The 57,048-nt window shown below is 64.1% G+C and carries 53 protein-coding genes and 1 tRNA gene (1 of these 54 running past the window's edge); 29 read left to right on the top strand and 25 right to left on the bottom strand.

The features are described 5' to 3' along the window. Positions 1-316, top strand: partial view of a phosphatase PAP2 family protein gene (locus MU558_RS18720; protein WP_246970708.1) — the final stretch only. It extends 527 nt beyond the left edge of the window; 316 of the gene's 843 nt are visible here — the last part of the coding sequence; the start codon falls outside the window, past its left edge; the stop codon is at positions 314-316. A 67-nt stretch (positions 317-383) separates the two neighbouring features. On the opposite strand, the gene MU558_RS18715 is transcribed toward MU558_RS18720, so the two are convergent. Next, complete coding sequence (locus tag MU558_RS18715; RefSeq protein WP_246970706.1) at positions 384-779, bottom strand: hypothetical protein; 396 nt, start codon at positions 777-779, stop codon at positions 384-386. Positions 780-801: 22 nt separating this feature from the next. Further along, the gene (locus tag MU558_RS18710; RefSeq protein WP_246975053.1) at positions 802-1,551 is read right to left on the bottom strand and encodes a DUF2797 domain-containing protein; all 750 of its coding nucleotides are present in this window, start codon (positions 1,549-1,551) and stop codon (positions 802-804) included. Positions 1,552-1,895: 344 nt separating this feature from the next. On the opposite strand from MU558_RS18710, the gene acs (MU558_RS18705) reads away from it, so the two are divergent. From acs (MU558_RS18705) to MU558_RS18680, 6 genes are all read left to right on the top strand, one after another. Further along, a complete protein-coding gene (acs, locus tag MU558_RS18705) occupies positions 1,896-3,869 on the top strand; it encodes an acetate--CoA ligase (RefSeq protein WP_246970704.1) in 1,974 nt (657 codons plus the stop codon). Positions 3,870-4,015: 146 nt separating this feature from the next. Further along, entirely contained in the window at positions 4,016-6,217 is a 2,202-nt protein-coding gene (locus MU558_RS18700; RefSeq protein WP_246970702.1) for a bacterio-opsin activator domain-containing protein, read from the top strand. A gap of 313 nt (positions 6,218-6,530) precedes the next feature. Then, on the top strand, positions 6,531-8,519 hold the full coding sequence (gene acs, locus MU558_RS18695; RefSeq protein WP_246970700.1) for an acetate--CoA ligase: 1,989 nt from the start codon (positions 6,531-6,533) through the stop codon (positions 8,517-8,519). 55 nt (positions 8,520-8,574) lie between these two features. Next, entirely contained in the window at positions 8,575-9,018 is a 444-nt protein-coding gene (locus tag MU558_RS18690) for a DUF4212 domain-containing protein (RefSeq protein WP_246970698.1), read from the top strand. Next, entirely contained in the window at positions 9,015-10,706 is a 1,692-nt protein-coding gene (locus MU558_RS18685) for a VC_2705 family sodium/solute symporter (RefSeq protein ID WP_246970694.1), read from the top strand. The genes MU558_RS18690 and MU558_RS18685 overlap by 4 nt, the downstream gene beginning before the upstream one ends. Before the next feature lie 3 nt (positions 10,707-10,709). Then, the gene (locus tag MU558_RS18680) at positions 10,710-11,171 is read left to right on the top strand and encodes a universal stress protein (protein WP_246970692.1); all 462 of its coding nucleotides are present in this window, start codon (positions 10,710-10,712) and stop codon (positions 11,169-11,171) included. 40 nt (positions 11,172-11,211) lie between these two features. Here MU558_RS18680 and MU558_RS18675 read toward each other — a convergent pair whose 3' ends face one another. Then, on the bottom strand, positions 11,212-11,433 hold the full coding sequence (locus MU558_RS18675; protein ID WP_246970690.1) for a DUF8119 family protein: 222 nt from the start codon (positions 11,431-11,433) through the stop codon (positions 11,212-11,214). 148 nt (positions 11,434-11,581) lie between these two features. Here MU558_RS18675 and MU558_RS18670 point away from each other — a divergent pair, with 148 nt between their 5' ends. The 4 genes from MU558_RS18670 to MU558_RS18655 all read left to right on the top strand — a co-directional run bounded on the left by MU558_RS18670 (position 11,582) and on the right by MU558_RS18655 (position 14,541). Then, a complete protein-coding gene (locus tag MU558_RS18670; RefSeq protein ID WP_246970688.1) occupies positions 11,582-12,142 on the top strand; it encodes a tRNA (cytidine(56)-2'-O)-methyltransferase in 561 nt (186 codons plus the stop codon). Between the two features lie 436 nt (positions 12,143-12,578). Further along, complete coding sequence (gene tfe, locus MU558_RS18665; RefSeq protein ID WP_246970686.1) at positions 12,579-13,097, top strand: transcription factor E; 519 nt, start codon at positions 12,579-12,581, stop codon at positions 13,095-13,097. Next, entirely contained in the window at positions 13,097-13,765 is a 669-nt protein-coding gene (locus MU558_RS18660) for a DUF2110 family protein (protein ID WP_246970684.1), read from the top strand. Before tfe ends, MU558_RS18660 begins: the two co-directional genes overlap by 1 nt. 2 nt (positions 13,766-13,767) lie before the next feature. Further along, positions 13,768-14,541, top strand: coding sequence for a DUF5803 family protein (locus MU558_RS18655; RefSeq protein WP_246970682.1), 774 nt, complete (start codon positions 13,768-13,770; stop codon positions 14,539-14,541). Between the two features lie 30 nt (positions 14,542-14,571). On the opposite strand, the gene MU558_RS18650 is transcribed toward MU558_RS18655, so the two are convergent. Then, positions 14,572-14,718 carry a hypothetical protein gene (locus tag MU558_RS18650; RefSeq protein ID WP_246970680.1) on the bottom strand — a complete coding sequence of 49 codons (147 nt, stop codon included), beginning with the start codon at positions 14,716-14,718 and terminating at the stop codon, positions 14,572-14,574. 171 nt (positions 14,719-14,889) lie between these two features. Here MU558_RS18650 and MU558_RS18645 point away from each other — a divergent pair, with 171 nt between their 5' ends. The 9 genes from MU558_RS18645 (at position 14,890) to MU558_RS18605 (ending at position 23,834) form a co-directional block, all read left to right on the top strand. After that, positions 14,890-15,636, top strand: a complete 747-nt coding sequence (locus MU558_RS18645) for a chemotaxis protein CheW (RefSeq protein ID WP_246970677.1) — start codon at positions 14,890-14,892, stop codon at positions 15,634-15,636. A gap of 126 nt (positions 15,637-15,762) precedes the next feature. Further along, complete coding sequence (locus MU558_RS18640; RefSeq protein ID WP_246970675.1) at positions 15,763-16,125, top strand: response regulator; 363 nt, start codon at positions 15,763-15,765, stop codon at positions 16,123-16,125. Beyond that, positions 16,122-17,258 carry a chemotaxis-specific protein-glutamate methyltransferase CheB gene (gene cheB, locus MU558_RS18635; protein WP_246970674.1) on the top strand — a complete coding sequence of 379 codons (1,137 nt, stop codon included), beginning with the start codon at positions 16,122-16,124 and terminating at the stop codon, positions 17,256-17,258. The genes MU558_RS18640 and cheB overlap by 4 nt, the downstream gene beginning before the upstream one ends. Next, complete coding sequence (locus MU558_RS18630; protein ID WP_246970672.1) at positions 17,251-20,382, top strand: chemotaxis protein CheA; 3,132 nt, start codon at positions 17,251-17,253, stop codon at positions 20,380-20,382. The genes cheB and MU558_RS18630 overlap by 8 nt, the downstream gene beginning before the upstream one ends. 36 nt (positions 20,383-20,418) lie before the next feature. Next, positions 20,419-21,015: a chemotaxis protein CheC gene (locus MU558_RS18625; RefSeq protein WP_246970670.1), complete on the top strand. Its 597-nt coding sequence runs from the start codon at positions 20,419-20,421 to the stop codon at positions 21,013-21,015. Further along, the gene (locus tag MU558_RS18620; protein ID WP_246970668.1) at positions 21,012-22,259 is read left to right on the top strand and encodes a chemotaxis protein CheC; all 1,248 of its coding nucleotides are present in this window, start codon (positions 21,012-21,014) and stop codon (positions 22,257-22,259) included. Before MU558_RS18625 ends, MU558_RS18620 begins: the two co-directional genes overlap by 4 nt. Next, the gene (locus MU558_RS18615) at positions 22,256-22,489 is read left to right on the top strand and encodes a hypothetical protein (protein WP_246970666.1); all 234 of its coding nucleotides are present in this window, start codon (positions 22,256-22,258) and stop codon (positions 22,487-22,489) included. The genes MU558_RS18620 and MU558_RS18615 overlap by 4 nt, the downstream gene beginning before the upstream one ends. Continuing rightward, positions 22,486-23,001, top strand: a complete 516-nt coding sequence (locus MU558_RS18610; RefSeq protein ID WP_246970663.1) for a chemotaxis protein CheD — start codon at positions 22,486-22,488, stop codon at positions 22,999-23,001. Before MU558_RS18615 ends, MU558_RS18610 begins: the two co-directional genes overlap by 4 nt. Next, the gene (locus MU558_RS18605) at positions 22,998-23,834 is read left to right on the top strand and encodes a CheR family methyltransferase (RefSeq protein ID WP_246970660.1); all 837 of its coding nucleotides are present in this window, start codon (positions 22,998-23,000) and stop codon (positions 23,832-23,834) included. Before MU558_RS18610 ends, MU558_RS18605 begins: the two co-directional genes overlap by 4 nt. Before the next feature lie 129 nt (positions 23,835-23,963). Here the strand turns inward: MU558_RS18605 and MU558_RS18600 are convergent, their stop codons facing one another. Continuing rightward, complete coding sequence (locus tag MU558_RS18600; protein WP_246970657.1) at positions 23,964-26,834, bottom strand: methyl-accepting chemotaxis protein; 2,871 nt, start codon at positions 26,832-26,834, stop codon at positions 23,964-23,966. A 192-nt stretch (positions 26,835-27,026) separates the two neighbouring features. Here MU558_RS18600 and MU558_RS18595 point away from each other — a divergent pair, with 192 nt between their 5' ends. After that, positions 27,027-28,265 (top strand): hypothetical protein, encoded by a 1,239-nt coding sequence (locus MU558_RS18595; RefSeq protein WP_246970655.1) that lies wholly within the window; start codon positions 27,027-27,029, stop codon positions 28,263-28,265. Positions 28,266-28,278: 13 nt separating this feature from the next. Here MU558_RS18595 and MU558_RS18590 read toward each other — a convergent pair whose 3' ends face one another. The 9 genes from MU558_RS18590 to MU558_RS18550 form a co-directional block, all read right to left on the bottom strand. Next, complete coding sequence (locus tag MU558_RS18590; protein WP_246970653.1) at positions 28,279-29,010, bottom strand: DUF7289 family protein; 732 nt, start codon at positions 29,008-29,010, stop codon at positions 28,279-28,281. Further along, positions 29,007-29,501, bottom strand: a complete 495-nt coding sequence (locus MU558_RS18585; RefSeq protein WP_246970650.1) for a DUF7266 family protein — start codon at positions 29,499-29,501, stop codon at positions 29,007-29,009. The genes MU558_RS18590 and MU558_RS18585 overlap by 4 nt, the downstream gene beginning before the upstream one ends. Continuing rightward, positions 29,498-29,956, bottom strand: coding sequence for a DUF7261 family protein (locus MU558_RS18580; RefSeq protein ID WP_246970647.1), 459 nt, complete (start codon positions 29,954-29,956; stop codon positions 29,498-29,500). Before MU558_RS18580 ends, MU558_RS18585 begins: the two co-directional genes overlap by 4 nt. Beyond that, on the bottom strand, positions 29,950-30,600 hold the full coding sequence (locus tag MU558_RS18575; protein WP_246970644.1) for a DUF7288 family protein: 651 nt from the start codon (positions 30,598-30,600) through the stop codon (positions 29,950-29,952). The genes MU558_RS18580 and MU558_RS18575 overlap by 7 nt, the downstream gene beginning before the upstream one ends. 4 nt (positions 30,601-30,604) lie before the next feature. Continuing rightward, a complete protein-coding gene (locus MU558_RS18570) occupies positions 30,605-31,147 on the bottom strand; it encodes a DUF7287 family protein (protein WP_246970641.1) in 543 nt (180 codons plus the stop codon). Between the two features lies 1 nt (position 31,148). Beyond that, complete coding sequence (locus MU558_RS18565) at positions 31,149-33,215, bottom strand: type II secretion system F family protein (RefSeq protein WP_246970638.1); 2,067 nt, start codon at positions 33,213-33,215, stop codon at positions 31,149-31,151. Then, positions 33,212-36,622 carry an ATPase, T2SS/T4P/T4SS family gene (locus MU558_RS18560; RefSeq protein ID WP_246970635.1) on the bottom strand — a complete coding sequence of 1,137 codons (3,411 nt, stop codon included), beginning with the start codon at positions 36,620-36,622 and terminating at the stop codon, positions 33,212-33,214. The genes MU558_RS18565 and MU558_RS18560 overlap by 4 nt, the downstream gene beginning before the upstream one ends. Before the next feature lie 506 nt (positions 36,623-37,128). Continuing rightward, positions 37,129-37,201: transfer RNA gene (locus MU558_RS18555), tRNA-Arg, on the bottom strand. A gap of 15 nt (positions 37,202-37,216) precedes the next feature. Continuing rightward, on the bottom strand, positions 37,217-37,513 hold the full coding sequence (locus MU558_RS18550) for a Sec-independent protein translocase subunit TatA/TatB (RefSeq protein WP_246970633.1): 297 nt from the start codon (positions 37,511-37,513) through the stop codon (positions 37,217-37,219). A gap of 137 nt (positions 37,514-37,650) precedes the next feature. Here MU558_RS18550 and MU558_RS18545 point away from each other — a divergent pair, with 137 nt between their 5' ends. The 3 genes from MU558_RS18545 to MU558_RS18535 all read left to right on the top strand — a co-directional run bounded on the left by MU558_RS18545 (position 37,651) and on the right by MU558_RS18535 (position 39,386). After that, the gene (locus MU558_RS18545; RefSeq protein WP_246970630.1) at positions 37,651-38,130 is read left to right on the top strand and encodes a redoxin domain-containing protein; all 480 of its coding nucleotides are present in this window, start codon (positions 37,651-37,653) and stop codon (positions 38,128-38,130) included. Positions 38,131-38,252: 122 nt separating this feature from the next. Beyond that, a complete protein-coding gene (locus MU558_RS18540) occupies positions 38,253-39,068 on the top strand; it encodes an HD domain-containing protein (RefSeq protein WP_246970629.1) in 816 nt (271 codons plus the stop codon). 45 nt (positions 39,069-39,113) lie between these two features. Next, positions 39,114-39,386 (top strand): hypothetical protein, encoded by a 273-nt coding sequence (locus MU558_RS18535; RefSeq protein WP_246970626.1) that lies wholly within the window; start codon positions 39,114-39,116, stop codon positions 39,384-39,386. 15 nt (positions 39,387-39,401) lie between these two features. Here MU558_RS18535 and MU558_RS18530 read toward each other — a convergent pair whose 3' ends face one another. Beyond that, positions 39,402-39,614, bottom strand: coding sequence for a helix-turn-helix domain-containing protein (locus tag MU558_RS18530; RefSeq protein WP_425607607.1), 213 nt, complete (start codon positions 39,612-39,614; stop codon positions 39,402-39,404). Positions 39,615-39,748: 134 nt separating this feature from the next. On the opposite strand from MU558_RS18530, the gene MU558_RS18525 reads away from it, so the two are divergent. Further along, entirely contained in the window at positions 39,749-39,943 is a 195-nt protein-coding gene (locus MU558_RS18525) for a XapX domain-containing protein (RefSeq protein ID WP_246970622.1), read from the top strand. A gap of 33 nt (positions 39,944-39,976) precedes the next feature. On the opposite strand, the gene MU558_RS18520 is transcribed toward MU558_RS18525, so the two are convergent. The 5 genes from MU558_RS18520 to MU558_RS18500 form a co-directional block, all read right to left on the bottom strand. Further along, on the bottom strand, positions 39,977-41,812 hold the full coding sequence (locus MU558_RS18520) for an FAD-binding protein (RefSeq protein ID WP_246970620.1): 1,836 nt from the start codon (positions 41,810-41,812) through the stop codon (positions 39,977-39,979). Between the two features lie 4 nt (positions 41,813-41,816). Beyond that, the gene (locus MU558_RS18515) at positions 41,817-42,707 is read right to left on the bottom strand and encodes a succinate dehydrogenase/fumarate reductase iron-sulfur subunit (protein WP_246970618.1); all 891 of its coding nucleotides are present in this window, start codon (positions 42,705-42,707) and stop codon (positions 41,817-41,819) included. A 1-nt stretch (position 42,708) separates the two neighbouring features. Beyond that, a complete protein-coding gene (locus MU558_RS18510; protein ID WP_246970616.1) occupies positions 42,709-43,074 on the bottom strand; it encodes a succinate dehydrogenase hydrophobic membrane anchor subunit in 366 nt (121 codons plus the stop codon). After that, entirely contained in the window at positions 43,074-43,469 is a 396-nt protein-coding gene (sdhC, locus tag MU558_RS18505) for a succinate dehydrogenase, cytochrome b556 subunit (RefSeq protein ID WP_246970613.1), read from the bottom strand. Before sdhC ends, MU558_RS18510 begins: the two co-directional genes overlap by 1 nt. A 151-nt stretch (positions 43,470-43,620) precedes the next feature. Further along, positions 43,621-44,691: a succinylglutamate desuccinylase/aspartoacylase family protein gene (locus MU558_RS18500; protein WP_246970611.1), complete on the bottom strand. Its 1,071-nt coding sequence runs from the start codon at positions 44,689-44,691 to the stop codon at positions 43,621-43,623. 196 nt (positions 44,692-44,887) lie between these two features. On the opposite strand from MU558_RS18500, the gene MU558_RS18495 reads away from it, so the two are divergent. From MU558_RS18495 to MU558_RS18480, 4 genes are all read left to right on the top strand, one after another. After that, complete coding sequence (locus tag MU558_RS18495; RefSeq protein ID WP_246970609.1) at positions 44,888-45,643, top strand: GNAT family N-acetyltransferase; 756 nt, start codon at positions 44,888-44,890, stop codon at positions 45,641-45,643. Positions 45,644-46,048: 405 nt separating this feature from the next. Further along, positions 46,049-47,518, top strand: coding sequence for a flippase (locus MU558_RS18490; RefSeq protein WP_246970607.1), 1,470 nt, complete (start codon positions 46,049-46,051; stop codon positions 47,516-47,518). Between the two features lie 81 nt (positions 47,519-47,599). Next, a complete protein-coding gene (locus tag MU558_RS18485) occupies positions 47,600-48,943 on the top strand; it encodes an ATP-grasp domain-containing protein (protein WP_246970605.1) in 1,344 nt (447 codons plus the stop codon). Between the two features lie 153 nt (positions 48,944-49,096). Continuing rightward, entirely contained in the window at positions 49,097-49,693 is a 597-nt protein-coding gene (locus MU558_RS18480; RefSeq protein WP_246970603.1) for a DNA-3-methyladenine glycosylase family protein, read from the top strand. Between the two features lie 10 nt (positions 49,694-49,703). On the opposite strand, the gene MU558_RS18475 is transcribed toward MU558_RS18480, so the two are convergent. The 5 genes from MU558_RS18475 to MU558_RS18455 form a co-directional block, all read right to left on the bottom strand. Further along, the gene (locus MU558_RS18475; RefSeq protein WP_246970601.1) at positions 49,704-51,569 is read right to left on the bottom strand and encodes an L-aspartate oxidase; all 1,866 of its coding nucleotides are present in this window, start codon (positions 51,567-51,569) and stop codon (positions 49,704-49,706) included. A 142-nt stretch (positions 51,570-51,711) separates the two neighbouring features. After that, positions 51,712-52,185: a hypothetical protein gene (locus MU558_RS18470; protein WP_246970598.1), complete on the bottom strand. Its 474-nt coding sequence runs from the start codon at positions 52,183-52,185 to the stop codon at positions 51,712-51,714. A 101-nt stretch (positions 52,186-52,286) separates the two neighbouring features. Next, complete coding sequence (locus MU558_RS18465; RefSeq protein WP_246970597.1) at positions 52,287-54,800, bottom strand: heavy metal translocating P-type ATPase; 2,514 nt, start codon at positions 54,798-54,800, stop codon at positions 52,287-52,289. A gap of 83 nt (positions 54,801-54,883) precedes the next feature. Further along, complete coding sequence (locus tag MU558_RS18460; protein WP_246970594.1) at positions 54,884-55,630, bottom strand: helix-turn-helix domain-containing protein; 747 nt, start codon at positions 55,628-55,630, stop codon at positions 54,884-54,886. A gap of 186 nt (positions 55,631-55,816) precedes the next feature. Continuing rightward, positions 55,817-56,968, bottom strand: a complete 1,152-nt coding sequence (locus tag MU558_RS18455) for an acyl-CoA dehydrogenase family protein (RefSeq protein ID WP_246970592.1) — start codon at positions 56,966-56,968, stop codon at positions 55,817-55,819. Positions 56,969-57,048: the final 80 nt, after the last annotated feature.

Raw genomic sequence — 57,048 nt, 5'->3', positions numbered from 1 at the left:
CCAGCACCTCACCCGACAGGTCAACCGCAACACCAACGTTTTCCCGTCGTTGCACACGTCGCTTTCGGCGACGATCGCGATGTTCGCCTACCGGACCCGCGACGTCTACCCCAAGTGGATGCCCGTCGCCATCTTCCTCGCTGTCAGCGTCGCGATCTCGACGATGTACCTCGCGATCCACTGGACGATCGACGTCCTCGCCGGCATCGTCCTGGCGTACGTGAGCATCACGCTCTCGGAACGGTTCGTCGACCGATGGTCGGCGTCGGACCTGATCGAAAAGTGGCCGCTGGTGAAGCGGTTCGCAGAACGGTGACAGTCGCTTCGACGATAACGTGCCGACGTTTTCGGCCGGTCGAACCGTCGACGAGAATACGAGCGATTTAGTCCTCGAGCGCGTCCGCAATACGCTGGAGCTGGCGGGTCGCGTCTCGAACCTCGTCGCGAAGCTGTCGGACCTCTCGTGCGAGTTCTTCGTTGCCGGCTTCCTGTCCGCGGGCGCCGCCGGGGCCGCCGGGGCCGCCGCCCATCATGCCGCCCATCATCTGTGCGAAGGGGTTCCCGCCCATGCCGCCGGGGCCGCCGGGGCCGCCGCCACCGAACGGATCGTCGGGACGCTCCTCGTCGCCCTCTTCGGCGCGCTTTTCTCGGATCTCCTCGACTCGTTCGCGGAAGGACTTCTCCTCACCGCCCTCGTCGTTTTCCTGTTCCGTGGCGTCGGTGTCGTTGTCGTCAGCCATGTTTGCGGCTTCTGTGCCAGTCCGGAAAAGGATTGTCATGTGGGCAGTCGACCGGTCACTCTCAGAACGACCCGAGCGACGACTGTACGCGTGGGGCAGCGCCGTCGGTCTCGAGGTCGTAGCCCACGAGATCGCGCATGTCGACCGCGTAGTTCGTCCCGCCGCGCTCGAGGACGAGGAGCCGCCCTTTCACGCCGACGACCGTTCCCGAGGCGATCGTCTCGTGGACGGGCCTGGTCTCGAGGTCGAGTCCGTACTCGAAGGCGTAGCGGTCGGTCACGTCGTACTCCGCCGTGAGTGCGTCCCAGGCGTCGTCGTCGACGGTCGCCGCGAGCGAGTCGATCTTCGTCGGCGTGCGAACGCGGTCGGTGAGATGGCGGGCGATCTCGGCCTCGAGTTCCCGGGCGATCCGCCCGTTCGAGACGGTGTGAACGTGTGCGCCGCGGTCGGCCCCCTGTTCGCGGAGCCTGGTCTCGAGCCGCCAGCTCCGGGTGACGCCCACCTTGAACGTGTCGGGGGCGAAGGCGGCGAGGTAGACGACGTGCTCGTCGTAACAGTCCATCTCGTCTTTCAGGCAGGTGCCCGTACAGCGCGCACAGACCCACGTGCGCGTATGATAGTCACAGTAGGGCGCGTCGCGGCGATCACACGCACGATGTCTCTCTCCATCGACCACCCCGGCACAGCGGCGGGTTCCGAGCCCGTAGGCGAGTTCGTCGCCGGTCTCGAGCGGCCGGTGGCGAACCTCGTCGCCGTCGCTCAGCAGTAGCGACGAGCCGGTTCCGCTCGGTTCGTAGCCGACGACCTGCACGCCCTCCCGTAGGGCCGGTCTCCCCATAGTCGTGACGATCGGGCGAATCGACAGCCGTCACGCGACGACACAATCCTTAATTACTGTTGGAACTAACCGGCAGTTGCGTCCGGAAGGGGTCCGCTCGCTGACGCGTGGATGAGCTCCCTCCTTCGGAGAAAGACCCGGGTCCGATCGATGTCTGAACCGTTTTGTCTGGCAGTATAAGTGTCGCCCCCGTCTCGAGGGTCAGGTCACACCGAAGACCGTTTGTGACCGCCCGCCGTCTGCTGGTCGCAGTGCTCTGTCCGGCCCGTTCTGGAGGAACGTTTATTCGTTTCAGCAACTTGGCTCCAAACGAGAGTATGGACTATCGGAACGGGAGGGGCCAGGATACGTCGTCCGTCGGTCCACCCCAGCGCCCTCCATCGTCGTTCGTCGAGCAGGCGAACGTCACCGACGAGGGCATCTACGAGGCGTTCGAGGAGAACTGGCCGGCCTGCTGGGAGCGTGCAGCGGCGCTTCTCGAGTGGGACGAGGCGTACGACGACGTCCTCGACGAGGAGGACGCGCCGTTTTACGAGTGGTTCACCGGCGGCAAGCTAAACGCCTCGTACAACTGTCTGGACCGACACCTCGAGGCGGGTCGGAAGAACCACGCCGCGATCATCTGGGAGGGGAAACGCGGCGAGTCACAGACGTACACCTATCGCGAACTGTTCGTCAAGGTAAACGAGTTCGCGGCGGCACTGCGGGACCTCGGCGTCGAGGAAGACGACGTGGTGACGATCTATCTCCCGATGATCCCGGAGTTGCCGATCGCGATGCTCGCGTGTGCCCGCATCGGCGCGCCACACAGCGTCGTCTTCGCCGGCCTCTCTGCGGACGCGCTGGCGACGCGGATGGACGCCGCCGACAGCGAGTACCTCGTCACCTGCGACGGTTACTACCGCCGTGGAGACGCGTTCAACCAGCTGAGCAAGGCCGACAACGCCTTGCTCTCGCTCGAGCAGGACGTCTCGACCGTCGTCGTCGACCGGCTGGGTGAGGACCTGCCACACGTCCTCGGCGACCGACAGTACGACTATCACGACCTCGTCGCCGAGCACGCCGGCGAGACCGTCGATCCTGTCTCCCGCGGCTCGGAGGACATGCTGTTTCTGATGTACACCTCGGGGACGACCGGCAAACCAAAAGGCGTCGTCCACACGACGGGCGGCTACCTCTCCTATGCCGCCTGGACGACGCGCGCGGTCCTCGACGTGGAACCGAACGACACTCACTGGTGTTCGGCGGACATCGGCTGGATCACGGGCCACACCTACATCGTCTACGGGCCGCTCGCGCTCGGGACGACGACGGTCATGTACGAGGGGACGCCCGACTACCCCGATCGCGATCGCCTCTGGGAGATCGTCGACCGAAACGCCGTCGACGTCTTCTACACGGCACCGACCGCGGTCCAAGCGTTCATGAAGTGGGGCGAGCAGTACCCCAACCAGCACGACCTCTCGTCGCTGCGTCTGCTCGGGACCGTCGGCGAGCCGATCAGTCCGCGTCCGTGGCGGTGGTACTACGAACACATCGGCGACGAGGAGTGTCCGATCGTCGACACCTGGTGGCAGACCGAAACGGGCGGCATAACCGTCACGACGCTGCCCGGAATCAAGTCGATGAAACCGGGTGCTGCCGGGCCGCCACTGCCCGGCATCGACGCGCGCGTCGTCGACGACGACGGCGAGTCGGTCAGTCCGGGGGAATCGGGCTACCTCACGCTACACCGACCGTGGCCGGGAATGGCACGAACGCTGTACGACGGCGACGAGCAGTTCGTCGAGGAGTACTGGCGGCAGTTCTCGACGCCCGACGACGACGAGTGGGTCTACTTCAGCGGCGACGCGGCCCGTATCGACGACGACGATTACATCACTATCCTCGGTCGGGTCGACGACGTCATCAACGTCGCCGGACACAGGCTGAGCACGATGGAGATCGAGTCGGCGATTCTCGGCGTCTCCGGCGTCGCCGAAGCCGCCGTCGTCGGCGGAAACGGCGGCTCGAGTGGAACCGACGTCTACGCCTACGTCAGCACGGAAAACGGCGCCGAACCCGGCCCGTCGCTCGCCGCCGCCGTCACCGCGAGCATCGAGTCGGCGATCGGTCCGATCGCCCGCCCCGAGGAGGTCGTCTTCACGTCCGAACTGCCCAAGACGCGCTCGGGCAAGATCATGCGCCGACTCCTCGAGGACATCGCCAGCGACGAGGAGTTAGGCGACACGAGCGCGCTGCGAAACCCGGAAATCGTCGGTGAGATTCAGGCTGCGACTCGCGACGAGTAAGCCGGCGGCGATCGCTCGATACGTTTCGCGATTCCAGTAGATCCGAAATGTAGTGGCGCAGTGAACCGCGCCCTGACGTTCGAACGTGGGTACGTCGGTGGAATCGTAAGACATACCTGTTTTCGCCACGTCGGGAACTGCGAAGCATGAGTGTCGATGTCGAGGAGGCGCAACCTGACGTCCTCTCACCCGACCAGTACGACGCGCTCCTCGATGCGGCGGCGACGTACCGGGAAGTCCTCGTCGTTCGACTCGCAGGTGAGGTCGGTCTCCGTCCGGCGGAACTGACTCGCCTCCGTCCAGGTGACGTAACGCGCGTGCAGGTCGACCCGCTGCGGTATCTCCTCTCCGTTCCACCGGCCGACGGTGACGACGACGAGCGAACCGCGTACCTGCCGACCGACGTCGAGCGGGAACTGCGGCGGTACGTTCGGAGCAACGGAATCGGCGACGACGAGTCCATCTTCGACGTCACGCCGCGCCGACTCCAGATGCTCGTCTCCGAGGTCGGAGATCGGGCCGCAGAACTGCGAAACGACTCGCGGCTCGCCGCCGTCTCGACGAGCGATCTGCGGCAGTTTTTCGCCTACTCCTCGCTGGTCGAACACGAGGTCAACCCTCGCGTCGTGAAAGCCGTCGGCGGCTGGCGGAGTTTCGAAGGGCTCGAGCCGTACCTCCCGGAACCAACCGACGAGACGATCGTCGATTCCTTCGAGACGGTCGAGGACGCCGCCAACAGCCCTGCAGAGTCGACGCCGATCGGCGACGACGGTGCCGTCCGTTCCCTGCTGGCCGCGGGCGACCGGTGTGCGCTGCTCCGACTCGACGAGGACGGCTACGTCGATCGCTGGAACCGAAACGCGGCGGCGCTGTTCGGGTACCGGGCCGGTGAAATCGTCGGTACCCACGTCTCCACGTTCTACACCGACGACGACGTCGACCGCGACGTTCCAGAACGTACGCTGACCGCAGCGACCGACGGCTCCGGTGTCCAGGACGACGGCTGGCGCGTCAGAAAGGACGATTCGACGTTCTTCGCGACCGAAATCATCTCCCCCATCCGCGACGAGCGGGGCCGTCACTGTGGCTTTTCCGTGTTCGTCTGTGACGTCTCGGAGTTCCACGACCGCCTCGAGTCCGCACGCACCGACCGCGACGAGGCCCGGCAGGCGCTGTCGATCGCTCGCCTCCAGCGGGCGGTCACACAGGCGCTGTTCGAGGCGTCTACCCACGAGCAGATCGAGACGGACACCTGCGCGGTGATCGCCGACGCGGACGCCTACTCGTTCGCCTGGATCGATCGGCGAACGTTCTCCAGCCACCGCCTCGAGTGGCGCGCGACGAGCGGCATCGACCCCGACGACGTCGACCGACTGTCGGCGACCCTCGACGACCCCGACGACGACTCGGGCGACGCCCCGTCGGTGGACCTCTCGATCGACCGCGACGTCGACCTCGACCGGTCGACTGACGATCGGTTCGAGGGGGCCGTCGCGGGCGTCCCGCTCGTCTACGGCGACACGGTCTACGGAACACTCCGGGTCGGCACGACCCGAACGGACGCCTTCGACGCCGACGAGCGCGAGTGGCTCGAGACGATCGGACGACAGATCGGCTACGGCATCGCCGCCGTCAGGCGACGGAATCTCCTCCTGTCGGACACGCTGGTCGAACTCGAGTTCGCCTGCCACGACGACCGATCGTTCTTCGTCGACGCCGCAGAGCGCCTGAGCTGTCGGTTCGAACTCGACTCGCTCGTGCCGATCTCGGAGTCGACGCACCTCTACTACGTCCACCTCGAGGGCGCCTCGCCGGCCGAGGTCTTCGACCTGGCAGCGGACGACCCGGGGATCGAGGACTGTCGGCTGATCGAAACGTACGAAGACGGCTGTCGCGTCGAGTTCGTCGTCCACGGCTCTTCGCCGACGTTGACGCTGACGGAGTACGGCGTGACCGTCCTCGAGAACGTCGTCGACGACGGCGAGGCGACGATCGTCGCCGAGTGTGCCGCCGACGCCGACCTCCGGACGATCGTCGACGGCCTCCGGTCGAAGTTCCCAGGCTCGGAACTGCTCGGCAAACGCGAGGTCGAACGCTCTGTCCAGACCGCCCGCGAGTTCCGCGAAGGGCTCGAGGACCGACTGACGGACAAACAGGAGGCTGCGCTGAGAGCCGCGTACTTCGGTGGCTACTACGACTGGCCCCGGGAGAGTACGGCCGAAGAGATCGCCGACGCCATGGGAATCTCGTCGCCCACGCTGCACAACCACTTGCGGAAAGCCCAACACGAACTGCTCCGGACGTTCTTCGACGCGTCGTCCGTCGAGCACGGCGCGACCGACGCGTGAGAGTGCGGTATCGACGAGTCTACGCCGTCTTGCGAAGTCGGAACAGCGCTCTCGTCCCCATCCGATTTAACACGATCGTTGATACTAATCTTCTAGGGTAGCGCCGTCGATCTGGTCACGCCGCCACGAGAAACCGCGTGTGACGTCCGTCACCTGACGCCGAATCCCCCCGAGATGCAGCAGTGACCCGCTTGGAATAGATAACTACAGATTAGAATATAGAAAATATAATACCAGATAGACAGAAACGGCCAGTCATTTTGTACACCTAGATTCGGTGTTTACTATCATAATCCCACATGGAATGAATACCATGTCAGAGGAAGACGTGCGTGGTGATGGAGGACTCGAGGCGCGACTCGAGGAACAAGAGACGTTCGAGCCGCCGGAGTCGTTCGTCGAGCAAGCGAACGTGACAGACGAGTCGATCTACGAGGAATTCGAGGAAGAGTGGCCACAGTGCTGGGAGCAGGCGGCCGACCTCCTCGAGTGGGACGAGCCGTACGACACCGTCCTCGAGGACGAAGAGGCACCGTTCTACGAATGGTTCACCGGCGGGAACCTCAACGCGTCGTACAACTGTCTGGATCGCCACGTCGAAGACGGGGCGAAAAATCGTGCGGCGATCAAGTGGGAAGGCGAGCTAGGCGAGACGCGGACGTACACGTACGGCGACCTGCTAAACGAGGTCGAGGCGTTCGCGGCGACCCTTCGTGACCTCGGCGTCGAGGAAGACGACGTGGTGACGCTGTACATGCCGATGATTCCAGAGCTGCCGATCGCGATGCTCGCGTGCGCTCGCATCGGCGCACCGCACTCGGCGGTGTTCGCCGGCTTCTCCGCGGACGCGTTGGCGACCCGGATGAACTCGGCCGACAGCGAGTACCTCGTCACCTGTGACGGCTACTACCGTCGTGGCGACGCCCTCGACCACCTCTCGAAGACCAACGAAGGGCTCGAGGACGTCGAACACGAGGTGTCGGACGTCGTGGTGGTCGACCGCCTCGGCGACGACCTCGAACACTCGCTCGCGGACAACCAGCACGATTACGACGAACTGGTCGACGAGCACGCGGGCGCGTCGGTCGAGCCAGTCTCGCGAGACGCCGAGGACATGCTGTTCCTGATGTACACCTCGGGGACGACCGGCCAGCCGAAGGGCGTGAAACACACGACGGGCGGCTACCTCTCGTATGCCGCCTGGACGAGCCAGGCAGTACTGGACATCAAGCCGGAGGACACCTACTGGTGTTCGGCGGACATCGGCTGGATCACGGGCCACTCCTACATCGTCTACGGGCCGCTCGCGCTCGGGACGACGACGGTCATGTACGAGGGGACGCCCGACTACCCCGACAAGGATCGCCTGTGGGAGATCGTCGAGAACCACCGTGTGGACATCTTCTACACGGCACCGACGGCGATCCGGGCGTTCATGAAGTGGGGCGCGGAGTACCCCGACCAGCACGACCTCTCGTCGCTGCGCCTGCTGGGAACGGTCGGCGAACCGATCAACCCGCGGGCCTGGAAGTGGTACTACCAGAACATCGGTAACGAGGAGTGTCCGGTCGTCGACACCTGGTGGCAGACCGAGACCGGCGGCATGATGGTCACCACTCTTCCGGGTGTCAACACGATGAAACCCGGCTCTGCCGGACCGCCGCTACCCGGCGTCGACGCCCGGATCGTCGACGCCGCCGGTGAGGAGGTCGAGGCCGGCAACGCCGGCTACCTCACGGTCCAGAAGCCGTGGCCGGGGATGCTCCGGACGCTGTACAACAACGACGAGCGGTTCATCTCCGAGTACTGGCAGGAGTACTCCGACGAGGAGGCCGACGAGTGGGTCTACTTCCCCGAAGACGGCGCGAAGATCGACGACGACGGCTACATCACCGTCCTCGGCCGGGTCGACGACGTCATCAACGTCTCCGGCCACCGCCTCGGTACGATGGAGATCGAAAGCGCCATCGTGGGCGTCTCCGGCGTCGCCGAAGCCGCCGTCGTCGGCGGCGAACACGACATCAAAGGCGAGGCCGTCTACACCTACGTCATTCCCGAGGACGGCTACGAGGGCGGCGACGACCTCCGCGAACAGATCGTCGAGGCCGTCGAGGACGCCATCGGGCCGATCGCTCGTCCCGAAGAGGTCGTCTTCACGCCCGAGCTGCCCAAGACGCGCTCGGGCAAGATCATGCGCCGGCTGCTCGAGGACATCGCCAGCGGCAACGAACTCGGCAACACCTCGACGCTGCGCAACCCCGAGGTCGTCGAAGACATCGCCGAACAGGTGCAAGGCGACTGATCACCAGCCGATTTTCGAGAACACAAGACGACGCCAACACACGATTCGAACACATATGCCAGATAACAACACTCACGATTCGACTGACAAACGAGCCGAGACGGACGGTGGCGTGGCCGGACAGGCCGGCCAGGCCCACCGAGACACCGACTACCTCAGTTCGGAGGTGAACATCATAAATCCGAGCACGCCGTTCATGCGCGATCACCTGCGGGTGGTCTGGACGGGCTTCATCATCTGGGTCATTGCCGTGTGGGGTCCAGTGACGCTGACGTACCTGGCGACCGACGCGATGACGACCCAGATGCCGGTGCTTGGCTTCCCGCTGCACTACTTCCTGGTCGCGTTCGGCGCACCGACCAGCGCACTGATCCTGTCGTTCTGGTACTCGCGCAAGCGCGACGCGCTCGATGAGAAGTACGGCATCGATCACACGACCATCGAAGAGACCGGTCACGGCAGCGAAGCCGCGGCCACCGACGGGGGTGTCGACCAATGACCGGGGTCCCGGTCGTTCCGCTGCAGGAGAGCCTCCTTCCCGAGTCGCTCAACATCTCGTTCAAGCTGCTCCCGTCCATCCTCGTGCTTGGGATGCTGGGGCTGTTCCTCGCCATCGGGTTCGTCTTCCGTGTGGCCGACACCGAGAACATGTGGGTCGCCGGCCGCTCTATCGGGAACGTCGAGAACGGAATGGCCATCGGTGCGAACTGGATGTCGGCCGCATCCTACCTCGGGATGGCGGCCTCGATCGCACTGGCCGGCTTCTACGGGCTCGTGTTCGTCGTCGGCTGGACGACGGGCTACTTCATCCTGCTCATCTTCCTGGCGGCGCAACTGCGCCGGTTCGGGAAGTACACCGCACCGGACTTCGTCGGTGACCGCTTCAACTCCGATACCGCACGTGCTATCGCGGCCGTCACGACGTTCCTTATCGGGTTCGTCTACGCCATCGGTCAGGCGAAGGGCATGGCGCTCGTCGGCCTGTACGTCTTCGGCGACTTCGGCTTCCTGCTTCCCGGGCTCGACGGCTACCAGGTGATGGTCATCTTCATGATGACGATCACCGTCGGCTACCTGACGCTGTCCGGGATGCTGGGCGCGACGAAGAACCAGGCAGTCCAGTACGTCATCCTCATTACGGCGTTCCTGGTGGGCCTGTTCGTCGTCGGCTACACGAACGGCTACTCGACGGTGTTGCCGCAGATGGAGTACGGCATGCTGATCGACGACCTCGGCAGCGAGTTCTCCGAACCGTTCGCCACCTCGAGTTACTACCTGTGGATCGCCACCACGTTCTCGCTGATCGTCGGTACCTGCGGGCTTCCGCACGTGCTGGTGCGGTTCTACACGGTCGAGAGCGAGCGGACGGCCCGCTGGTCGACCGTCTGGGGCCTGTTCTTCATCTGCCTCCTGTACTGGAGCGCACCGGCGTTTGCGGCGTTCGGAACCGACCTCTACAGCACGAACGTCCGCGCGACGTACGGTGACCCCGGCATGGCCAGTGCTGCCAGCGAGGTCATCGTCGTGCTGGCGGCCCAGCTGTCGAACCTGCCACAGTGGTTCGTCGGGTTCGTCGCGGCCGGCGGTATCGCCGCGGCCATCGCGACCGTCGCCGGGCTGTTCATCGCCGGATCGTCGGCGATCAGCCACGACATCTACACGAACATCGTCAACGAGGACGCGACCCAGCGTGAGCAGATCCTCGTCGGCCGCCTGGCCATCGTCGCGCTGGGCGTGCTGACCACGCTGGCTGCGCTCGACCCCGCGTCGTCGATCGCTGCACTCGTCGGCTACGCGTTCGCGCTGGCCGGCTCCGTGCTGTTCCCGATGTTCTTCATCGGAATGTGGTGGGAGAACGCCAACCGTCAGGGCGCTCTCGCCGGCATGACTACCGGACTGGTCGGCTGGTCGATTCCGATGATCAACGAGATCGTCCCGACGTACATGTCCTCGCTCGAGGCGCCGCTGTCGGCGGGACTGGCACAGTGGATGCCGGCGATCGGGTCGGCACTGATCACCCTGCCGATCGTCTTCGCGGTCACCATCGTCGTCTCGCTGCTGACCGACGAGCCGGACATGGAGACGAAGCGGGTCGTGCGCCAGTGTCACAGCCCCGAGCCGATGGGCCAGCACAAGACTGCAGAAGACGTCGTGGCTGATGGGGGCAACGCTCCCGCAGACGATTAAATCATGTACGACAAAATACTCGTTCCAACCGATGGTAGCGATACGTCCGAGGCCGCCGTCGAGCACGCGATCGACCTCGCCGAGAAGTACGGGGCAGAGGTCCACGCCCTGTACGTGGTCGACACCGACTCGATGAGCCTCAGCCTTGGCGGCGAACAACTCGACCGCATCGAGCAGGGCCAGTTCGGCGAGATGGACGAGGTTCGCGAACGCGCCGAAAGCGCCACCGGCTACGTGACCGATCGCGCAGCCGAGCACGGACTCGAGACGCTCGAGCACATCTCGGCAGGCAAACCTCACTCGCAGATCGGAAACTACGTCGAGAGCAACGGGATCGATCTCGTCGTGATGGGGTCACACGGTCGCTCGGGCGTCAGGCGGGCGCTGCTCGGCAGCGTCACCGAGCGGACGCTCCGGTCGACGCACGCTCCGGTCCTCGTCGTCGACGTGGACAGAAGCGAATAACCCGAATAACGGATCGAGGGCTGAGACCCGTTTTTTCTGACTACTGGTTCTGCTGACGAAGCGCGAGTTCGAAATTCCAGACGAATCCGAAGTACGCGACGATTCCCGCGAGCATGAGCATGTAGTACACCCAGGTCGGCGTCCCGAGCAGGTAGTCGACGATCTCGACCATCGTCACCCAGACGATCGCGAACGCGAGATCGGTCAGTATCCCCCATCGCTCCTCCCGTGCAGTCTGGAGCCACTCGCGAACGCCGGTCATCGAGTGCTCACCCGGCTGCTGGATGCTATCATTACGCGAGTGTTTCGCAGGGACCTCGAAAAAGCCTATCGACGATCGAGCCGATCGGTCCACCTGTGACGAAGACCAAAACGAAATTCCCTAACCTCCCGCCGCAGTGGGTACTGTCATGCAGGAGTTTCCAGGAGTCGCCGTCCTCCGACTCGGTCACCGCCCCGGCCGGGACGAACGGATGACGACCCACGTCGGCCTCACGGCACGCGCACTCGGCGCGGATCGCGTAATCTTCCCGGACAACGCCGGGGGCTCGCTCGAGACCGTCGAGGACATCACCGACCGCTTCGGCGGTCCCTTCGACGCCGAACTCACCGACTCGCCTCGCGGTGTCGTCCGAAACTGGGACGGGCGCGTCGTCCACCTGACGATGTACGGCGAGCGAGTGCAGGACGTCGAAGACGAGATCCGGGCCGTCCACGAGGACGAACCGCTCCTGATCGTCGTCGGTGCAGAGAAGGTCCCGTTCGACGTCTACGAGGCGGCAGACTGGAACGTCGGCGTGACGAACCAGCCCCACTCCGAAGTCGCCGGTCTCGCCGTCTTCCTCGACCGGCTGTTCGAGGGCAGAGAACTCGAGCGCGAGTGGAACGACGCCGACCGGCGCGTGATTCCGAAGGCGACGGGCAAGCGCGTCGTCTCGGCCGACTCGAGCGACGACGAACCGGAGACGTAGCTCGATCGAAACGGTTACACGCGTCTCGCGATACCGCGAGGCGGCACGCACCGCCTCGCTCGCGGCGGCTACCGCCGTGGGCCTCCGGACGGACGCGAGTCGCGGCCGTCCGTTCGGTCGCCTACTGGTCGGGTTCGACGTCGGCGTCTCCGCCGGAGCGGCGGTCGTCTCGGTCGTCTTCGTCGGGACCGAAGAGACAGAGAAACACGTACGCCCACGCTCGACCTCGGCGTCTGTGCACTCGAGTCATGCTCACCTGGTCAGTGTCTATCGCTCGTTCGCTCGTTTGTCGCCCGCTACATTATTTAGGTAGGCCTAAAATATAATAGCGTTTTCGGTGGGAGAGCTTTCAGAATGCCCGTCGTGTCCTGGCCACCAGTCCGACGACCGAGATAGCTCAAAAGACTTAATGGCTGCATGGCGTTACGGGTAGATAATGGCTTTTGAGGACCTGCTCGAGGATCCGGTAATACAGAAATACTTGCACGAGCTGGTCGGTCCCAAGGGGATGCCCGTCGCGGCGGCACCGCCGGACGGGGAAGTGACCGACGAGGAGCTCGCAGAGGAACTCGACCTCGAGCTCAACGACGTCCGTCGGGCGCTGTTTATCCTGTACGAGAACGATCTCGCGTCCTACCGACGGCTCCGTGACGAGGACTCGGGGTGGCTGACCTACCTCTGGACGTTCGAGTACGACAACATTCCCGAGAATCTAGAAGAGGAGATGTACCGCCTCCACGACGCCTTGGAGGACCGGCGGGAGTACGAACGCAACCACGAGTTTTACCTCTGTGAGATCTGCTCGATTCGCTTCGAGTTCGGTGAGGCGATGGACTTCGGCTTCGAGTGTCCGGAGTGTGGCTCGCCGCTCGAATCGATGGACAACGACCGTCTCGTCGACGCAATGGACGAGCGCCTCGAGGAACTCGAGGACGAACTCAACATCGACGCATAATGGTCGTACTCGCGACGAAACTGTACGTCGATGGTGACGCCCGGGAGCGTGCGCTCGACTCGCTGCGCTCGCTCGTCGGCAACGAGATCGGCGACCTCGAGGTCGAGTTCGACGTTGGCGTTCGCCACGACGAGTTCCCGTCAGTGACGATCGATGGCGAGGACGCGGTCGTCGCCCGCAACGTCCTCCGCGAGGAGTGGGGAGAGATCGTCCCCGACCTCGAGGAGGGCGAAACGTACGTCGGAACCCTCGAGTCCTGGGACGAGGACGGGTTCGTCCTCGACGCGGGCCAGCCGGTTCGGATTCCCGCCGACGAACTCGGACTCGGACCCGGCACCCCCATCCAGATCCGAGAGCGGTACGGCCTCGTCCAGCACCTGCCGATGCGCTTCGTCTACGCCGAAGGGGGCTCGCGGCTCGCGGACGAGGAACGCGACCGGCTGTACGACTGGACGCGCGGCAACGGCCGACTCAACGTCAACAGCGCCACGCGCGCCGAGGTCCGGGCGACGCTCAACCGCGCCGGCCACGCCCGCGACTACGTGACCGTCGAACGCCTCGGCTTGCTCGAGCAGAGCGTCGTCACGACGGAAGGGACCGATCCGCCGGGACTGCTCGCGAGCGTCGGCGAGTACCTCCCTGCGGAGCTGCGGTGTGTCGTTCCCTAGTTATGAATCGTCGTCTCGCATTCGCTGTCCTGGTCGTCGGGTTGCTCGTCACGATGGCGGGTTGCTCGGCGATCTTCGGTGGCATCTCGGACGAAGATCTCGACCGGGAACAGGACTACGACGACCTCCGGGAGCGCGACGCCGACGTCGTCATCGAGATCGAGGACGTCGGGCTCGTAAGCGACGGCGAGTTCCGTGCCGTGTACGACCTGAACGACACCGAGGAACTGTCGCTTCACCGGTCGTCGTTCTACCGCGACCGGGCGCTCGACGTCCACAGCGTCCGATACTGGTACCCGAACGGGACAGTGGTTACCGGTTCGGAACTGGATGTCGACCAGGGACGGTCGAACACGAACGTGCACGTTCCAGACGGGAACGGCACGGTCGCGTTCACCGGGAGCGCCGGGAGTCGGACGTTCCACCTGCCTGCGTACGTCTCGGGATCGTACGAAGTGATCTTGCCCGAGGGATACCGAACGACGAACTTCCTGTTCGGAGACGTCAATCCGGGCGGCTACGAGCGGGAGGTCGTCGACGACCAGGAACACCTGACGTGGGAGGAAAACGACCGGCCGATTTCGATACGGTACTACCTTCCGCGTGACGTGACGCTGTTCGCGGGACTGGTCGTCCTCGTCGTGGCCCTCGGCGGTGTCGGTGTCGCCTACTACTACCGGCAGATGAAGCGACTCCAGGAACGTCGCGAGGAGATGGGTGTCGACGTCGACGTCGACGACGACTCCGGCGGTGGCCCGCCGCCGGGCTTCCGGTGACCCGCCGGCAGACCCTTCTAAGCGACGGTCTTACCCGTTGATCGCTCGCACGTCCAGCCAGAGCGTCGCCGTCCCGTCGACCTCGAGTCGCCCTCGGACGAACCGCTCGCTCGAACGGACAGCAGCGTCGAGTGGTCGACGGATCGGACGCCACCGACGACGTCGCCTGTGTGCCACGGATCGGCGTCCTCGAGACGGTCGTCATCGGTCGTACTGCGTCCCGTCCGAAAGGAAACCTGTCACAGCCTCTCGTTTTCCCGTCGACGAAGCCGGCAGAATCGACCGTGAAGCAACCGTCCTGACAGGAGTCAACGTTTTAATGATGCGACGTAAGTTACGAGCACGAACATGTCTCCGGATCTCCCCGACAAACTCCTCGGTATCAGTCTCGACGAACCAGACGAGCGCCGCGTGCAGGACGACGGCGACGACGAGGAACTCGAGCGGTTCGTCTTCTTCGATCACGGCGAACACCGCCTCGCATTCGACGTCGACGACGTGGCAACGATCACCGACTCGCCGGCGGAACTGACGCGCGTCCCGCGATCGCCCAGTGCGGTCGAGGGCGTGATGGACCTTCGAGGGGAGATCACCGCCGTCGTCGACCTCCGGACACACTTTCCGGTCGGCGAGGAGCCGTCGGCCGACCGACGACTCGTCGTCTTCGACAGACCGACCGACCAGCAGTCGGCGGCGATCCGCGTCGACGACGTCCACGGCGTCGAAACCGTCCCGGCGAGCAACGTCTTAGACGAGGACGGCGTAGCGAGCAGCGACGTCTCGGGGCGGGCACTCGAGCACCCACTCGTCACCGCCATCGTCGCCACGGAACGCCGCCCCGACGTCGACGACGTCGTTTCGCGGGACGCACTGACCGACCCCGACAAGACCGGATCGAGTGACGATGCGTCGGCAGTGCGAAGCCAGTTCACCGGCGATAGCTTCCAGGAGACCGTCGGCACCGAGTTCGACGTCGGCGACGGCACTGACCAGGTGACAGACGGGCGAGAAGACGACGAGGCCGACCTCGTTCTCGAGGAGACACCGCTGCTCGACGTCGAACGGTTACTGCTGGCGTCCGGCCAGACGCAGTGATTTCCTCCCCGGCGCGGGGGTGACTCGAGTCGTGTCGAGTGGCGTGTACGACGTTTATCACGTCTGATAATCGAGAGACAGCATTTATGGTAGTTGTATTTCAATCAAACCTTGGTGTACAACTGAATGTCGACAGGGGTGCTCATCGTAGACGACTCTCATTTTATGCGGAACTTACTGCGCCAGATTTTAGAGCAGGATTACCGCATCGTCGGGGAGGCGTCCAACGGCGCTAAAGCAGTCAAACTGTACAAGGAACGAAAGCCGGACATCGTCATGATGGACATCGTGATGCCGAAAGCAAACGGCATCAAGGCGACTGCGGCGATCAAAAAACTCGACCCCGACGCGAAGGTCATCATGTGTACGAGCGTCGGCCAGCGAGAGAAGATGAAACTCGCAGTGAAAGCCGGTGCGGACGGGTACGTGACGAAGCCGTTCGAGGAAGAGAACGTCCGGAAGGCCCTGAAAGACGTCGTCGCGGCATGACGCGCGTACTGGTTGTCGACGACTCGCGATTCATGCGGACGGTAGTCGACAACGCGCTCTCCGAGGCGGGCTACGAGGTCCAGACAGCGTCCGACGGCGAGGTGGCCGTCGAGATGGTCCCCGAGTACGACCCGGCCGTCGTGACGATGGACGTCGAGATGCCCGGGATGGACGGAATCGAAGCAGTCGAACAGATCATGTCGTCACACCCGACGCCGATCCTGATGCTCAGCGCCTACACTGAACGCGGCGCAGATCCCACGCTCGACGCCCTCGAGTGCGGTGCTGCGGACTTTCTTCACAAACCCGACGGTTCTGGATCGCGAAACATTGTCAATCTCACTGACGAACTCGTCGAGAAAGTCGACGAGCTCGCGACGACCGACGTCTCTTCGCTCGCGCTGGCGCGTGCCGCGACGGCCATCGACGCCGTCAGTTCCGGCCATCCCCGGCGAGCGGTTCCGGCTGGCGGACCGTCCAGCGAAGCCGAGGCGACGGCCGACGTCGAGCCGTCGCTCGATCCCGACGGCGAATACGTCGACGACCCGACAGTCGTCGTCGGCGCGTCGACCGGCGGTCCGAAAATCGTCGAACGACTGCTGGCGACGCTTCCAGTCGAACTCGGGGCGAAACTCCTCGTGGTCCAGCACATGCCCGCGGAGTTCACCGGACGGCTCGCAAAGCGACTCGACGGCGTAAGCGACTACGACGTCCGGGAGGCAGGCGACGGCGACCGGATCGCCGCCGGCGAAGCCCTCGTCGCCCGCGGGGGTTACCACCTCGAGGTGACGAACAACGCCGCCGGACAACTCCGCGTTCGACTCGACGACGGCGAGCGGCTCCACGGCGTCCGACCGGCGATCGACGTCACGATGCAGACGGCGGCCAACCGCGTCTCGGACCCGCTCGTCGGGGTCGTCCTGACGGGAATGGGGAGCGACGGCGCTGCCGGGATCGAGGCGATCAAAGACGCCGGCGGTCGGACGATCGCACAGGACGAGGCGACGAGTCCGGTCTTTGGCATCCCCTGTCAGGCGATCGAGACGGGCAGCGTCGACGAGGTCGCCCCTGCCGGCGCGATCGCCGGGCGCATCGTCGACGCCTGCAGAACGGACGGTGAGAACAATGAGTGACTACTGGACCGACTTCGTTCAGGAAAGTGAAGAACACATCACGGAGTTGAACAACTCGCTGCTGGCACTCGAGCGGTCGCCCGACGACGAGGAGGCGATGGAGGCGATCTTCCGGGCCGCACACACCCTGAAGGGGAACTGCGGGGCGATGGGGTTGACCCAGGCGAGCGACCTCGCACACGCGATCGAGGACCTCCTCGACGCCGTTCGTACGGGAGACGCCACTGTCACGCCGGAACTCATGGATACCGTCTTCGACGGCGTCGACGAACTGGAGGCGATGATCGACGAGGTCGCCGCCCACGGCGAGGTCCGAACCGATCCGTCGCCGACGATCGACGCCCTCCGGAGGCAGATCGAAAGCGACGCGGCACACCTCTCTCCGCCGACCGACGACGAGATCGACGCCGTCCTCGAGGAACTCGACGCGCCGACCGACGACGGTCACGAGGCGTACTTCGTCCGCCTCTCGATCGACGAAGACGGAGACGTGAACAACGGAATCCTCGTCGTCGACGCGCTGATCGACGCGTTCGACCTGATTGGCACCGAGCCGGACCGCGAGACGATCGCGACCGGTGCGTACGGCGACACGTTCGACGCCGTCTTCGGAACGGCAGTCGGCGAGAGTTCGATCGCCGCCGCACTCGAGCCGGTCGACGCCGTCACCGACTTCGAGATCGTCGTCGTGACCGACCGGTTCGAACCGGCGGCAGCGACTGCCGACGCCGAACTCGACGTCGACGACGATCTCTCTTCCGAGGAGGCAAACGAGATGTCCGTCGACGAACTGCTCGGTGAGTTCGACGAGTTCGACGACCTCGACGCGATGGTCGAAGACGTCGGCGACGTCAGCGCGTTCGACGACATGGGCGAGGCCGGGTCGTTCGACGACCTGTTCGAGGACGAAGACGACCTCGATCCCGAGTCGGCGGAACCCGAGTCGGCCGACGACGAAGCCGAAGAAGCGACCGCCGACGAGTCCGAGAGTGACGCGGACGACGCCGACGATGTCGACGATGCGAGTGCCGTCTTCGACGAACTCAAAGAGGAAGTCGAGATGGTCGGCTTCGACGAGTTACAAGACGAACTCGACGACCTCGAGTTCGACGAGTTCGACAGCGAAGACGAGGTCGGGATGGACGAACTCCTCGGTGACGACGTGGACGTCGACGACCCCTCGTTCCTCGAGGTCGAGGCGAGCGACGCGGAAGACTTCCTCGTCGAGCCCGAGTCGGCAGCCGACGACGACGCGACCGAGGCCGGCCCCGACCAGACGACAGACGCCACGACGGCCGATCCGGCCGACGACGCGCTCACGTTCGACGAGGACGGTCTCGGGGGGGATTCGGACGCCGAGGACGATCCAGAATCGACCGACGGCGTCACTGCCGCTGCCGACGCTGACGAACCGGCCACGGTAGCCGACCGTGACGACCGACTCGAGGAGTCTACGGCGGTCGAGTTCGACGACGAGAAGATCGAGAAACGCGACGAAGACGTCACGGCAGACGAGGACGAATCCGCCGACGGCGAGACCGACGATTTCGGTGACGCGTTCGGACGTGAGCCGACGGACGCGTCGTTTGCCGAACCGGCCGACGAGCCCGACCAGTTCGCGGACGCGGCGCTCGAAGACGACGGGTTCGAGACGATCGAAGGCGGGTTCGACGAGGAATTTGACGACTCGAGCGTCGACGTGTTTGACGATGGATTCGACGAGTCGACTGCTGACGAGTTCGACGAGTCGGCCGTTACCGATTCGGTTGGCGAGTTCGACGTTACGGGCTCGGTCGACGATCACGCCGTGTCGGACACCGAGTTCGCCTCGGCAGACGAAGCCGGTGAGACCGTCGGCGACGAGGAGTCCGAACTCGCCTCGAGAGACGCTCGAGAGTCGCCGACTGCCGACGACAGCGAGCTGGTGATCCCCGACATCACCGTTCCCGACGTCGACGAGCAGCCGGAGACCGACGAAACGACGGACCAGATCCAGTCCATGCGAGTCGACGTCGATCAGATCGACTCCCTGCTCAACCTCGTCGAGGGGCTCGTCACGAGTCGCGTTCGCCTCCGGCACGCGATCGAGTCGGGTGCGGACCTGATGACGATCGACAGGGAACTCGACGACCTAGACGACATCACGTCCGACCTGCAAGAGACCGTCATGGAGATCCGTCTCGTGCCGCTCCAGACGGTCGTAAGTCGATTGCCGCGCGTCGTCCGTGACATCGCTCGAGAGCAGGACAAAGACGTTGCCCTCGAAATGTCGGGCGAAGACGTCGAACTCGACCGGAGTATCCTCGATCGGATCGGCGATCCGCTGATCCACCTGGTTCGAAACGCCGTCGATCACGGCATCGAGCCGCCAGAAGAGCGCGAAGCAGCGGGCAAGCCCCGCGAGGGAACCGTCGAACTGCGCGCCGACCGCGCCCGCGACCGCGTCACGATCGAGATCGAAGACGACGGCAACGGGCTCGATCCGGATCGGCTCCGCTCGGCCGCCGTCGACGCCGACGTCCTCACCGAAGCGGAGGCCGCGGACCTCTCTGACGACGACGCGTACGAACTCGTCTTCCATCCCGGCCTGTCGACGGCCGACGAGGTCACCGACATCAGCGGTCGCGGCGTCGGGATGGACGTCGTCAGGCGAACGATCGACGACCTCGACGGGACCGTGTCGGTCGAGAGCGAACCTGGCGAGGGGACGACGTTCACACTGTCTCTCCCCGTTACGGTCGCGATCGCGGACGTCCTGTTCGTCGAGAGCGGCGGCGAAGAGTTCGGCGTCCCGACGAAGGTCGTCCACGACGTCGAAACGGCGGCGGCCGTCGAGTCGGGTCGCAACTCGGAGTTCCTCGAATCCGACGGCGAGGACGTCCCCGTCGTCGACCTCGCCGACGCACTCGACACGCCCGACGACGCTGCGACCGACGACGGAATGTTCGTCCGCATCCGCGACGGGGTCCGCCCCGTCGCGTTACGGTGTGACGAGGTTCACAGCCAGCAGGAGGTCGTCGTCAAGCCGTTCGAAGGGTTCATGGGAGACATTCCCGGGTTGAGCGGCGCGACGGTTCGCGGCCGGGGCGAAGTGATCAACATTCTAGACGTGAAGACGCTATGAACGACAGCGAACACTACGGAGGTATTTAGGACGATGATGGTCGATATCAGGAAGCTAAGTTTCATCAACGAAATGGCAAAAGTCGGGACGAACGGCGTCGCCGACAACATGAGCAAACTGACGGGCGAAGACGCCCGGATGGAGGTAACGAAGACGAACTTCATCGACGTCGAGGACATCAAATCACAACTCGACGCGGGCAAGCGGGTCGGCGTCCGCGTACGACTGCTTGACCCCCCACACGGACACATTCTCGTCCTCTTTCCCGAAGAGAGCGCGAAGAAGATCACCGCGATCATGCTTCGCGACGTCGTCGACGACATGTCGAGCGTCTCCGGGAAGATGGCCCGCAGCGCAGTCGAAGAGATGGGCAACATGATGGCGAGCGGATTCATCGACGGCTGGGCCGACGTCCTCGGTCGCGGCATCGACATCGCCGCGCCACAGCTCGTGTACGCACCCGCCGGAGAAGTCGTCGTTCGAACCGCTGGCCTGGGCGGTGACGACCTCGCACTGTTTTTCGACTCGAACCTGTCCGTGCCGAGCTACCAGCTCGAGGCCGAAATCTATGCCCTCCCCGACTTAGAAGAGTTCGTCGAGATGGTCAACGGGATCGAAGTTCAGACGACATGAAACTCGACGTCAACGCACTGGGAACGTTCTACCGGATCGCCCGCGAGGGGGCTGGACTCGCGGCCGGTAGACTGACGCGGATGACAGGCGTCGACACGCGGGTCGGTGTGACGAAGTTGAACTTCATGCGCGGCAAGGAGATCCGACGCGACTTCGAAGACGGGACCGAGAAAGTCGGCGTCCGCGTCGAACTGAGCGGCGGACTCGAGGGCCACTCGGTCATGGTCTTCGACCGCGACAGCGCACTTCGAATCGTGAAGACGCTGCTCTCGGAATCCGACGCCGAAGAGTTCGACGAGATGAACAAAAGCGCCACCACCGAGGTCGGCCACATCATGAACAGCGGGTTCATCGACGGCTGGGCCGACGTCTTAGAGACAGTCATCGACGTCTCGACGCCCGAGTTCGTCGAGGGTCGATCTGTAGAACTGTTCTTCGGCGACGGCAACGAGATGCCCGACGAAGACGACCTCGCATTGCTGTTCCAGAGCCACATCGAGGCCGTCGGTACCGAGATCGCCTTCAGTCACTACCTGTTCCCGGAACACGATTCGATGGCGTCGCTGCTCGACCGTCTCCGTACCAGCGGCGGGATCGAGTACGATAAACTCGACGGCTTCGATCGCATGGCCCAGCAGGGTGCCGAGGAGGTCGCGAACACGGCGACGACGCTCACCGGGATCGAAACCAGCGTCGAGATCCGACGCCTGAACTTCCTTTCGCTCGAGGCGATCCCGCAGGAAGTCGCAGATCGGATGCTCGTCGGCATCGCCTTCGAGTTCGAGGGCATCCCGAGTGGCTACCTCCTGTTTCTGTTCGACGAGGAGTCGGCCCACGAGATCGTCGACGCCATGGTGCCGATGGAGTCCGACGAGGAGGGCTTCGACGAGATGGAAAAGAGCGCAATCAAAGAACTCGGGAACATCATGGCCAGTGGCTTCCTCGACGGGTGGGCGAACGTCCTCGATACGACGATCGACCACTCGACGCCGGAGTTCATCCACGACCTCGGTGCGGCCGCGGTCGATCCGGTCATCATCCAGCTCGGAGAGAACCAGGACTTCGCGTTCGTCTTCGACACGGTCGTGGTCGCCGACGGTCGGGAGTTCGACTGCGAGATCTACGCGATTCCCGACGAGGACGACCTCGAGCGAGCGTTGAACGACCTCGACGTCGATCGGGTCGGCGACACCCCGACCACCGCGGAGTTCCAGGAAGTCGAGAACACGTCGGGTGACTCATGATCGAAGCTGCTGACGCCCGTCACGAGGTGGTCACCGTCGACCCGCGTTCGTCGACCCGACTGACCGTCGGTGACGCCGCAAGCGGACGGGACGCGACGCGCGGTCGTATCGACGTCCAACCAGTCGCCGGCCAGCGCGCGGTGGCCGGTCGCGCGGTCGACGCGCATCCCCGCCCCCGCCCCCACACCCGCACCCATCGAGGGGCGCACTTCCGCGCCGTCACACCATGAAAACGTACGGAAGCGAACCAGGGATTCCGGACCCGGTACAGGTCGGCATCGCCGAACTGGCCGTAACCGAAGGCGACGACACGCTCAAGTCCTACGGGCTCGGGTCCTGTCTCGCGATCGCCCTCTACGATCCGGACTCGGGGATCGGCGGACTCGCACACGTCATGCTCCCGAACGGTGACGAGGCCGAAAACAGCGACCAGAAACCTGGCAAGTACGCCGACACGGCGATCCGGGCGCTCCTCCGGCGAATGGTCGAGCGCGGGGCGAGTTACACGTCGGTCGAGGCCAAGATCGCCGGCGGAAGCGACATGTTCGAGTTCGAGAGTTTCGACGAGAGCGTCGGCCAGCGAAACGTCGAGGCGGCGATCGACGAACTCGAGAAACTCGGCGTCCCGCTGATCGACGAGGACACAGGCGGAAAACACGGCCGAACCGTCGAGTTCACGCCGGCGTCGGGGACGCTCTCGGTCCAGACCGCAAACGGCGACGCTGGAGTGACGGAACTGTGACGACCGACGCAGACGCGTTTGGGGAACTGCTCGAGTACGTCGAAGAGGAGTTGTCGTTCGCGACGAGCCACTACAACGACGGCTACCTCGACAGGCGGCTCTCCTCGCGCATGCGCCGGACCCAGACGACCACCTACGAGGAGTACCTCGAACTGCTTCGAGCAGACCCGGGCGAACAGGAGGCGCTACTCGAGTCGATGAGTATCAACGTCACTGGCTTCTTTCGCAACCCGGACGTCTGGGAGGGGATCCAAGACGTCCTCCGGACGCTCTCGAAGACGAACGACTCCGTGCACGTCTGGAGCGCCGCCTGTGCCGACGGCCGCGAACCCTACTCGTTGTCGATGCTCGCACACGCCGATCCACGGATCGACGAGGCTACCGTTCACATCCTCGCGACAGATATCAGTGAAACGGCACTCGAGACAGCACACCGAGGAGTCTACGAGGAGTCGCGGACCGTCGACATCGGCGACCAACTCGAGTTTCTCCCGAATTACGAACGGTTCGTCGACCGATCGGGTGGAACCTTCCGCGTCGTCGACGAGATCAAACGAAACGTAACGTTCGAACGCCACGACCTCATCAAGGACGACTCCAAGTCCGGCTTCGACCTGGTCGTCTGTCGTAACCTCTTCATTTACATCGACAGCGAGTACAAACAGTCGATGCTCGAGACGATCGCGAAGTCGCTTCGTCCCGGAGGGTACCTCGTCATCGGGAAGGCCGAGACGATCCCGCCGGACCTCAAATCGTCGTTTCGAGCGCGTGACGGACGGCTGCGGATCTATCAGCGAGAAGTGACGGAATCGCACTCGGCGACCACGAACTGACTCGTTATCGGCCAAATACGCGCCTGTCGACGTCTCCCGACGAGCGGTAGCGATGGGTTCGACCACCAGCGAAGCCGAGGCGCGTACTGGTTCCGCAGGTGAGCAAAAACGTCGAATTGGACGGGAACGTTATCGATCGTCTCCGAACGAGAACATGTCCTCTGCGTGTTCGTCAGCGTCGTCCTCGTCCTCTGCGTCTTCGTCCTCTGCGTCTTCGTCGACGTCCTCTTCGTCGGCGTCGGTGCCGATCTCCGTCTGCTCGGCAGGTCCGTCGCCCCCACCGAGTGCGACCGGTTCGTCGTTGCTCTCGGGTGTCGCTGGTTCGTCCTGTTCGCTGCCCTCTCCGAGCGCGACGGGTTCGTCGTCGACGTCGGTCACTGCTGACTCGGCAGGTTCGTCGCCCCCGCCGAGTGCGACCGGTTCGTCGTCGCTCTCGGGCGTCGCTGGTTCACTCGAGTCGTCACTACCACCGAGTGCGACCGGCTCGTTTGCGGATTCCTCGAGCGTCGTCGAGGGCGAATCGATCTCGACGTCGTCGGTCGCCGTCGACGCCTCGCTCGTCTCGACGGTCGCAGTGTCCTGATCGTACGTGAGTTCTTCACCGACGTCGACGTCGGCGGCCGTCTCGAACGGTTCGGTCTCGGGATCGTCTCCCTGGGTGAGGTCGGCGAGTGCGTCGTCTTCCGAGACGAGCGGTTCGCGATCGATCGTGGTCTCGGACAGCGGTTCGGCGTCGGAGATCACGCCGGCGTCGGTGTCGAATCGGTCGAGCGCCTCGGAGAGCTGGGTCGCCTGATCCGTGAGGTCGCTCGCGCTTCGCGACACTTCGGTGAGCGCGGTGGTCTGCTCTTCGGCCGCTGCGGCGACGTTCTCGCTCTCGGCTGTCGTCTGCTCGGAGATCGTTGCGGCCTCGTCGACCATCGCGACGACCTCCTGGGTCGAGGCTGCCTGCTGCTGGCTGGCCGCAGAGATTTCCTGGACGCCGGTGTTCGTCTCGTCGGCGTACTCGGCGATCTCGTCGAGTGCCTCGACCGCCCGTTCGACCGACTCGGTGTGTTCGGAGATGTGTTCGCTCGTCGCCTGCACCTCCGTCGCCGTGCGGTCGGTCTGGCCTTTGATCCGTTCGAGACGCCGTTCGATGTCCTCGGCGGCGTCTTTGGTCTCCTCGGCGAGTTCCTTGACCTCGCCGGCGACCACGGAGAAGCCTTCACCGGAGTTGCCCGAGCGGGCTGCTTCGATGTTGGCGTTCAGCGCCAGCATGTTGGTCTGTTCTGCCACCTCGGTGATGAACTCGAGGAGTTCGTCGATCTGTCCCATCTCCTCTTCGAGCCGTTCGATCTCCTCGACGGCCGACTCCGACTCGGCCTCGATCTCGTTCATCCCGTCGATCGCGTCCTGGGCCGCTTCGCGACCGCGCTGACCGGCCTGGGCGGTCCGCTCGGCGATGTCGGCGACCTCGTTCGACGAGGAAGCGATCTCCTCGATCGTCGTCGAGAGGCCGTTCATCTCGTGGGTGACCGACTGGAGGCTCTCGTTCTGGCGCTCGGCACCGTCGGAGATCTCCTGGACGGATCTGGTCACTTGCTCGGATGCGGACCGAACCTCCTCGGAACTGGCAGTGACCTGCTCGGAGGCGATCGCGACCTCGGTCGCGAAGGCCTTGAGCTGCTCTGTGGTCTGTTCGATCTCGCCGATCATCGCGTTGAACTCCTCGGCGATCTCTCGCATGGTCTCGTTGTCCGCGTCGGGATTCATGCGGGCGGTGAGATCGCCGCGGCCACAGGCTCGCATCACGTCGCTGTACTCGTCGGCTTTTGCCTCGAGTTGGCGGTTGACCTGTTCGGTCCTCGCACGGGCCTGTTCGGCTTCCTCGCGTGCATTTTGTGCCTCCTGGATCTGTTCTTTCAGGGAGTCGCGCATGCTGGCGAAGCCCTGGTAGAGCTGGCCGATGCTGTCGACGCGTTCGGTCTCGAAGGTGACGTCGAGGTCTCCTTCCTCCATCCGCTGGGCCTTCTCTTTGAGTCGATCGATCGATCGGGATGTGTTCCGACCGACGAGGCCGCCGATGAGGACGATGAGAAGAATGCCGGCGACTGAAGCGTAGATGCCGTACTCCTGGACGGTGTAGACGAAGCTAAACGCCTCTTCTTTCGGCGTGTGGACGACGACGTACCAGCCCTGATCCCCGGGAATACGGGCGTAGGAAGCGAGATACTCGCCGTCTTCGTACGTCTCCCCGCTAGATACGGCGATCGAACTGACGAGCGTTTCGCCAGGCGATTCGATCGTTTTCGAGCCGTTCTGCCCATCGATGAGGTCGCTGTGACCGTACTCGGAAAACACCGATTCTCCCGACGGGTCCATGATGATTCTGTCGGATCCGGGATCGACCAGATACGAGACGCGCCCGTCGTCGTTGATCATCTGCTCGGAGTACGAGCTGAGATCGGACGTGTAGACGACGAACTGCTGGCTCACCATGTAGCTGCCGTGTTGGTTAGGGACCGGTTTCGCGTACGCGATGACCTCCGTTCCCTCGTGATCCTCGTACGCCCCGAGGAAGCGAACTTGCGGATACTCGGTGATCAGTTTGTCCGAGTTCTCGTACGTCTGCAACTCGTTCGACCACGGCGCCTGGGTCTGGTCGAACTGGGTACCGATTAGCCCTTCCGACGTACTGGAGACGACCTCGCCGGCGGTGACGTTGACGAGATGGACGTGATTCGTCGCGTCGTGACGGTTCCGTTCGTTCTTGAGGAACTCCTGGACTTCGTCGGACGTCGGTTGCGTGCCGTCCGGCGGCGAGAGCTGGTCCGACGACGCGATGATCTCGGTCACGAGGAAGTTCCGCTCGTGGAAGTTGATGACGTTCCTGACCTCCTTCTCCGCAAATTCGGCCTGCTCGGCCTGCGTCTGCTCCTGGACTTCCGAAGCGACCCGGTCTGTCCCGACGTAGCCGATCGCCCCGACGGAAAGTCCAATGACGAGCAACGCTATCATAAATTTTAGCGTATATCTTCGTCTTATAAATTCTGGTATCACTCTACGAAGCGGCCCTAACATACGGTTGACAGCGTATCTCGCCGACAATAAATCCTCACCCTCGATTATCACTCTTGAGAACATTACCGTCGAAAATACATTTATGTGCCAGTCGATCACTACATAAGTCGACTCGACGTACGCGATCCCATGGACAGAACCGACCTTCGCTCGTTCGTCGGCCGCTCGCGAGCGCTGGTCGAAGCGGCACCACCGACATCGGCGGCAGAGACGCGCGCGTGGCTCGTCGAACCGCTCCTCGAGACGCTCGGCTGGGACGTCCACGCAGACGCGCGGCGACCCGACGACCCCGTCGCTGGCGTTCGTCTCGAGTATCTCCTCGCCGTCGAGTCGACGCCGGCGGTGTTTGTCGCCATCGAGTCGTTCGCCGACACACTCGACGCCGAACGGGCGCGGCGACTCCAGACCGCGATGGACCGGACCGGCGTCGACGGCGCGATCTACACCAACGGTCGCCACTGGCTCCTGTTTGCCGGACCCGACGGCGATCCCCTCGAGTGTCGGCTCCCGTCGCTTCTCGAGTGCGACGACGCCCTGGATTCCCTTTCGAAGGCGAGCGTGCGACGGCGACTCGAGCAACATTCCCGACGGCTCGTCGCACGACGGCTGGCCGTCGATCGGGCCACACTCGCGAACTCGATCGCCGACGACCTCGCGACCGTCGCCGGTGACGCCTACAGCGACGAGTTTCGAACGGCTGCCGGTCGGTTCGTCGACGGGCTGGTCGAATCACTGGCCGACGACTCTCCTCGAGCGGCCGGTACAGGCGGCGAGACCGACGGGAGAACGCTCGAGTTCGACCATCGATCCGTCACCGGCCGACCCGACGACGAGAACGATCGTCGTGAGTTGGCGTCTCGATCCGACGACTCCCGTTCCGGCCCCCCGGCCGAGACGAAACGCGAGACCGAGTCGGCTGCTTCGACCACGTCGAGCACCGCTGACGCCGGTCGATCCCGCAGGCCCCGCGACTCGACGAGTGACGAATCGGCAGGGGCCGACGACGGCCCAGACACCGACGAGGACGGCGAGTACGTCGTCCGGTTTTTCAACGACCGTGGCTCGATCGGCGCGGTCGGCCACTCCAGTCCCGGATCAGCGATGGCCCACGCAGCGGAGTACCTCCTCGAGCGCGGGCTCTCCGGTATCCGCGTCCCCTGGCAGTCGAACGACGGCGTCGTCGTGCTCAACGACGAACCGGTTCGCGCGGACGGCACGCCGATGCCGTCGTCCCGGGAACTCTCGAACGGCTGGCACCTCGACACCAGCGGGACGAGCGACGAACAGGCGACTCGAGTCGTCGCGATGGCCGAACGTGCGGGACTACGAGCGATGCTGACGGGCGACTGGTCGGCGACGACCGACTGACGAAAACGGGGCGTCAGTACTCGACGTCGACGACGACGACGTGGACGGAGACGCGTTCGACGTCTTCGCATTCGCCGTCGTTGTCCCAGTTGCCGCCGTTTAGTACGTCGTCCCAGCCGTTCTGATACTGGGAGCCGTCGACCTCTAGTTTGACGGTCAGGTCGTCACCGATAAACGTCTCGTTAACAGTATCCTCGTGAGACCGGTTCTGAACGACGGTGAACTGCTGTGTCTCGCTGCTCTGGAGCGAGCGGTCGTCGGCGTCGATCGCGACGAGCGAGACGACGGCCGCATCATCGCTACAGCGAAGCGGCGGCTCCGAAATCTCGACGTTCCCACTCGAGTCGCGTCGGAAGACGCCGCCGCCCTCGTAGGCGATCGCGTCGTCGCCGTAGACGTACTCGAAGGTGCCGAACGCGCCGTCTTCCTCAAGTAGTGGGGTTGGGTTTCCATCTTCCAGTACGGTAACTTCCCACGTCGCACCGTCGCTCCCGGTCCTGATCGTCCCCTCCCGCAGTGCGAGTTCGCCCGCACGCTCCTCGATCCCGTCGTCTCGCAACACGTCGTTGAAGTTGTCCGCGATCGCGCTCATCGCCCGGTCTGCGTTTCGGAGCTGTTCGCCCTCCTTGTACTCCTCCATCGACTGAAAGCCGACGACGGACAGGAGCGCGACCGAGCCAATGATGATGCCGAAGACGAGGACGAAGGCGACCACTTCGCTGACGGCGCGGTCGTCACCTCTCATCGGGGATCACTCTCGATGCTGATCTCGTCGCCGTCGTACTCGACCGCGATCGACCCGCCGGAGGCAGTGCTGTCGGTGTCGAGTGTCGTCTCGTTTGCGATCGGCACGGCTGCGGTGACGTCGCCGCCGTGGGAGGTCAATCGCAGACACGCGTCGACGCCGTCGTCGATCAGGTCCTCGTTGGTGCAGGCGTCGCTACCTAGCACCTCGATCGTGTACGTCGATCCCGACACCTCGCGTGGATGGTCGGCATAAAGCGTGACGTCACCCGACTCGTTTCCCGCGAGTCGATCCACGCTCGCGACCTCACCCGCTACTCGTTCCCCGACCGTCTCGAGCGATTGCGTTCCGCTTCGCTCTTTCTCCCCGTCGAGGACGGTTCCCGCCCCCACAAGCAGTCCGGCGATGAGCGTCGTGGTGATGGCGATCGTCAGGACGTGTGTGATTGCGATCGATACACCTCTCTCGTCTTCGTGCAATCGGACCGTCATGGGCAGTCGTCCTCCGAGATTTCGATCGTTCGATCGTAGGTGAGGTCACTCGAGTCGTACGTAACGTCCACGGTGATGTTCTCGGCCTCGTGTGGCGTCGCCGTTTTGTCCACACCGACGTCGTCCACCTCGACGTGTACCAGCGCAGGCCTCGACTGCGCCGTCGTGTTTCGATAGGTGTCGCTGAACGCCTCGACGTTATCGTGGTAGCGATCCTCGCTATCGGTAGCGTTCACCCCGTCCTCGTTCAACCGTTCGATGACGCCACAGACACCACGCTGCACCTCGAGTTCCGTCGTCTGGACGTTCGTCACGCTCTCGACGGAGTCCCCGGACGAGATTGCCTGCGTGTAGAGGACGCCGTTGAAGACGACGACGACGCCGAGGACGATGAAGGCGATCGCGATGGCACCGACGAGGATCAACTGCCCGCGGTCGCGGCCGTCGGCTACCATACGATCACCCGCACCTCCACGACGTTGTAGACCTCGCTACTTTCGTCGCTGTATCGTGGTATCGGTGGCTCCAGATCCGGATCGTCGTAGACGTCTTTGAGTGATCGTGACTCACTATCGCTCGTTAGCTCTTGATCGTCGTACAGCGTCACGCTGTAACTTGCGGCGAACGCGTTCGTATCCGGCTTTCCCTGGTATACCAGCGCCTCACGGTCGGCTCGACTCCCGTTCTGGTACGTGAGAACGACGTTGTAATTCTGCCCGCTTCGGTTCGCGAATCGCTCGTCGAGCATCTCACCGATCGCGAACTTCTTCTCGAACGCCGACGTGTTGTAGTGTCCGCGCCGATCGTCCAGAGCGGGGTCGCTACCGTTGAACGTGACCTCATCCTCGCTCTCGTCTACTTCCCAGTGGCGGACGAGATACGAGAGATTCCCGTCGTTTTCGGCGACGAGCAGTGAATCCTGCAGTTCCTGCTGGAGCTGTGCCTGGACGGTCCGATCGACCGCACCGCCAGTCGTCGGCGTGATCACGACCGCCTGGATCGCAAACAGTACCGCCATCAGGACGACCATCGCACCGACGAACCCCTCGAGGGTGTACGCCTGCCCGCGTTCCGCTCTCGAAAGTCTGTCTTCTCGCATCGAATCACCACACCCTCACGACGAGTCGGCAGGCGGGATCACACACGTCGTCGTCGGTTTCGGTGTAGACCGTGACGACCCGTCCCGCGCTCGCGGCCGACTGGTTCTGGTATTGGTCTCCCGCACGCAGCGTCGTCCCGTCGTCGTCCGTGACGAGGTCACGGTCGTCCTCGTCGGCCGCGAGTTGCCTGATCGTCACGTTCACCCGGTCGATCGCGACGTCGTCGTCTGCCGACTGTAGCCCGAGTTCCGACGCGAGGTCTGCACTGCTCTGGTGGCCGTACGTCTCGTCGAACGCCGTCGCGTTCAGGTGGTTCGGCTGGTCCGTCTCGGAGAGGTCGTCGACGATCGTCGCGGCGATCCGGTCGGCCTGGGCCGATTCTGCGCCGCCGACCGGCGACGAAAACGGCGTGAGCAGCGTCGAGAGGTACGCGAATACGAACGCGATCGCGAGCAGGAATATGCCGATCCCGACGGCGAAGTCCTGGGTCGTCTGTCCGCGACCGTCGAACGAAACCGACACCGTCCGAGTGCGTTTTCGTCTCATGTTAGCCCACCATGATCCAGACGACGAGTGCGACCGTCACCAGCGCGATTGCATACTTCAGGCCACTCAACAGGTCGGCATCACGGATGTAGCCGCTGATGAATCCCGCGAGAAGTCCCTGCAACGTCACTGCGTGGAAAAACAGCATCGAAAACAGGTTCGTATCGATGTCGAGTGCCATGCTGGATCCACCGGCTGCACCACCAGCCCCGCCACCGGCCTCGATGTCCGCGCCGTTACCCGGATTGAGTTGGGCCATCGTGTCGAGAAACTGTGTCTTGAGAATCGCCATCACTGCGAGCATCGTCACGAACGTCATGACGATAATCACGACCTGCATCATCGTTCGCGATTTTCGCTCCCGTTCGACGTCGTCGTGGTTCTCGCTCGCGGTCGCCGCCGTCCGGAGGACGTCGGAGATCTCGTTGGAGGCCTCCTGTGCCTTGCTGATGAGTTTGACCGTTCGCGCCAGCCTCGGGATGTGATACTTGTTGTTGAACTCGGTCAGCGCCTCGGTCAGGCTCATCCCGTAGTTGACCTTCGTGTGCATCATCTCGAACTCTCGAGCCAGTTTCCCGTTTGTCGTCTCGGCGACCGCCTTGAGCGATTCGAGCAGCGTCATCCCTGTGTCGTTTGCACTCGAGAGCTTTCGGAGGTCTTCCGACAGCGTCGAGATGACCTTCTTGCGCGAGCGGACGTTCCACTCGCGAAAGATCGCAAGCGGTATCATCGTCATGTAGACCGGGACGTAGAGGTAGATGAACGTCCCCCAGACCGGATTGTCGACGAGTCCGTCCCAGGACGTCGGCGCCGACCCGTTGGCCATCGCCGTCGCGACGACGACAAACGCTGCCGGCACCGTCAGTGCGAGCGTCAAAAGCGGGTTTTCCCGGAAGAAGACGTGTGGTCGCCTGAGGACCTGGATCGTCTCGTACGTCCCCTCGCGGTTTTTGATGCGATCGAAGATGCTGTGTTCGCCCGTGAACTGTTCGACCAGGCCGAGGTCGAGCAAGCCGCTGTTCTGTGCGCTCTGAATCCGACGGTCGTCGCCGCCCGAGGTGAGATAGCCGTCTCCCGGCTCGTCGTGTTTGACCGTCGAGACGAGGACGATGAACCCGATTCCGGTCAGCGGGATCAGCGCGTAGACGGTCATGTAGAGCATCATGTTCGAGATGCTCGCGTCGGGCATGATCTTCATGATGACCATGAGGATGATCAACAGAAGCGGGAACAGCGACAGCGTCATGTACATCTCGCCAAACAGCTCGAGCGTCTCGAGGGTCGTCTCCTGTTGCTGTTTGGCGGTTCGCATGTGTTTTTCCTTCTTGTCCTGGAGGAAACTCTCCATGTCACCGCCGCTGTTGACGATCGAGAGCATGTCGGTGAGAAACTGCGAGAGTTCGTCGCTCGGCGTCTCGATCGCCTGCTTGCGGATCGCCGTTCGGTAGTCGACGTCGAAGTACTCCGTCTCCTGGACGATACTCTGAAACTCCCTGGATACCTCGCCGTACGTGTCCTCGGCGTTTGCCATCGCTTCGAGAATCTCGAGTTGGTTGAGGCCTCCGACCGCCAGCGCGTACATGAACGACACCGAGTCGGTCAGGAGCATGTTGATCTCGCGCTTGCGAGCGGACGCGCGGGAGTACGGGACGGCGACCAGGGTCCCGAACCCGACCGCGAATCCGATCGCCCCGAAGACCATACCCGTCACGAGCACCAGCGCCGGAATCTTCAGCGTCTCGATGAGGTCGATGAGTTCCTGGTTCTGGAGCGGCATCCCGACCAGCGTGTCGACGGCGACGAGTCCCGTCGCGAAGATGGCGTAGCCGAGCAACAATCCGAGCAGCCACAGCAAGAGTCCACTGATGAACCCGATGCCGAGTGCTCGAGAGAGATAGAGCTCGACGGTGTCGGTCATTCGGGCCTGTGCGAGTTTCCGCTCGACGTCGCCGACGAACTCGCTGTCTTCGCTGAACAGCCGCTCGTAAAGCGGGTAGAACGTCTCGCCGAGAACGTCGGAGCCGGTGGCCATCCCACTGCCCGTGCTATCTCCTACTTCCAGACTCATCTGTCGTCTTCCTCGTTAGCGTCGTCGAAGATCGACCCCGATTCGTCGGTGTCGCTCGTCGAACCGTCGTCACCGAAGATCGAACGCCCGTCCCCGAACGGAGCGTCGTCGTCGAACAGCGAGTCGTCGTCGGCGTCGTCTACGTCGTCGAAGGGCGATCCAGACTCGGCTCCGAACAGCGAGTCGTCGTCACTCGACTCGTCGTTGCCGAATATCGTCTCGAGGTCGCGGTCGGGGAACATCGCGTCGAACGCCGACGTATCGACGTCGGCCGACGAGCCGTCGCTGGCACGTGCGCCCGACTCGTTGGTCTCTGCCCCCTCGAGGTCGCTGTCGACGTCGTCGAACAGGCCACCATCGTCGGTCGACGGCGCTCGTTCGTCCGACCTATCGGTGTCGCCCTCGAGTTCTGGCGTGATACCTTCGTCGTCCGACTCGCCCTCGAGTTGTGGCGCATCTCCAGGTGGGCGATCGGTCGTGGGCGCTGGTGGGTCGTCAGGGGACGAATCGGCCTCGTCTCCGTCGACGTCGAAGTCGGGTGCCTCGAGTGCCGGTCGGTCCGGTGTCGCGGCTTCGGTGTCTCCCGGCTTCGTCCCGGCAGTCCGTGTTGCGTCCGCGTCGGCCGACAGACCGCCCGAACTGGCCGTTGCCGCCGTCGCGGCGTCCGAATCGTCGTCGTCTCCGATGTCGAATCCACCGTCGTCGTCGAGCCACGAGGGGCCATCCTCGCCCAGGCTCTCGCTAGCGTCGAACGTGAACTGCGTCGGTTCGTCGTCTATGTCCCACTCGTCGGCTGGCTCGGCCTCGACGTCGATCGGATCGGCCTCTTCGACGCCGCCGAGGGCGCTGTCGAGTCCGCTCGGCGTTTTGCCACGGTACTCCTCGAACAGCGACTCTTCGGCGCGCTCTAGGATGTCAAGCGAGAGATTGTACGTCTCGTCGGTCGGATCGGGGCGGGGAACGAGTTCCTCTTTCTCCTGGTCGACGTCGATCAGGACGCTCTCCATCTCCCGTAAGTCCTCGAGGCTGTCCTCGAGTTGCCCGTTCGCGATGAGCGTGAGAATCGTGTCCGGATCGTTGATGAACGCCTGGACCGTCGCGGCGACCTGCGCGTAGGTGTTGAGTTCGTTCTTGATGAGGTACGCGAGGATGGCCTCTCGCTTGAACAGTTCCTCCTCGAGTTTCTCTCGACTCCACCCGCGGTCGAACTTGATCTCGTCCAGGGTGTTCGAGTCCCCCATCTTGAGGAACTCGTCGGTCTCGGCTTGCCACTGGTAGACGTCCTGGACGTTGATCTCGTCGTTTTCGGCCTCGTAGTGGTTGATCTCGGTCAGAGACTTGTTTCGACGGACCTTCGATCCCTGGACCCGCGTCTGGGTCTGGATCGAGACCAGATCGAGGGCGGTGAACATCGTCTTCGAGACGTTGATCGGGTCCGTCGTGAACCGCTTGAGCACTTCGTCGACGGAGTCGGCGTGGAACGTCGTGTAGGTGGTGTGACCCGTCGACATGACCTGGAACAGCGTCCGCCCTTCCTCGCCACGGATCTCGCCCATGACGATGTAATCCGGTCGCTGGCGCAACGCGGCCTCGAGCAGGTCGAACTCGTCGACGTCGCCCTGGTCGTCGTCGGAGAACGACGGGCGCGTCACGCTCGCGATCCAGTTTCGCTGGGGCAACTCGACCTCGCGGGTGTCCTCGATCGAGACGATCTTCGTGTTGCTCGGGATGAACAGCGAGACGGCGTTGAGCGACGTCGTCTTCCCTGACGCCGTCCCGCCGGCGAAGATCAGGCTCTTGTGGTTCTCGATCGCCAGCCAGAGAAACGCCATCTCGTCTAAACTGAACGTGTTCCAGTTGATGAGGTCGATCGGCGTGAACGGAACGTCCTTGAACTGCCGGATCGTGTAGTTCGTCCCGTGGTCCGACACCTCCCGTCCGAGCGTCAACTGGGCACGCGACCCGTCAGGGAGCGTCGCGTCTACCTGTGGCAGTCGCTTGCTGATCCCCTTGCCGGACCGCTGGGCGAGTTTGACGACGAAGTCGTCGAGTTCGTCCTCGCCGTGGTAGACGTTGCTGATGATCTGTTCGTATCCCGAATGGTAGACGAACACCGGCGAGTTGTACCCGTCACACGAAATGTCCTCGACGTTGATGTCGTGTTTGATGCCGTCGATTCGCTCGTAGCCGATGAAGTTCCGCTGGAGGAAGTACAGTAGTTTCTCGGCCTGGTACTCGTTGAGCGTGTCCGAGTCCTCCTCGAGGAGCACTGGCTCGGGTCGGACTTCGATGCCGTCGAGTTGCCCGACGCCGTCTTCGCTCTCGGCTTCGTCGTCTTCGTCGTCGAGTAACGACCGGAACGTCTCCAGGAGCCCGCCGCCGGAGCCGTCGCTGGGATTCTCGAAGAGGTCGTACCGTTTCAGCAGCTGATGTGTCTCCTCTTCGATGACCTCTCGCCTGTCGTCCTCGTCGGCGGTCCGCTTGACGCGGTCGTCGGAGTACTTGATCGACGTCCGCAGTTTGCCCGAGAGGAACTCCTGGACCTCGTTCTCGAGTTCGTTCCGGTACGGCTCGATCAGGTAGTACTTCTTCTCGTTTTCCTTCTTGGAGTGGAAGATGACGACGAACGCATAGGGTTTGTTCACCCAGTAGCGCTCCTCCTCGCGGAAGTGGCGTTTCTTCTTCAGCGGAACCGCCTTCTCGAGGTCGTAGCGGTTGGTGACGGTGGTGTGGCCGTCTGCCGTCGAGAAGAACTCGTCTTCGTCGACGTCCTCGCGGACGTTGACGGTTCGTTCCTCGACGATCTCGTCGAGTTCCATCGCGGCGTTCCCGCCCTGGTGGAGTTTTCGCTCGATTTCGTCGGGATCGAAGCCCAGGGCTTCTTCCTCGTCGAACCGTTCGACGTTTCCCTCGCTGTCGCGTGGCCGACCGCCGTCGTCCTCGTAGTAGTACTCCCACTTGTAGTGTTCCCACGTGTAGACGCCCTTTGTGACCGGCGTCGTCTCGGGATCGACGTACTCGAGGAAGACGTCCCAGAGCTGGTTGGCGTTCGGCGCGAAGACGTCGGAGATCAACTCCGGTACGTCGTCCGGGTGGTAGCCGAGGTACGCCTCGGGGTCGAACTCGACGCGGCCCCAGTCGTCTCCGGACGGAACCGTCGACCGCGCTTCCTCGTCGGTGTCGAGCCCGAGCTGGTCGTCGGGACCGTCCGTTCCGTGGGGGTACAGCACGGACACCTCGTCGCCGTGTCCGTACTCCTCCATGAAGTCTGCCCACGTGTACTCGCCGACGCGGACGTCCGAATCGCGCGTCGGCGCGTGGGCCGCGCTCTCTCCCGACCCAGGTTCTGATGCCTCGGCGTCAGAAAACTGCCCGGCATCGGATTGGTCGGTCTCGTCAATAGCCATTGCGTTCCACCAATCACTCACCCTTCAAAAAATTCATCCGCGGATTACCATTTCTGATAATTTCGACGGCATCGGGCGCGCTTCCCATTGCTGGCTGCTATGTTCGCACACACGTCTCTCTGATGAAACGTTCTACGTAACTTCACACAGGTCGCCAACTAATTAATAAATATCTCTGGTGTTGGAATGGAAATCTAGAACGGAGATCGACCGGAGCCACGCCGGCCGATCGGCGTTCATTTCATACTGCCGGACAAAACGATTCATCCATCGACCGCACTCGAGACGCCGTCGCCAGCGGCGACACACTCGAGACGCGATCGAGTATCCCGGCGAGCGCGTACTCGAGTGTGTGTCGGTCGTACTCGACGCTGGTAACGGCCACTCGAGGGTGTAGGTGACGATTACTCGAGGCGTGACGGGATTCGAACCACGGTCGCAGCGAAGCTGCTCCCTGATTCGAATTCCGTCATGCCGGTTCGCTCGTCACTCCGTTTCTCACTGCACGGGCGTGACGGGATTCGAACCCGCGATCAGAAGGTTAGGAACCTCCTGCCCTATCCGCTAGGCCACACGCCCTCGTTCGAAAAAAGCTCAGTTCGGTTCCGTTTCCGTCTCCGTCTCCTCGTCTGCCGTCACCGGTTCGGTGTCGACGAAGTCGTCGTCGGCTGCCGGTTCGTCGTCGTAGTCGCCCGTCTCACGCATCTCTTCGAGCTCCGATTCGACCTTCTCGCGCCCCTTCTGGAACTCGCCCATGGCCTCACCGGTCGATCGTGCGAGTTTCGGGATCTTGTTGGCCCCGAACAGCAGGATCGCGAGGACCAGGATAATTGCCAGTTCCGGCGGTCCGAGTCCGCCGGGAATAAACAGCGGTGTGATTTCGGCGTGCATCTCTACGCGTGGCTTACCCGCTGTCAATTATAACCTTTTTGCTCGTTCGATTCACGAGACCTCGCGTTTCGGCGTCTAGGCGACCGGAACTATCCTGGAACGAAACTGTCTTTTTCGTGAATGAACAAGCACTGGTGATGCCCACAACTGGCGATACTGCCCCGGAGTTCACCGCACCACTCGCGACCGGCGACGTCGAGTCGATCACGCTTTCGGACCGTCTCGAGGACGAGGCACCGATCGTCCTCGCCTTTTTCCCCGGTGCGTTCACGAGCGTCTGTACGACCGAGATGTGTACGTTCGAGGATCGCCTGGCGGCGTTCGACGACCTCGACGCGAGCGTCTACGGCGTCAGCGTCGACTCCCCATTCGCGCTCAACGAGTTTCGCGCACAGAACGATCTCACCTTCGACTTTGTGAGCGACTTCGATCGCGAGATTATCGACGCCTACGACGTCAGCATGGACTTCGACAACCTGGGCGTCTACGGCGTCGCAAAGCGCTCGGTGTTCGTCATCGACGCCGACGGAGAAATCACGTACGCATGGGTAAGCGACGATCCCGGCGTCGAACCCGATTACGACGAGGTCGAGGACGCAGTCGCCGACGTCGCCTGAACGTGTTGTGACTGACTCACAACAGTCGTCGTGAGACCGACCCACGGACGACCCACCGATCCGGTTGCCCGCCGGACGTCTGCTGGCGGAGCGCTTTTTTGCCCTGCAGTCGACGTTCTCGTATGAGCGATAGCGAGACTCGCGATGACTCCCGTCGCGTCTACTCCCCCGACGACGACCACCACTTCCCCGACGAGAAGTTAAACGAGGTCCTCGCGTACGTCGACGACGACGAGGAGATCAACGCCTTCCTCGAGGCTCAGAACGTCAACGCCGTCGACCGCAAGGGGTACAACGATCACGGTACCAAACACATCTCGATCGTCCGCAACCGCGCGCTCTGTCTCTACGACCTGCTGAAAGCCGGTGACGTCGACTTCAACGGTGCCCGCCAGCAGGGACTCGAGGAAGAAGACGAGTCGGTCATCATCGCACTCGCTGCCACCCTCCACGACGTCGGGCACGTGGTCCACCGCGATCAGCACCCCTACTATTCGATCCCACTCGCGTCAGACATTCTCGACAACGTCCTGCCGGGGTTCTACGACGTCCCCGAGGCCGTCAGGATGAAAAGCGAGATCCTCCATGCGATCCTCTGTCACCACACCGCCGAGACGCCGTTGACGACCGAGGCGGGCGTCATCCGCGTCGCCGACGCACTGGACATGGAACGTGGGCGGTCACGCATTCCCTACGAGCAGGGTGGACGTGGCATCAACACCCTCTCGAGTCAGGCGATCAGCCGCGTCTCGCTGCACGAAGGCGAGAGCCGACCCGTGATGGTCGAAATCGAGATGACCAACGCCGCAGGCGTCTACCAGGTCGACAACCTGCTGAAAGCCAAGCTCAAGGGGTCTGGACTTGAGGATCTGATCCGGATCGTCGCCGTCAATACGAACGAGAACCGCGAACAGCTCGTCGAACGCATCGAACTGTAGCGTCGAGTCGAACGGTTCAAGCGGCCGATGTCCCTACGTGCGGGTATGCCAGACGAGGAGTGGCCGGATCCAGATCCGGCCGACGGCGTCGATCCGCGACAGCTCGCCGTCAGACTGGCGTGTTCGTTCGTGGTCTTTCTGATACTCGCGTTCCTGACGCGGGATTTCCTCGTCGACGTCGTCCCGATGCTCTGGCCGCCGACCGAACCGCTCGGACAGTGGTCGACGCTCGTCTTGCTCCAGGCGTTCGGCTACGTTCTGGTGCCGCTGATGATCGGGTCGTTCGTCGCCGACGTCCTCCTCACGCGAGTGCGTTGAGGGTCGTCTCGAGTACTAGACGGCGTACTGGCCGTCTTCTCGGCGCACGTATCCTTGCTCGCGCAGCGTTCCCGTAATCGAAAGCACGGTCCCCTTGTCGAGATCGAGATCTGCACAGACCTCGTCGGCAGTCGCCTGCCCCCGAACGGAGAGATAGAGGTAGAGGAGTTTCGCCCGTGCCGACGTGAGGTCGTCCGGTACCGATACGTCTGCGCGTTGCAGCGTCATCTCCATACGTGCACCGTATATCCATCGACGATAATAAAACTACTCTACGACGATCGACGAACTTCGGAGCTCGATCGCCAGCAAGAGTGGCTCACGCCACACGGTTTTTATCGCCACACGGGAGATAGACGGGTATGTCCCTACAGATCACCGTCCTCGCGCTGCTGACGGGTCTCCTTACCGGCGCGCTGTTCCGATTCCTCCACGTCCCGATCCCCGCCCCGCCGGAGCTGCCCGGGCTCATGGGGATCGTCGGTATCTACCTCGGGTACAAACTGATCGGCTACTTCGACGTCGGCGTGGACGTCCTCGACGCGCTCGGGGTCTAGGCGAAAACGGAAAACCGCAAAACGCCGTCGTGGTTAGTAGCTGCGCACTTTCGGCTCGTAGGTCTTCTCCTCGCCCTCGAGGATGACGGGGCGGTACCAGACCGACGGCTTGCCGCGGTCCCAGGAGATGAGCGTGTGCTTGAGCCACTCGTCGTCTTTGCGTTCCTGGTGTTCCTTGCGCCAGTGAGCGCCGCGGAACTCGTCACGGACGAGTGCGCCGAGCGCGATCGTCTCGGCGACGTCGATCAGGTTCCGCGTCTCGATGGTGTGCTGGAGGTCCGTGTTGAACGTTCGCGACGGGTCGTCGACGTAGACGTCCTGATACTCCTGGCGGCACTCGCGGATGATCTTCAGGGCCTTCTTGACGCCCTCCTCGGTTCGGAAGACGTTCACGTAGTCGGTCATCGCCTGCTGGAGCTTCGACCGGATCTCCGAGTGCTGGACGCCGTCGTCTTTCTCGAGCAGGTGATCGACGCGCTCACGTTCGGCTTCGACGGCGCGCTCGAGCGTGCCCTTGGCGTCGGCGACCTGTCCGGAGCCGTCGGCGGCGACGCCTTCGGGTTCGATGCCGGCCTCGCCGGGCGTGATCGGGAGGTCGGTGTCGTCGTCCTCGACGTCGTCGGCGTAGCCCGTCTCGATCTCGGCCTCGCCGAGGTCGCCACCGGCGGCGTGGTAGCCGGCGCGCTTGCCGAAGACGATGAGTTCGGGCAAGGCGTTCCCACCCAGGCGGTTCCCGCCGTGGACGGAGACGCAGGCACACTCGCCTGCGGCGTAGAGGCCGTCGATACAGGTCGCGCCATTCTCGTCGGTCTCGATACCGCCCATCGCGTAGTGCTGGCCTGGTTTGACCGGCATCGGCTCGACGAGGCCGTCGACGCCCTCGAAGTCCTCCGCGAGGTGCAGGATGTTCTCGAGGCGGTCCATGATGCGCTCCTCGCCGAGGTGGCGCATGTCGAGGTGGACGTACTCGTCTTTGACGCCGCGACCCTCGTTGACCTCGGTCAACTCGGCGCGGGCGACGACGTCTCGAGAGGCGAGTTCGCCGGAGTTGTTCGCGTAGCCGTACTCGAACATGAACCGCTCGCCCTCGTTGTTGTAGAGGATGCCACCCTCACCGCGGACGCCCTCGGAGATGAGGACGCCAGTGGAGGGAAGGGAGGTCGGGTGGAACTGGATGAACTCCATGTCCTCGAGCGGCGCGCCCGCACGGTAGGCCATGGCCTGTCCGTCGCCGGTACAGGAGACGGCGTTTGTCGTGTGGTCGAACGCCTGGCCGGGACCACCGGTTGCGAGGACGACACCCTTGCGGGCCTTGAATCCCTCGATCTTGCCGGTCTGGACGTCGTAGGCGACGACGCCGTGGCAGGTGCGGTCGTTCGGGTCGGGTTCGTCGGTGACGGCAAGTTGCGTCACGAACCACTCGTCGTAGACCTCGATACCGCGTTTGACGACCTGCTCGTACATCGTGTGCAGCAGGTGGTGGCCGGTCTCCGCACCGGCGTAGGTGGTCCGCGGGAACGAGAGTCCACCGAAGGGACGCTGGGAGACGGTGCCGTCCTCCTCGCGGGAGAAGGGCATCCCCCAGTGCTCCAAGTTGATCGTCTCTTCAGGGGCGTCCTTCGCGAGGGTCTCGACTGCGGGCGCGTCGCCCAGGTAGTCCGAGCCCTTCATGGTGTCGTAGGCGTGGAGTTCCCAGTCGTCTCCCTCGCGGAGCGCGGCGTTGATGCCGCCCTCCGCAGCCCCGGTGTGACTGCGCACCGGGTGGAGTTTGGTGACCATCGCTACGTCCGCTCCTGCTTCGTGTGCTGCGACCGCAGCCCGGAGGCCGGCGCCGCCTGCGCCGACGACGATGACGTCGTGTTCGTACATTATTTTACCAGAATTTCAGGTTCTTCTTGACTGCTTCACGCTTGAGCTCCTGAATGTGCTCGGTCAGCGGGATGTCCTTCGGACACACCTCGGTACAGGAGAACTGTGTCTGGCACCGCCAGACGCCGTGTTCCTGTTCCAAAATGCGGAGTCGGTGCTCTTTGATCTCGTCTTCTTCGCGATCGTCCATCGCGAACTTGTAGGCCTTGTTGATCGCTGCTGGCCCGAGATACTGGTTGTCGCCCGCGGCGATGTTGCACGAGGACATACACGCGCCACACCAGATACATCGCGAACTCATCTTGATCTTCTCGCGGTTCTCGCGGCTCTGGCGCTGCTCCTCGAGTTCGCCCTGGGGCAGATCCTCGGACTGGAAGTACGGCTCGACGGCGTGCATCTGCTCGTAGAAGTGGTCCATATCCACCACGAGGTCCTTGACGACTTCCTGGTGGGGCAGCGGCTCGACGCGAACCGGCTGGCTGAGTTCGCTGATCTGGGTCTTACAGCCAAGGCGCTGCTTGCCGTTGACGAAGAAGGCGTCCGAGCCACAGACCGCCTGCCGACAGGAGTGACGGAACGTCAGCGAGGAGTCGAAGTGGTCTCGCGCGTACATCACCGCGTCGAGCACCGTCATCCCCTTCTCGAACGGGACGTGGAAGTCGTCGAACCGCGGCTCCTGTTTGTCCGCGACTTCGGGGTCGTAGCGGAACACCTTGAGGTGGACCGTCTCCCCCTCAAGTTCGCCCTCGTCCGCCGACGCCTCGCGTGCGCTCTGTTGCTCTCGTTTGCGCTGGAGTCGCTTCTGCTGGGGCGACGCCTCCGCTTTCATCTCCTGGTCAGTCGGCGCTTCTTGCGTTTCGGGTTCGTCCGGTTGCTTCTGTTGTTGCGTACTCATGTTACATCCACCCCGCCATGACGAGTGCGACGTAGGTACCCTGGGCGACCAGTGCGAGTCCGGCGAGGGTAAGGACTGCAAAGACGACTTTCTTTCGAGTGCCCGTCAACCCCTGGTTGAGAAGCGCGTTGTAGACGCCGTTGACGCCGTGGAACGCGGCCGTGACGAGAAACAGCACCATCGTCAGGAAGTAGCCCACGTTCTGCATCCGCGCCTGCGTTGCGGCGAACGTCACGTCTGCGGCGTGGTTGACGAAGTGCAACAGGAAGAAGTGGAACGCGAGCACGACGATCAGAAACGCCGCCGTGAGCCGCTGGAGCAGCCATCCCGTTCCGCCCGGGGTAAACGAAGAGTAGCGCTCTGCCATTAGAAGGTCACCCCGTCGAGGAACGTCGGGACGCTCGCAACGACGATGATCCCGGTGATGATCAGTGACGCGTAGAAGCTCTTGTCCTGGGCCTCGAGCCCGACGCCGAGGTCGACCATCAGCAGTCGGATCCCGTTGAGGATGTGAAAGACTGCGACTGCGAGGAGTCCGACCTCGAGCACCCGGATGATAAACAGGCTCTCGAGTCCCTGGATAGTCGTCGTGTACGCCTCGGGGCTGGTCAGGGAGCTGCTCAGCACGGCGATGTGGGTAAACAGGTAGCCGATGAGCATCCACCCGGTGAACTTGTGGAAAATCCACGCCCACATCCCGGCCGAGAACTCCTTCCAGCGACCGAAGTCCTCGATGAGACCGCGATTGTAAGACTGACTCATGCTCTCAGTCGGAGGGTTGGACCGCTGGGGTATAGAAGTTACTTTTGTCTCCTCCGAAGGACTATCTCCTCAAACGGGGACAGTCACGTGATAGAGGCACTATACCCCTGCGTTTTCGACCTGTCGCTGCGAGATGTCAGTCGGTCGCCGGTCAGTCGAGGACGTCGGCGATCGAGTCGGCTCCGGTGACCTCGCGCTCGAGTGCGGAAAGGGTGTCCTCGCTCAGGCCGACGAGGTGACAGAGCGGGTTGCCGGGGTAGACGACGGGGTTCTCGAGGACGCCGACGATCAGCCCGGTAAAGGGTGCTTCGACGGTGTCGATGTCGTCTTCCTCCTTGAAGGGATTCGTGATCGTGCAGATGACGTCGCCCTCGTAGACGAGGCCGCCGCGACCGTGTTTCATGTCGACGATACCACCCGCGTCGGCGCGAAGCCACGTCTTCTCGTCGGCGTCGTCGATGACGGTCCGCCAGCCCGGCCAGTGGACCGAGGAGTCCTGGTGGAGGCCGAACTCGGCGAGGACGCTCGCGACGCCGGTCAGCGCGCGATCGATGAGACCACGCTGGAAGCGGTGGGCCTCGCCCATTTCGACGGTGATCGTGGGGATGTCCGCCTCGGTCGCCTCGCGACGCAGGGTCCCGGAGGGCCCCTCGCCGGAGATGATGACGTTCGAACCGAACGCCTTCGCGACCCGTTCGACCTCGGGTCGGTCCACGTTCGCCCGGACGTGGAGCATGTTCGTCCGTCCACGCGTCGACGTGTGAAAGTCGACCCCCAGGTCACAGGGTTCGATGAAGTTCGTGAAGATTCGGTGTGCCATCCGCTTTGCACTCGTCGACCCCTCGCGACCGGGAAACGATCGGTTGAGGTCCCGGTCGTAGATCGGCAGATATCGCTCCTGGGCGAGAAATCCCGGCACGTTCATCACCGGCAGGCAGACGAGCGTCCCGTGAAGCACCGAGTGGTCCCAGTCGTGTGCGACCTCGCGGACGACCTCGATGCCGTTGAGTTCGTCGCCGTGTGCGGCCGCCGAGAGAAACACCGTCGGCCCCGGGTGCTCGCCGTTCACCACTGTAACCGGGATCCGGACGGGATCACCGAGGTACGTCTCGCTGATCCCGTATCGAATGTTTGCCGACTCGCCAGGGTCGACGCGACCGCCGTTGTACGTGAATGCGTCGCTCTCGTCGGGCGGCTCGTTGCCAGTGTCGACATCGCTCATACGTCCGTGTCGGGGACGAGCGCATAAAGCGTGCCTCATAACGTCTGCCGTCGGCCGTTCCCGGAGCAACTGCCGGACGGCTTGCGGTCTCCGGGAAACAGCGCCAGCAGGCATCGTCACTCGAGGCGATCGGCGTCGACGTAACGCGATTTCGGTCGGCGCATAGGTTTTGTAACATGCTCACATACGTCTGCGCATGGAGCTTCGCGAGGCTACCGTCGACGACGCCGACAGCATTCGATCGATCGCCCACGCGTCCCTTCGATCGTCGTACACCGACTTCCTCGACGAGTCGACGGTCGACGACGCCGTCGAGCAGTGGTACAGCGACGACGCACTCGAGGGGGCGTTCGAGAGCGACCGCGTGCTCTTTCTCGTCGCCGAAGACGACGGGACGATCACCGGGTTCTCCCAGAGCGAACTCGTCGGCGACGGACACGAGACCGGGCAGATCCTCTGGTTGCACGTCGATCCCGACCACCGCGGGGCCGGAACCGGCGTTCGGCTGCTAGTGCGGACTCGCGAAGAACTCCTCGAGTTGGGGGCCGAGGAGATTCGCGGTCTCGTCCTCGAGGACAACGAACTCGGCAACGAGTTCTACGCGAACCACGGCTTCGAGCGCGCCGGCACGCGCGAGATCGAAGTCGGTGACGAGACCTACACCGAGAACGTCTTCGTCGCTGGCGAACTCGAGTCCGACGACGAGTGGCGTGCGATAGAGGCAGTCGAACTGGACGGTGAGACGGTCTACGTCAGTTACGGCGAGGCAGTACGTGGATCGAAAGCGCCGTTTTATACGGCCTACGAGAGCGAGGAGGGGACGCGTCGGTACAGCTGGTTCTGTGGGAACTGCGAGAGCGTCGACATCGCGATGGACACGATGGGACGGGTCGAGTGTAACGTCTGTGGCAACCGTCGAAAGCCGACCCGCTGGGACGCGGCCTGGCTGTGAGACTCTCGAACGGCAGTCCGTGACGCCCTGTCGCGTCTCGTCTCGAGTGCGATCGACGTCCGATCGGCCGGCAACACGAGCGATCGACGCCGATACGGGGTGATTTCTCGCGGTAGGTCGACCGATAGGCCCCCGTAAGCCCGTCGTATCGATGCCGAAGGCCGCGGTCACGACGAGTCGATCCGGGAACACGACGTCTCGTCGCCTCGGGAACGATCGGCAGGCGATCGAGACTGGTCTCGCTGTAGTCGTCGCGTTCGTCGCTGTCTGGACCGTATAACAAATGGTCGATCCGTCCACCTGCCAGGTGCGCCAGTCGAGCAGCAACCGCCGAACCGTTTAGTTCGCGAGTAAATACGCCGGTCGGCCGGTTCGCTCGCACACCGTCTCGGAGCTACCTACGACATGGTTACACGAGAGCACATCGTTCGCGGGTTCAAGGCGACGCTCGCAGCACGCGCCGTCTACATGGTCTCGAGCGGGCTATTGATGTTCGTCCTCGCCAGGTACCTCCTCGAGCCGAGCGCCTACGGGTCGCTGTTCTGGGCGATCGGGATCCTGAGCATCGTCCAGCTCTTTGCGGACTTCGGCATCGGGAAGTCCGCGTCGCGGTACTTCGCCGTGTATCGCGAGCGCGATCCGGGGCAGATCCCACACCTGATCCAGTCGACGATCGCCTACAAAACGATCCTCCTCGCGCTGGTCGCGTACTTCCTGTTGATCTTCCACGAGCGGATCGCGATCGCACTCGGCAATCCCGACGCCACGCCGTTTCTCGCGGCTGGGATCGCCTACATCGCCGCCTCCTCGTTCCACGGCTTCTCGCAGGTCGCGTTCCAGGGGTTCAACCGACTCGTCTACAGCGCCGCCGTCCAGGCGATCGGCGGCGTCACCCGACTCGTCTTCGCCGTCGCGTTCGTCCTGCTGGGTTTCGGTGCGCTCGGTGCGTTCTTCGGCTACGTCGTCGGCTACGCCGTCGCCGCCGCGTTCGGCCTCGCCGTCCTCTACTACCGGTTCTACCTGCAGTACGACGCCGCGCCTACGTTCGAGTCGGGGCTCCCCAAACGGCTGCTCGAGTACAGCGTCCCGCTGGCGGCGACGCGGAGTTCGAACGTCATCGACAAACAGATCGACATCGTCCTCGTCGGCTACTTCCTGAGTCCCGTGGCCGTCGCCTTCTACACGCTGGCAAAGCAGATCACAGACTTCGTGCTCGCCCCCGCCGCCTCGCTCGGGTTTACGATCTCGCCGAACTTCGGCGAACAGAAGGCGTCGAACCAGCTCGAGCAGACGCGGGTGCTCTACCAGACCGCACTCACCAACGCGTTGTTGCTCTACGTTCCCGCGGCTGCCGGCCTGGCAATCGTCGCGAGACCGTTCATCCGTCTCGTCTTCGGACCCGACTACCTCGGTGCAGTCCCTGTCTTGCAGATATTCGCCGTGTTCGTCGTCTTGCAGGCGGTCCTGAACGTCACGACCGACGGGCTGGACTACCTCGGCCGCGCCCGGGAGCGAGCGCTCGCGAAAGGGGTCGCCGCGATCAGTAACTTCGGGCTCAACGTCCTTCTCATCCCGATCGTCGGAGTGGTTGGCGCGGCGGTCGCGACGGTGCTCACGCACTCGATCTACGCCAGCGTGAGTTTCTACGTCGTCCACGCGGAACTCTCCTTGCAGCTCGAGGAGCTCGCGGCGTCCGTGAAACGGATCTGTGCGATCACCGGTGTGATGGCCGTCGCCGTCCTGCTGGCGACGCCGCTGGTCTCCGACGTGCTCTGGCTGGCCGGCGTGATCGGACTCGGTGCGGGGACGTGGGCGACGCTCGCGGTCGCGAGCGGACTGGTCGACCTCCAGGAAGTTCGTACCGCCCTCACGTGACGTCGGAAGAACCGCCTGCTAGTGACTGCCAGACGCGAAAGGTCTGGCAACGCTTTTCCGGTGGGCGGGAGTTTATCGAGTATGACCGCCGAGGATCCCGTCCGCGTCGGGGTATTGAGTCTACACACGAGCAAAGAGAGCAAGGCAATCTGTAACGCCGTCGAGGACCTCGGCCATCACGCGGAGTGGCTCCGAAGCGAGAACACTACGATCAGGGTTCGAGACGGCAGCGTCACGCTCGAGCCCGAGGTCGACGTAATCGCGAACCGGATGCTCCTCTCGAACACGGAACAGCCCTGCGAGGAGCTCGGACTGTCGAACACGCTCGCCCAGCTCGTCCCGATGCTCAACGAACCGAGTACGACGCTGACGGCGACGCACAAGCTCTCGACGGGGGCCGCACTCGCGGCGAACGACGTTCGCGTGCCGGACGTCTTGCTGGCGCTCGCCTCGGATCGTCTCAACGCGGCCCGCGACGAGTTCGGCGAGGAAGCGGTGTACAAGACGGCGATCGGAACCCACGGCGGCGGAACCTGGAAGGTCGGCCCCGAGGACCCGATCAACGCGAAGGTGGGCAACCGGTACGCCTTCCTGCAGGAACTCGTCGATCGCGACGGACAGCGCCACCGGGACGTTCGCGTCTACGTCGTCGGCGGCGAGGTCGTCGCCGCGATGTACCGCTATGCACCCGACAACGACTGGCGAACCAACGTCGCACTCGGCGGGTCGGTCGAGGACGCAACCGAGGACATCCCCGAGGAGGTCCGCGAGATGGCCCGCCGCTCCGCCGAGACGATCGGCCTCGACTACGCCGGCGTCGACCTCGTCGAAGGCGAAGAGGGCTGGTTCGTCCTCGAGGTCAACCCGACTGCGGGCTTCAAGGGGTTGTTCGAGGCCACCCGAATCAGCCCCGCCCCGTACATCGCGAAACTCGCAATCGAGCGCGTCGGTGGCGAGGTCGACGACGACCGCGTCGAAGAACTCTCGATGACGCTCGACGACTCGATGCCGACGGCGATGCCGGCGGCGTTCTCGGTCACCGAGTCCGAACCGACCGACATCGGCTACACCGAGGAGATCGTCCTCTCTGGGACCAGCGGCTCGAAGTCCGTCCTCGCCAAGTCCGACACAGGCGCAACGCGGACGAGCATCGACACGCGCCTCGCCGCCGACATCGGCGCCGGGCCGATCAAGTCGATCACGAAGGTGAAGTCGGGCAGCCACAAGAGCTCCAAGAGCCGACCCGTCGTCGACGTCGTCGTCGGCGTCGGCGGCAACCAGCACACCGTCACGGCGAGCGTCGAGGATCGCGGCCACATGGACTACCCCGTCTTGCTCGGCCGGGACATCCTCGAGAACTACCGCGTGGACGTCAGCAAGCGCGTCGACCGCGACGCGCCGGATAGTCCCGAAGAAGAAGAGTAATACTGCTGGACAAAACGGTTCAGACCTCGATCGCACTCGAGACGCTGTCGCCACGGCGACAGCCGGCGAGACGCGATCGAGTATTCACTGACTGTTGTCCAGTAGTGTAAGACAACCGACGAGGTTTTTCCGCTCGAGTCCTATCCTCGAGCGATGGCGTCCGATCCTGAAACCGTCCTCCGGCGCGATCCGGTCATGGCCGACCTCCTGGCGCGCTACGACCCCCATCCGATCGAGCCGTTCGGCTGCGAGTACGAACGGCTGTTCGTCTCGATCGTCAACCAGCAGCTGTCGACCGCGTCGGCGACGGCCGTTCGCGAGCGCGTGTTCGAGGTTCTCGACGGCGACGTCCGCCCGGAGACGGTGCTCGACGCCGACGGGGAGGCCTTGCTCGAGGCCGGGCTCAGTTCACAGAAACTCGAGTACGTCTGCGAGGCCGCCCGCGCGTTTCTCGAGCGCGATTTCACGCGAGCGGGGCTCGCCGACCACTCGAACGAGGACGTCGTCGCAGAACTGACGTCGATCCGGGGGATCGGCGAGTGGACCGCCCGGATGTACCTCATCTTCGTCCTCGAGCGTCCCGACGTGCTCCCGCTTGGCGACCTCGCCGTCCGTCGAGGCATCGAGACGCTGTACAACGACGGCGCGTCGTTGACGCGCACGGAGATGCGCGAGATCGCCGAGCCGTGGCGTCCGTACCGGAGCCTGGCGACGCGGTACGTCTGGGCCGCCTACGAGTCCGACGAGTGATTTTCCCTCGTCACTCGAGGTGGTGGTAGTCGAGTTCGTAGCCCGCCTCGAGCGCCTCCTGGACGGCGTCGCTGGGTTCGGCGACGCCGCGGCGGCGAAGCGTCATTCCGGTGCCATCGTCGGTGATCGTGAGATTCGCTCGCCAGGACGGGTCGGTCTCGGGATAGTCGGTGCGATGATGTGCGCCGCGAGACTCGGTGCGCTCTGTCGCCGCCCGGAGTATCGCGTCCGCCATGGTGAGGCTGAACGCGAGGTCGACGGCGAACTCGAACGACTGGGACGTCCGGTCGCCCTCGACCCGGAGGTCGGCCGTTCGGTCGCGAAGCGTGGCGAGCTTCCGTCGGCCCTCCTCGAGACTCCCCTCGTCTCGAAGGATTCCGGCGTGGTCCCACAGCAGGTCACCGAGGTCCGAGAGCAGTTCCTGCGGGGTGGTGTCGCCGTCTGCGGTCTCGAGTGCAGCGAGCGCGCGAAACTCCCGCTCGGCGAGCGCGCGCTGGCCGTCGGGGAGGTCGGGGTCGTCGTCCGCCTCGGTCACGCGGTCGCCGACGTGTTCGCCGACGAGTTTGCCGATGGCGACGGTTTCGGCCAGGGAGTTGCCGCCGAGACGGTTCGCACCGTGGACACCCGCCACGGTCTCGCCGACCGCGTACAGTCCCCCGACGCCGGTCTCGCCGGTCCGGAAGTCGACGTCGACACCGCCCATCGTGTAGTGGGCGGTCGGCGCGATCTCCATCGGCGCGTCGGTGATGTCTACGCCGAGCGACTGGAACCGCTCGTACATCGTCGGGAGGCGTTCTTTGACGTACTCCGGATCGCGGTGGGAGATGTCGAGGTAGACCCCGCCGTTCTCGGTCCCTCTGTCCTCTCGTAGCTCCTGGGCGATCGCCCGGGCCACCACGTCGCGGGCGTCGAGTTCCATCTGGTCCGGCGAGTACCGCTCCATGAACCGCTCGCCGTCCACGTTGTAGAGTCGGCCGCCCTCGCCGCGAACGGCTTCCGTGACGAGCCTCCCGTCCCACTCCTGGCCGTAGCGTGCGCCGACCATTCCGGTCGGGTGAAACTGGACGAACTCGACGTCCAGCAGCGTCGCCCCCGCCTCGAGCGCCATCGCTGGCCCGTCGCCGTTGTTCTCGTCGGCGCGCGAGGAGTGGCGATCGTACAGCGCGGAGAAGCCGCCGGCGGCCAACACGACGTGGTTCGTCCGGAACAGGAGATCGTGGCCGTCCTCCATGTCGAAGCCGACGGCACCGTAGACGCGGCGACCGTCCGACAGCAGCCGCGTGATCATCACGTTCTCGCGGTAGGGTACCTCGAGTTCTCGGACTCGCTCGATCAGCGTCTCGAGCATCGCCTCGCCGGTCCGGTCGCCGACGAAGCAGGTGCGCCGGTACGACTGCGCGCCGAAGTATCGCTGGTCGATCCGCCCGTCGTCTGTACGATCGAACGGCGTCCCCCACGCCGCGAGTTCGCGAATCCGGTCGGGCATGTGTTTCGCGGTCAGTTCGACGGCCTCGGGATCGTTGAGGAAGTGTCCCTCCTTCAGGGTGTCCGCGGCGTGGATCGTCCAGTCATCCTCGTCGTCGCGCGATCCGAGGGCGGCGTTGACGCCGCCGGCCGCCCACGTCGTGTGGGCGTCGCCGTGGTCGCGCTTGCCGACGACCAGCGATTCGACGCCGCGCTCGGCCAGTTCGATGGCGACTCGAGCACCTGCCGCTCCCGCGCCGACGATCAATACCGGGACCGATCGCTCCTCGTACTCGACGGGACCGTCCCCTCGAGTCGCTCCGTTCGTCGAATCATCGACGATGCGCTCGACGTCGCCGATCTGCACACCGCCGCCGGGCCTTTCGTGGTCACTTGGGGACGTGTCTGTCATCAGTACGAGATAGGTGCCGTACGCGTATAGGCGTCTCGCAGGTTGCCGTTTCGTACACTCCGGCTCCGAAACGTGTCAGATGGAACTCGGAAGATTTCGCCACTCGAAAGTTCACACCATTGCGTCTGGCGGCGGGATCGGTTCAGTCGGCTCGAGTTCGTCTCGCCGGTGGAAGATCGTCCGTGAACGCGTAGCGCGCCCCGACACCGGCGAGTCCGGCGACTGCCACCCGCAGACCCGTCCCGACCGTGACCTCGAGGTATCCGAGGGCGAGGCGTCCGAGCGGTTCCGAAGCGGCGTCTAGCAGCCCTCGAAGCGCGAACTGGCAGACGGCGCTGCCGATCGCCGCCCCGAGAAACAGGACGACCGCGAACGCGGCGTACGATCCCGACTCGCCGAGCCAGCGGACGGCGACGACGCCGACGACGAAGACGCCGAGCGGTTCGACGAGGAGCGTGAGGAGGTTGGTTCCGATGGCGAGCGCCGAGAGTTCCGCAGTCGTCTCCAGTCCGAAGTACTCGAATCCGATCGTGGTACTGTAACGGCTCAGGACGGCGACGACGCCGGCGGCGACTGCGACGAGGAATCCGACGACCAGGGCGTTTCTGGAGGACATGCATCTGTGATCAACTGTCAGAAATAAAATTTTACCGGTGGCTCGAGCGCGTCGACGTCGGGTCCACCGCGATCCGAGCGCAGTCGACGCAGCGAACCGCGCTAGTCGCCGCCCCCGTCGGGCGTCTCGGGTTCGACGTTCGAGAGGCGCATCGCGTTGCCCGTCACGCCGAGGCTCATCCCCATGTCGCCGACGACGACCGCGTGGACCACCGTCACGATCCCGAACGGCGCACCGGCGGCGAGGACGGCTTTCACCGCCAGACTCGACCAGATGTTCTGTCTGATCACGCCGTTTGCCTTCCGGGCGAGTCGGTAGAGGTACGGCAGGCGCGTGAGGTCGTCACCCATGAGCGCGACGTCGGCCGTCTCGAGTGCGGTGTCCGTGCCGGCGGCTCCCATCGCGACGCCGACGGTGGCCGTCGCGAGCGCGGGCGCGTCGTTTATCCCGTCGCCGACCATGACGACGTCGCCGCGTTCGTCCTCGAGGCGGCGGATCTCCTCGAGTTTCTCCTCCGGCAGCAGTTCGGCGTGGTACTCGTCGATGCCGACCGCCTGGGCGATCGCGCGGGCCGTCCCCTCGTTGTCACCGGTGAGCATCACGACGCGGACGCCCTGCGCTTGCAGCCGGGAGACGGCCCACGACGCGTCGGGGCGGACTGCGTCGGCGACGCCGACGACGCCGAGCAGTCGGTCGTCGGTACCGACGAGGACCGCCGTCTTCCCCTCGCGCTCGAGTTTCTCGACGGCGTCCTCGAGGACGTTCAGGCAGTCGCCCTCGTCGCACTGCTGGTTGGCCGACTCGAGGAGTCGCCCGCCGTCGGTCGTCACGTGTGCGTGCTCGAGGTCCAGTCCGAGGCCGTCGAAGAGGTCGGGCTTGCCGACGTAGTGGGTCACACCGTCGACGTCACCGCTGACGCCCCGGCCGGTCAGGGCCTCGAAGTCGTCGACCGCGACGTCCCCGCCGATCCCGCGGTCGGCCGCGTGGGCGACGATCGCCTCGCCGATCGGGTGTTCGCTGCGCCGCTCGAGGGCGCTCGCACGCCGGAGCACCGTCTCCTCGTCGACGCCCTCGAGGGCGACGACGTCGGTCACGGAGAGGTCGCCGGTCGTCAGCGTCCCCGTCTTGTCGATCGCCAGGACGTCGCTCTCGCCTGCCGCCTCGAGGTAGCGACCGCCCTTGATCAGGACGCCGTTTCGGGCGGCGCTCGTGATCCCGGAGACGACGCTGACGGGCGTACTGATGACGAACGCACAGGGACACGCGATGACCAGCAGCGTCAGCCCCCGCAGGAACCACGTGTTCCAGGACGCACCGACGACCAGCGGCGGCCCCGCGGCGACGAGGATCGCCAGCGCGACGACGATCGGCGTGTAGACGTCGGCGAATCGCTCGACGAACTGCTCGCGGTCGGTCCGCTCGCGTTCCGCCGACTCGACTAATCTGACGATCCGCGAGATCGTCGAGTCGGCCGCGTCGCTCGTGACCTCGACCTCGAGGTAGCCCGACTCGGTGATCGTCCCGGCGAAGACCTCCTCACCGGGCGTCTTGTCGACGGGAACGCTCTCGCCGGTGATCGGGGCCTGGTTGACCGCACTCTCGCCCTCGCGGACGACGCCGTCGGCCGGAATCTTCTCGCCCGGCCGGACGACGACCACGTCGCCCGCCTCGACCGTCTCCGCTGGCACCGTCTCCTCGGTGCCGTCGTCTCGCAGGACCGTCGCCGTCTCCGGCGAGAGGTCGATCAGTTCCCGCAGCGAGTCCCTGGCGCGGTCCATCGAGAACCGCTCGAGCAGTTCGGCGACGCTGAAAAGCACCGCGAGGGTGGCCCCCTCGAAGGGGTGGTGGGTCGCCACGGAGGCGAGGATCCCGACGGTCATCAGGAAGTCGATGTCGAGACTGCGGTTGCGCGCCGAGTAGTAGCCGTTGCGGACGATCGGCGCGCCGGCGATCGCGGCCGCGACGACGAAGAGGACGTGCGAGACGGCGAACGACCGGCCGGCGAGCGTAAAGAGCGCGGGATCGACCGTGGGGAAGAGAAATCGCAGGGCGAGTCCCGTCACGACCAGGACGGCACCGATCGCCGTCGTGCCGGCCCGACGACTCGTCCAGACCTCGTTCGGGTCGCGGAACCGATCGCCGCCGCCGTCGAGCGGCGTCGCCTCGTAGCCGGCGCTCTCGATCGCCGAAATCGCGGTCTCGGTGTCGCTCGCCCCGCCGGAGACCGTGGCGGTAACCCGGCCGGCCGCCGGCTGGGTCTCGACGTCCGAGACGCCGGGGACGTCCTCGAGTGCGTTCTCGACTTTGGTCGCACACGAGGGACAGTCCATCTCCGGGACCGACAGCGCCAGTTCGGTCTCGCTCGACTCGACGACGTATCCCGCCGCCTCGACGCGGTCGCGAACGTCCGCGTCGCTGACGACGTCGGGGTCGTACTCGACGATCAGGGTGCCGGCCGCCACGCGCGCCTCGAGCCCCTCGATCCCGTCGAGTCGCTCGACGCTGTTCGTCACCTTCCCCGCACAGGACGGACAGTCCATCTCCGGGACCGACAGCTCGAGAATTCGCGTCGAGCCGTCCGTCGACGCCGAGGCTGGTGGTTCCTGCTCGCTCATCACCGATCAGTACGGGAGCCGTCCCTATACGGATTATTTGGCGCGCGCCAAACTCGTGGTCTGTCGTCGGTGCCCCGTGGCCGTCAGAGACCCGGCGAGAGCGCCTCGAGCGAGTCGTCGGCGTCGACGAACGCCGTCGCGAGTTCGGCTTCCGCCCGTCGCAGCCGGTAGGAGAGCGTCGACCGCGGAACGTCCAGTTGCTCGGCGAGTTCCGACAGGTCGATCCGTCGCGGCGTCTCGTAGTAGCCGCGCTCGACGGCGACGCGCAGCGCGTCGCGCTGTTCTTTCGGGAGCGACTCGGGTCGCTCCTCGCGGGAGCGATCCGGGTCGAGGTCTGTCAGCCGGAGCATCTCCATGCCCGCGCAGTGCCCAACTTCGTCGCCGAGCGCGTCGAAGAAGTCGTGAATCGGCGCGTCGTTCGCGAGGACGATCCGCCAGCGATAGCGCCGTCCCTCCCGGTAGGTCTCGAACAGCAGTCCCTCGCCGAGATACTCGAGCGCGAGGTGGGGGACCGACTCGCAGACGTCCGTCCGGTCCCAGTAGGTGTAGACGACGAGCGTGTCGTCCGACCGATCGAGCACCTGCGTCTCGCAGTCGGCCCCGCAGTCGTCTTTCACGAGACAGTCTGCACAGTAGGTCGACTCGCGGTAGGCGGCCTCGAGCGCCTCGAGTCCCGCCGTCGAGCCGCTCGCGTGGTCGACTCGCCAGAGGCTCTCCTCGGTGACGTGACACGACAGCGAACGGATCGTCGTGTCGGGGTACGCCTCGAGGACGTCGGCGACCGGGTTCGTTCCGGCGTCGTACTCGAGGGCGAAGACGAACTCTCTCATTGCCCGTTCGTACGGGCCGAGACGGCAAAGGAGTCACGCAAACGCCGTCGGGAACAGGTCTGATGGCCAGTCCACTTCGACGTTTCTGTCGACGAAGAACTGCCACCAACCGGATTCGCGTAGCGTCAGCGGGGCAGCGGTGGCGAGAGGGGAGACGAGTCGGGGCGGCTCAGACGGGTAGTGTGCCTAGAATCCTTTACCGAGCAGTTCGCGGGCGATGATGTTCTTTTGGATTTCGGTCGTTCCCTCGTAGATCTGGGTAATCTTCGAGTCGCGGTAGAACCGCTCGACGGGGAAGTCGTTGACGTAGCCGGCACCGCCGTGGATCTGGACGGCCTCGTCGGCGACGTCGGTCGCGACGCGGGAGGCGTACTCCTTGGCCATCGAGGCGAGCTTCGTGATGTTCTCGCCCTGGTCGACCTTCCAGGAAGCCTTGTAGGTCAGGTTGCGCGCGGCCTCGGTCTTGGTGTGCATGTCGGCGAGCTTGTGCTGGATGGCCTGGAACTCGGAGATCGACTGGCCGAACTGCTCGCGATCCTGGGCGTACTCGAGTGCGGCTTCGGAGGCACCTTTCGCGATGCCGACGCCCTGGGCGGCGACCGCGACTCGAGTCTGGTCGAAAAACTGCATCTGCTGCATGAAGGCGGCGTCTCGAGTCCCGATGAGGTTCTCCTCGGGAACGCGCACGTCGTCGAAGATGAGCTCGGCGGTGTCCGACGCCCGAATACCGAGCTTGCCGGTGATCTTGTCGGCGGAGAAGCCGTCGCGGTCTGCCTCGACGACGATCTGGGAGAAGCCGTTGTACCGGCCCTCGGCGTCGGGATTGGTCTTACAGAGGACGACGAAGAAGTCGCCGACGGTACCGTTGGTGATCCACATCTTGTTCCCGTTGATCACCCACTCGTCGCCGTCTTTCTCGGCCGTCGTCGAGACCGAGGAGACGTCAGAGCCGGTGTCCGGTTCGGAGATGGCCGCGCCGGAGATCTTCTCGCCGCGAGCGACCGGCTCGAGGAAGCGTTCTTTCTGGTCTTCGGTCCCGAACTCCATGATGGCCTCACAGCCGAAAGAAGAGGCGACGATCGAGAGCGCGATCCCGGGGTCGACGGCGAACAGTTCCTCGACGATGATCGTCGTGTCGAGGATCGAGTAGCCCGCGCCGCCGTAGTCCATCGGGATGTACGGACCCGTAAGTCCCATCTCGGCTGCCTTCTCGACGATATCGTGTGGGAACTTCTCTTCGACGTCGTACTCCTCTGCGTGGGGCGCGATCTCGTTCTCGGCGAAGCGTCGAACTTCCTCGCGAATCTGTTGTTGTTCGTCAGTAAGTCCGAAATCCATAACGTCGCATTCTTGCCTGAACGATAAAGAGCTTTGTAACCGGGAGTAAACTGAAACAGAGTTTTGTTTTCGAGAGAGGG

The sequence above is a fragment of the Natribaculum luteum genome (genome assembly GCF_023008545.1).
Taxonomy (GTDB): Archaea; Halobacteriota; Halobacteria; order Halobacteriales; family Natrialbaceae; genus Natribaculum; species Natribaculum luteum.
The sequence above is the reverse complement of the archived record's forward strand: the minus strand, read 5'-3'. Positions and strand labels throughout refer to the sequence as shown.

Coding starts and splice junctions, on each gene's coding strand:
- MU558_RS18715 (WP_246970706.1), bottom strand. CDS start 779: ATGACAATCCTTTTCCGGACTGGCACAGAAGCCGCAAACATGGCTGAC.
- acs (WP_246970704.1), top strand. CDS start 1,896: ATGGACTATCGGAACGGGAGGGGCCAGGATACGTCGTCCGTCGGTCCA.
- MU558_RS18700 (WP_246970702.1), top strand. CDS start 4,016: ATGAGTGTCGATGTCGAGGAGGCGCAACCTGACGTCCTCTCACCCGAC.
- acs (WP_246970700.1), top strand. CDS start 6,531: ATGTCAGAGGAAGACGTGCGTGGTGATGGAGGACTCGAGGCGCGACTC.
- MU558_RS18690 (WP_246970698.1), top strand. CDS start 8,575: ATGCCAGATAACAACACTCACGATTCGACTGACAAACGAGCCGAGACG.
- MU558_RS18685 (WP_246970694.1), top strand. CDS start 9,015: ATGACCGGGGTCCCGGTCGTTCCGCTGCAGGAGAGCCTCCTTCCCGAG.
- MU558_RS18680 (WP_246970692.1), top strand. CDS start 10,710: ATGTACGACAAAATACTCGTTCCAACCGATGGTAGCGATACGTCCGAG.
- MU558_RS18675 (WP_246970690.1), bottom strand. CDS start 11,433: ATGACCGGCGTTCGCGAGTGGCTCCAGACTGCACGGGAGGAGCGATGG.
- MU558_RS18670 (WP_246970688.1), top strand. CDS start 11,582: ATGCAGGAGTTTCCAGGAGTCGCCGTCCTCCGACTCGGTCACCGCCCC.
- tfe (WP_246970686.1), top strand. CDS start 12,579: ATGGCTTTTGAGGACCTGCTCGAGGATCCGGTAATACAGAAATACTTG.
- MU558_RS18660 (WP_246970684.1), top strand. CDS start 13,097: ATGGTCGTACTCGCGACGAAACTGTACGTCGATGGTGACGCCCGGGAG.
- MU558_RS18655 (WP_246970682.1), top strand. CDS start 13,768: ATGAATCGTCGTCTCGCATTCGCTGTCCTGGTCGTCGGGTTGCTCGTC.
- MU558_RS18645 (WP_246970677.1), top strand. CDS start 14,890: ATGTCTCCGGATCTCCCCGACAAACTCCTCGGTATCAGTCTCGACGAA.
- MU558_RS18640 (WP_246970675.1), top strand. CDS start 15,763: ATGTCGACAGGGGTGCTCATCGTAGACGACTCTCATTTTATGCGGAAC.
- cheB (WP_246970674.1), top strand. CDS start 16,122: ATGACGCGCGTACTGGTTGTCGACGACTCGCGATTCATGCGGACGGTA.
- MU558_RS18630 (WP_246970672.1), top strand. CDS start 17,251: ATGAGTGACTACTGGACCGACTTCGTTCAGGAAAGTGAAGAACACATC.
- MU558_RS18625 (WP_246970670.1), top strand. CDS start 20,419: ATGGTCGATATCAGGAAGCTAAGTTTCATCAACGAAATGGCAAAAGTC.
- MU558_RS18620 (WP_246970668.1), top strand. CDS start 21,012: ATGAAACTCGACGTCAACGCACTGGGAACGTTCTACCGGATCGCCCGC.
- MU558_RS18615 (WP_246970666.1), top strand. CDS start 22,256: ATGATCGAAGCTGCTGACGCCCGTCACGAGGTGGTCACCGTCGACCCG.
- MU558_RS18610 (WP_246970663.1), top strand. CDS start 22,486: ATGAAAACGTACGGAAGCGAACCAGGGATTCCGGACCCGGTACAGGTC.
- MU558_RS18600 (WP_246970657.1), bottom strand. CDS start 26,834: ATGATAGCGTTGCTCGTCATTGGACTTTCCGTCGGGGCGATCGGCTAC.
- MU558_RS18595 (WP_246970655.1), top strand. CDS start 27,027: ATGGACAGAACCGACCTTCGCTCGTTCGTCGGCCGCTCGCGAGCGCTG.
- MU558_RS18590 (WP_246970653.1), bottom strand. CDS start 29,010: ATGAGAGGTGACGACCGCGCCGTCAGCGAAGTGGTCGCCTTCGTCCTC.
- MU558_RS18585 (WP_246970650.1), bottom strand. CDS start 29,501: ATGACGGTCCGATTGCACGAAGACGAGAGAGGTGTATCGATCGCAATC.
- MU558_RS18580 (WP_246970647.1), bottom strand. CDS start 29,956: ATGGTAGCCGACGGCCGCGACCGCGGGCAGTTGATCCTCGTCGGTGCC.
- MU558_RS18575 (WP_246970644.1), bottom strand. CDS start 30,600: ATGCGAGAAGACAGACTTTCGAGAGCGGAACGCGGGCAGGCGTACACC.
- MU558_RS18570 (WP_246970641.1), bottom strand. CDS start 31,147: ATGAGACGAAAACGCACTCGGACGGTGTCGGTTTCGTTCGACGGTCGC.
- MU558_RS18565 (WP_246970638.1), bottom strand. CDS start 33,215: ATGAGTCTGGAAGTAGGAGATAGCACGGGCAGTGGGATGGCCACCGGC.
- MU558_RS18560 (WP_246970635.1), bottom strand. CDS start 36,622: ATGGCTATTGACGAGACCGACCAATCCGATGCCGGGCAGTTTTCTGAC.
- MU558_RS18550 (WP_246970633.1), bottom strand. CDS start 37,513: ATGCACGCCGAAATCACACCGCTGTTTATTCCCGGCGGACTCGGACCG.
- MU558_RS18545 (WP_246970630.1), top strand. CDS start 37,651: ATGCCCACAACTGGCGATACTGCCCCGGAGTTCACCGCACCACTCGCG.
- MU558_RS18540 (WP_246970629.1), top strand. CDS start 38,253: ATGAGCGATAGCGAGACTCGCGATGACTCCCGTCGCGTCTACTCCCCC.
- MU558_RS18535 (WP_246970626.1), top strand. CDS start 39,114: ATGCCAGACGAGGAGTGGCCGGATCCAGATCCGGCCGACGGCGTCGAT.
- MU558_RS18530 (WP_425607607.1), bottom strand. CDS start 39,614: ATGACGCTGCAACGCGCAGACGTATCGGTACCGGACGACCTCACGTCG.
- MU558_RS18525 (WP_246970622.1), top strand. CDS start 39,749: ATGTCCCTACAGATCACCGTCCTCGCGCTGCTGACGGGTCTCCTTACC.
- MU558_RS18520 (WP_246970620.1), bottom strand. CDS start 41,812: ATGTACGAACACGACGTCATCGTCGTCGGCGCAGGCGGCGCCGGCCTC.
- MU558_RS18515 (WP_246970618.1), bottom strand. CDS start 42,707: ATGAGTACGCAACAACAGAAGCAACCGGACGAACCCGAAACGCAAGAA.
- MU558_RS18510 (WP_246970616.1), bottom strand. CDS start 43,074: ATGGCAGAGCGCTACTCTTCGTTTACCCCGGGCGGAACGGGATGGCTG.
- sdhC (WP_246970613.1), bottom strand. CDS start 43,469: ATGAGTCAGTCTTACAATCGCGGTCTCATCGAGGACTTCGGTCGCTGG.
- MU558_RS18500 (WP_246970611.1), bottom strand. CDS start 44,691: ATGAGCGATGTCGACACTGGCAACGAGCCGCCCGACGAGAGCGACGCA.
- MU558_RS18495 (WP_246970609.1), top strand. CDS start 44,888: ATGGAGCTTCGCGAGGCTACCGTCGACGACGCCGACAGCATTCGATCG.
- MU558_RS18490 (WP_246970607.1), top strand. CDS start 46,049: ATGGTTACACGAGAGCACATCGTTCGCGGGTTCAAGGCGACGCTCGCA.
- MU558_RS18485 (WP_246970605.1), top strand. CDS start 47,600: ATGACCGCCGAGGATCCCGTCCGCGTCGGGGTATTGAGTCTACACACG.
- MU558_RS18480 (WP_246970603.1), top strand. CDS start 49,097: ATGGCGTCCGATCCTGAAACCGTCCTCCGGCGCGATCCGGTCATGGCC.
- MU558_RS18475 (WP_246970601.1), bottom strand. CDS start 51,569: ATGACAGACACGTCCCCAAGTGACCACGAAAGGCCCGGCGGCGGTGTG.
- MU558_RS18470 (WP_246970598.1), bottom strand. CDS start 52,185: ATGTCCTCCAGAAACGCCCTGGTCGTCGGATTCCTCGTCGCAGTCGCC.
- MU558_RS18465 (WP_246970597.1), bottom strand. CDS start 54,800: ATGAGCGAGCAGGAACCACCAGCCTCGGCGTCGACGGACGGCTCGACG.
- MU558_RS18460 (WP_246970594.1), bottom strand. CDS start 55,630: ATGAGAGAGTTCGTCTTCGCCCTCGAGTACGACGCCGGAACGAACCCG.
- MU558_RS18455 (WP_246970592.1), bottom strand. CDS start 56,968: ATGGATTTCGGACTTACTGACGAACAACAACAGATTCGCGAGGAAGTT.